At 69.9% G+C, this 56,001-nt stretch carries 55 protein-coding genes and 1 pseudogene (1 of these 56 only partly in view); 28 read left to right on the top strand and 28 right to left on the bottom strand.

Going from position 1 to position 56,001, the window contains the following annotated elements:
• On the top strand, positions 1 to 181 hold the end of the coding sequence (locus tag QSK25_RS25815; protein WP_285641958.1) for an AfsR/SARP family transcriptional regulator. It extends 2,534 nt beyond the left edge of the window; only the last 181 of its 2,715 coding nucleotides appear in the window; its start codon lies beyond the left edge, outside the window; its stop codon occupies positions 179 to 181.
• A gap of 35 nt (positions 182 to 216) precedes the next feature.
• Here the strand turns inward: QSK25_RS25815 and QSK25_RS25810 are convergent, their stop codons facing one another.
• Together QSK25_RS25810 and QSK25_RS25805 are read right to left on the bottom strand one after the other, a co-directional pair.
• A complete protein-coding gene (locus tag QSK25_RS25810) occupies positions 217 to 690 on the bottom strand; it encodes a hypothetical protein (RefSeq protein WP_285641957.1) in 474 nt (157 codons plus the stop codon).
• A gap of 49 nt (positions 691 to 739) precedes the next feature.
• Positions 740 to 2,242: a sigma-70 family RNA polymerase sigma factor gene (locus QSK25_RS25805; protein WP_285641955.1), complete on the bottom strand. Its 1,503-nt coding sequence runs from the start codon at positions 2,240 to 2,242 to the stop codon at positions 740 to 742.
• A gap of 395 nt (positions 2,243 to 2,637) precedes the next feature.
• Between QSK25_RS25805 and QSK25_RS25800 the strand changes: the two genes are divergently transcribed.
• Positions 2,638 to 2,934, top strand: coding sequence for a YiaA/YiaB family inner membrane protein (locus QSK25_RS25800; protein WP_285641954.1), 297 nt, complete (start codon positions 2,638 to 2,640; stop codon positions 2,932 to 2,934).
• Here QSK25_RS25800 and QSK25_RS25795 read toward each other — a convergent pair.
• Positions 2,931 to 4,145: a sensor histidine kinase gene (locus QSK25_RS25795; RefSeq protein ID WP_285641953.1), complete on the bottom strand. Its 1,215-nt coding sequence runs from the start codon at positions 4,143 to 4,145 to the stop codon at positions 2,931 to 2,933. The two genes, QSK25_RS25800 and QSK25_RS25795, sit on opposite strands and share 4 nt — an antisense overlap.
• On the bottom strand, positions 4,142 to 4,825 hold the full coding sequence (locus QSK25_RS25790; RefSeq protein ID WP_285641952.1) for a response regulator transcription factor: 684 nt from the start codon (positions 4,823 to 4,825) through the stop codon (positions 4,142 to 4,144). Before QSK25_RS25790 ends, QSK25_RS25795 begins: the two co-directional genes overlap by 4 nt.
• 123 nt (positions 4,826 to 4,948) lie before the next feature.
• Between QSK25_RS25790 and QSK25_RS25785 the strand changes: the two genes are divergently transcribed.
• Genes QSK25_RS25785 through QSK25_RS25770 form a run of 4 tightly spaced genes read left to right on the top strand, consistent with a single transcriptional unit; the run spans position 4,949 to position 9,633 of the window.
• Positions 4,949 to 6,142, top strand: coding sequence for an ABC transporter ATP-binding protein (locus QSK25_RS25785; protein WP_285641951.1), 1,194 nt, complete (start codon positions 4,949 to 4,951; stop codon positions 6,140 to 6,142).
• Positions 6,143 to 6,149: 7 nt separating this feature from the next.
• On the top strand, positions 6,150 to 7,424 hold the full coding sequence (locus QSK25_RS25780; RefSeq protein WP_285641950.1) for an ABC transporter substrate-binding protein: 1,275 nt from the start codon (positions 6,150 to 6,152) through the stop codon (positions 7,422 to 7,424).
• Complete coding sequence (locus QSK25_RS25775; RefSeq protein WP_285641949.1) at positions 7,421 to 8,731, top strand: ABC transporter permease; 1,311 nt, start codon at positions 7,421 to 7,423, stop codon at positions 8,729 to 8,731. The genes QSK25_RS25780 and QSK25_RS25775 overlap by 4 nt, the downstream gene beginning before the upstream one ends.
• Entirely contained in the window at positions 8,728 to 9,633 is a 906-nt protein-coding gene (locus QSK25_RS25770) for a carbohydrate ABC transporter permease (protein WP_285641948.1), read from the top strand. The genes QSK25_RS25775 and QSK25_RS25770 overlap by 4 nt, the downstream gene beginning before the upstream one ends.
• Here the strand turns inward: QSK25_RS25770 and QSK25_RS25765 are convergent.
• Positions 9,623 to 10,372 (bottom strand): DinB family protein, encoded by a 750-nt coding sequence (locus QSK25_RS25765; RefSeq protein WP_285641947.1) that lies wholly within the window; start codon positions 10,370 to 10,372, stop codon positions 9,623 to 9,625. The two genes, QSK25_RS25770 and QSK25_RS25765, sit on opposite strands and share 11 nt — an antisense overlap.
• 322 nt (positions 10,373 to 10,694) lie before the next feature.
• Here QSK25_RS25765 and QSK25_RS25760 point away from each other — a divergent pair, with 322 nt between their 5' ends.
• Positions 10,695 to 11,066 carry a hypothetical protein gene (locus tag QSK25_RS25760; RefSeq protein ID WP_285641946.1) on the top strand — a complete coding sequence of 124 codons (372 nt, stop codon included), beginning with the start codon at positions 10,695 to 10,697 and terminating at the stop codon, positions 11,064 to 11,066.
• Between the two features lie 5 nt (positions 11,067 to 11,071).
• Positions 11,072 to 11,542 carry a roadblock/LC7 domain-containing protein gene (locus QSK25_RS25755; protein ID WP_285641944.1) on the top strand — a complete coding sequence of 157 codons (471 nt, stop codon included), beginning with the start codon at positions 11,072 to 11,074 and terminating at the stop codon, positions 11,540 to 11,542.
• Positions 11,543 to 11,582: 40 nt separating this feature from the next.
• Here the strand turns inward: QSK25_RS25755 and QSK25_RS25750 are convergent, their stop codons facing one another.
• Positions 11,583 to 12,617, bottom strand: a complete 1,035-nt coding sequence (locus tag QSK25_RS25750) for an NAD(P)-dependent alcohol dehydrogenase (protein WP_285641942.1) — start codon at positions 12,615 to 12,617, stop codon at positions 11,583 to 11,585.
• A 95-nt stretch (positions 12,618 to 12,712) separates the two neighbouring features.
• Here QSK25_RS25750 and QSK25_RS25745 point away from each other — a divergent pair, with 95 nt between their 5' ends.
• Positions 12,713 to 13,297, top strand: coding sequence for a TetR/AcrR family transcriptional regulator (locus tag QSK25_RS25745; protein WP_285641941.1), 585 nt, complete (start codon positions 12,713 to 12,715; stop codon positions 13,295 to 13,297).
• 177 nt (positions 13,298 to 13,474) lie between these two features.
• Complete coding sequence (locus QSK25_RS25740) at positions 13,475 to 15,370, top strand: DUF1996 domain-containing protein (protein ID WP_285641940.1); 1,896 nt, start codon at positions 13,475 to 13,477, stop codon at positions 15,368 to 15,370.
• Between the two features lie 67 nt (positions 15,371 to 15,437).
• Here QSK25_RS25740 and QSK25_RS25735 read toward each other — a convergent pair whose 3' ends face one another.
• Positions 15,438 to 16,367, bottom strand: coding sequence for a DUF1295 domain-containing protein (locus QSK25_RS25735; RefSeq protein WP_285641939.1), 930 nt, complete (start codon positions 16,365 to 16,367; stop codon positions 15,438 to 15,440).
• A 64-nt stretch (positions 16,368 to 16,431) separates the two neighbouring features.
• On the opposite strand from QSK25_RS25735, the gene QSK25_RS25730 reads away from it, so the two are divergent.
• The 3 genes from QSK25_RS25730 to QSK25_RS25720 all read left to right on the top strand — a co-directional run bounded on the left by QSK25_RS25730 (position 16,432) and on the right by QSK25_RS25720 (position 19,911).
• Positions 16,432 to 17,004, top strand: coding sequence for a QsdR family transcriptional regulator (locus QSK25_RS25730; protein ID WP_285641938.1), 573 nt, complete (start codon positions 16,432 to 16,434; stop codon positions 17,002 to 17,004).
• An 83-nt stretch (positions 17,005 to 17,087) separates the two neighbouring features.
• Complete coding sequence (locus QSK25_RS25725) at positions 17,088 to 17,666, top strand: TetR/AcrR family transcriptional regulator (RefSeq protein WP_285641937.1); 579 nt, start codon at positions 17,088 to 17,090, stop codon at positions 17,664 to 17,666.
• Positions 17,667 to 17,676: 10 nt separating this feature from the next.
• Complete coding sequence (locus QSK25_RS25720) at positions 17,677 to 19,911, top strand: molybdopterin-dependent oxidoreductase (RefSeq protein WP_285641936.1); 2,235 nt, start codon at positions 17,677 to 17,679, stop codon at positions 19,909 to 19,911.
• On the opposite strand, the gene QSK25_RS25715 is transcribed toward QSK25_RS25720, so the two are convergent.
• The gene (locus QSK25_RS25715; protein ID WP_285641935.1) at positions 19,898 to 20,803 is read right to left on the bottom strand and encodes a helix-turn-helix domain-containing protein; all 906 of its coding nucleotides are present in this window, start codon (positions 20,801 to 20,803) and stop codon (positions 19,898 to 19,900) included. The genes QSK25_RS25720 and QSK25_RS25715 overlap by 14 nt on opposite strands.
• Before the next feature lie 151 nt (positions 20,804 to 20,954).
• Between QSK25_RS25715 and QSK25_RS25710 the strand changes: the two genes are divergently transcribed.
• Complete coding sequence (locus QSK25_RS25710; RefSeq protein WP_285641934.1) at positions 20,955 to 21,302, top strand: MBL fold metallo-hydrolase; 348 nt, start codon at positions 20,955 to 20,957, stop codon at positions 21,300 to 21,302.
• Between the two features lies 1 nt (position 21,303).
• On the opposite strand, the gene QSK25_RS25705 is transcribed toward QSK25_RS25710, so the two are convergent.
• Entirely contained in the window at positions 21,304 to 23,634 is a 2,331-nt protein-coding gene (locus QSK25_RS25705; RefSeq protein WP_285641933.1) for an ATP-binding protein, read from the bottom strand.
• Positions 23,635 to 23,778: 144 nt separating this feature from the next.
• On the opposite strand from QSK25_RS25705, the gene QSK25_RS25700 reads away from it, so the two are divergent.
• Positions 23,779 to 24,930, top strand: a complete 1,152-nt coding sequence (locus QSK25_RS25700) for a glycosyltransferase 87 family protein (RefSeq protein WP_285641932.1) — start codon at positions 23,779 to 23,781, stop codon at positions 24,928 to 24,930.
• 78 nt (positions 24,931 to 25,008) lie between these two features.
• On the opposite strand, the gene QSK25_RS25695 is transcribed toward QSK25_RS25700, so the two are convergent.
• Positions 25,009 to 25,893 carry a trypsin-like serine peptidase gene (locus QSK25_RS25695; protein ID WP_285641931.1) on the bottom strand — a complete coding sequence of 295 codons (885 nt, stop codon included), beginning with the start codon at positions 25,891 to 25,893 and terminating at the stop codon, positions 25,009 to 25,011.
• Between the two features lie 94 nt (positions 25,894 to 25,987).
• Here QSK25_RS25695 and QSK25_RS25690 point away from each other — a divergent pair, with 94 nt between their 5' ends.
• Positions 25,988 to 27,139, top strand: coding sequence for a glycosyltransferase 87 family protein (locus QSK25_RS25690; protein ID WP_285641929.1), 1,152 nt, complete (start codon positions 25,988 to 25,990; stop codon positions 27,137 to 27,139).
• Here QSK25_RS25690 and QSK25_RS25685 read toward each other — a convergent pair.
• Together QSK25_RS25685 and QSK25_RS25680 are read right to left on the bottom strand one after the other, a co-directional pair.
• Positions 27,108 to 28,169 (bottom strand): GTP-binding protein, encoded by a 1,062-nt coding sequence (locus QSK25_RS25685; RefSeq protein WP_285641928.1) that lies wholly within the window; start codon positions 28,167 to 28,169, stop codon positions 27,108 to 27,110. The genes QSK25_RS25690 and QSK25_RS25685 overlap by 32 nt on opposite strands.
• Entirely contained in the window at positions 28,169 to 29,179 is a 1,011-nt protein-coding gene (locus QSK25_RS25680) for a CobW family GTP-binding protein (protein ID WP_285641927.1), read from the bottom strand. Before QSK25_RS25680 ends, QSK25_RS25685 begins: the two co-directional genes overlap by 1 nt.
• Before the next feature lie 72 nt (positions 29,180 to 29,251).
• Between QSK25_RS25680 and QSK25_RS25675 the strand changes: the two genes are divergently transcribed.
• Genes QSK25_RS25675 through QSK25_RS25665 form a run of 3 tightly spaced genes read left to right on the top strand, consistent with a single transcriptional unit; the run spans position 29,252 to position 30,870 of the window.
• Entirely contained in the window at positions 29,252 to 29,869 is a 618-nt protein-coding gene (locus QSK25_RS25675) for a DsbA family oxidoreductase (RefSeq protein WP_285641926.1), read from the top strand.
• A 1-nt stretch (position 29,870) separates the two neighbouring features.
• A complete protein-coding gene (locus tag QSK25_RS25670) occupies positions 29,871 to 30,212 on the top strand; it encodes an STAS domain-containing protein (RefSeq protein WP_285641925.1) in 342 nt (113 codons plus the stop codon).
• The gene (locus QSK25_RS25665; protein WP_285641924.1) at positions 30,205 to 30,870 is read left to right on the top strand and encodes a DUF1345 domain-containing protein; all 666 of its coding nucleotides are present in this window, start codon (positions 30,205 to 30,207) and stop codon (positions 30,868 to 30,870) included. The genes QSK25_RS25670 and QSK25_RS25665 overlap by 8 nt, the downstream gene beginning before the upstream one ends.
• Here QSK25_RS25665 and QSK25_RS25660 read toward each other — a convergent pair.
• Entirely contained in the window at positions 30,864 to 31,091 is a 228-nt protein-coding gene (locus QSK25_RS25660; protein WP_285641922.1) for a hypothetical protein, read from the bottom strand. The genes QSK25_RS25665 and QSK25_RS25660 overlap by 7 nt on opposite strands.
• Positions 31,061 to 31,225, bottom strand: a pseudogene (locus QSK25_RS45445) (helix-turn-helix domain-containing protein); the annotation flags it as partial. The pseudogene QSK25_RS45445 and the gene QSK25_RS25660, both read right to left, overlap by 31 nt.
• Positions 31,226 to 31,259: 34 nt before the next feature.
• Here QSK25_RS45445 and QSK25_RS25655 point away from each other — a divergent pair.
• A complete protein-coding gene (locus QSK25_RS25655) occupies positions 31,260 to 31,973 on the top strand; it encodes an MFS transporter (RefSeq protein ID WP_285641921.1) in 714 nt (237 codons plus the stop codon).
• A gap of 28 nt (positions 31,974 to 32,001) precedes the next feature.
• Here QSK25_RS25655 and QSK25_RS25650 read toward each other — a convergent pair whose 3' ends face one another.
• From QSK25_RS25650 to QSK25_RS25620, 7 genes are all read right to left on the bottom strand, one after another.
• Positions 32,002 to 32,751: a hypothetical protein gene (locus tag QSK25_RS25650; RefSeq protein ID WP_285641919.1), complete on the bottom strand. Its 750-nt coding sequence runs from the start codon at positions 32,749 to 32,751 to the stop codon at positions 32,002 to 32,004.
• 95 nt (positions 32,752 to 32,846) lie between these two features.
• Positions 32,847 to 33,275, bottom strand: a complete 429-nt coding sequence (locus tag QSK25_RS25645; protein ID WP_285641918.1) for a hypothetical protein — start codon at positions 33,273 to 33,275, stop codon at positions 32,847 to 32,849.
• A 261-nt stretch (positions 33,276 to 33,536) separates the two neighbouring features.
• Entirely contained in the window at positions 33,537 to 33,791 is a 255-nt protein-coding gene (locus QSK25_RS25640) for a Smr/MutS family protein (protein WP_285641917.1), read from the bottom strand.
• Between the two features lie 41 nt (positions 33,792 to 33,832).
• The gene (locus tag QSK25_RS25635) at positions 33,833 to 34,600 is read right to left on the bottom strand and encodes an MHYT domain-containing protein (RefSeq protein WP_285641915.1); all 768 of its coding nucleotides are present in this window, start codon (positions 34,598 to 34,600) and stop codon (positions 33,833 to 33,835) included.
• Positions 34,601 to 34,712: 112 nt separating this feature from the next.
• Positions 34,713 to 35,726 (bottom strand): cobalamin B12-binding domain-containing protein, encoded by a 1,014-nt coding sequence (locus tag QSK25_RS25630; RefSeq protein WP_285641913.1) that lies wholly within the window; start codon positions 35,724 to 35,726, stop codon positions 34,713 to 34,715.
• Complete coding sequence (locus QSK25_RS25625) at positions 35,726 to 37,183, bottom strand: PP2C family protein-serine/threonine phosphatase (RefSeq protein ID WP_285641912.1); 1,458 nt, start codon at positions 37,181 to 37,183, stop codon at positions 35,726 to 35,728. The genes QSK25_RS25630 and QSK25_RS25625 overlap by 1 nt, the downstream gene beginning before the upstream one ends.
• 69 nt (positions 37,184 to 37,252) lie before the next feature.
• Positions 37,253 to 38,095 carry a PhzF family phenazine biosynthesis protein gene (locus tag QSK25_RS25620; protein ID WP_285641911.1) on the bottom strand — a complete coding sequence of 281 codons (843 nt, stop codon included), beginning with the start codon at positions 38,093 to 38,095 and terminating at the stop codon, positions 37,253 to 37,255.
• A 125-nt stretch (positions 38,096 to 38,220) separates the two neighbouring features.
• Here QSK25_RS25620 and QSK25_RS25615 point away from each other — a divergent pair, with 125 nt between their 5' ends.
• A complete protein-coding gene (locus QSK25_RS25615) occupies positions 38,221 to 39,462 on the top strand; it encodes an extracellular catalytic domain type 2 short-chain-length polyhydroxyalkanoate depolymerase (protein WP_285641910.1) in 1,242 nt (413 codons plus the stop codon).
• 6 nt (positions 39,463 to 39,468) lie between these two features.
• Here the strand turns inward: QSK25_RS25615 and QSK25_RS25610 are convergent, their stop codons facing one another.
• Both QSK25_RS25610 and QSK25_RS25605 read right to left on the bottom strand, forming a co-directional pair.
• Complete coding sequence (locus QSK25_RS25610) at positions 39,469 to 40,851, bottom strand: FAD-dependent oxidoreductase (RefSeq protein ID WP_285641909.1); 1,383 nt, start codon at positions 40,849 to 40,851, stop codon at positions 39,469 to 39,471.
• A gap of 92 nt (positions 40,852 to 40,943) precedes the next feature.
• Positions 40,944 to 41,804: a helix-turn-helix transcriptional regulator gene (locus tag QSK25_RS25605; protein WP_285641908.1), complete on the bottom strand. Its 861-nt coding sequence runs from the start codon at positions 41,802 to 41,804 to the stop codon at positions 40,944 to 40,946.
• Positions 41,805 to 41,890: 86 nt separating this feature from the next.
• Here QSK25_RS25605 and QSK25_RS25600 point away from each other — a divergent pair, with 86 nt between their 5' ends.
• Both QSK25_RS25600 and QSK25_RS25595 read left to right on the top strand, forming a co-directional pair.
• On the top strand, positions 41,891 to 42,655 hold the full coding sequence (locus QSK25_RS25600; RefSeq protein WP_285641907.1) for an SDR family NAD(P)-dependent oxidoreductase: 765 nt from the start codon (positions 41,891 to 41,893) through the stop codon (positions 42,653 to 42,655).
• Positions 42,656 to 42,704: 49 nt separating this feature from the next.
• Positions 42,705 to 43,034, top strand: a complete 330-nt coding sequence (locus tag QSK25_RS25595; protein ID WP_285641906.1) for a hypothetical protein — start codon at positions 42,705 to 42,707, stop codon at positions 43,032 to 43,034.
• 116 nt (positions 43,035 to 43,150) lie between these two features.
• On the opposite strand, the gene QSK25_RS25590 is transcribed toward QSK25_RS25595, so the two are convergent.
• Complete coding sequence (locus QSK25_RS25590) at positions 43,151 to 44,140, bottom strand: ABC transporter substrate-binding protein (RefSeq protein WP_285641905.1); 990 nt, start codon at positions 44,138 to 44,140, stop codon at positions 43,151 to 43,153.
• 317 nt (positions 44,141 to 44,457) lie between these two features.
• Complete coding sequence (locus QSK25_RS25585; RefSeq protein ID WP_285641904.1) at positions 44,458 to 47,484, bottom strand: AfsR/SARP family transcriptional regulator; 3,027 nt, start codon at positions 47,482 to 47,484, stop codon at positions 44,458 to 44,460.
• Between the two features lie 129 nt (positions 47,485 to 47,613).
• On the opposite strand from QSK25_RS25585, the gene QSK25_RS25580 reads away from it, so the two are divergent.
• A complete protein-coding gene (locus QSK25_RS25580) occupies positions 47,614 to 48,804 on the top strand; it encodes a DUF8189 domain-containing protein (protein ID WP_285641903.1) in 1,191 nt (396 codons plus the stop codon).
• 3 nt (positions 48,805 to 48,807) lie between these two features.
• Complete coding sequence (locus QSK25_RS25575; protein WP_285641902.1) at positions 48,808 to 50,238, top strand: hypothetical protein; 1,431 nt, start codon at positions 48,808 to 48,810, stop codon at positions 50,236 to 50,238.
• Between the two features lie 45 nt (positions 50,239 to 50,283).
• Here QSK25_RS25575 and QSK25_RS25570 read toward each other — a convergent pair whose 3' ends face one another.
• From QSK25_RS25570 to QSK25_RS25560, 3 genes are read right to left on the bottom strand one after another with little or no spacing between them, the layout of a single operon-like run.
• Complete coding sequence (locus tag QSK25_RS25570; RefSeq protein WP_285641901.1) at positions 50,284 to 50,604, bottom strand: DUF4387 domain-containing protein; 321 nt, start codon at positions 50,602 to 50,604, stop codon at positions 50,284 to 50,286.
• Positions 50,597 to 51,976 (bottom strand): acyclic terpene utilization AtuA family protein, encoded by a 1,380-nt coding sequence (locus QSK25_RS25565; RefSeq protein WP_285641900.1) that lies wholly within the window; start codon positions 51,974 to 51,976, stop codon positions 50,597 to 50,599. The genes QSK25_RS25570 and QSK25_RS25565 overlap by 8 nt, the downstream gene beginning before the upstream one ends.
• Positions 51,977 to 52,001: 25 nt before the next feature.
• Positions 52,002 to 53,087: an MFS transporter gene (locus tag QSK25_RS25560; protein ID WP_285641898.1), complete on the bottom strand. Its 1,086-nt coding sequence runs from the start codon at positions 53,085 to 53,087 to the stop codon at positions 52,002 to 52,004.
• Between QSK25_RS25560 and QSK25_RS25555 the strand changes: the two genes are divergently transcribed.
• The 3 genes from QSK25_RS25555 to QSK25_RS25545 all read left to right on the top strand — a co-directional run.
• Positions 53,043 to 54,398 carry a hypothetical protein gene (locus tag QSK25_RS25555; protein ID WP_285641897.1) on the top strand — a complete coding sequence of 452 codons (1,356 nt, stop codon included), beginning with the start codon at positions 53,043 to 53,045 and terminating at the stop codon, positions 54,396 to 54,398. The genes QSK25_RS25560 and QSK25_RS25555 overlap by 45 nt on opposite strands.
• Positions 54,398 to 55,615, top strand: coding sequence for an FAD-binding protein (locus tag QSK25_RS25550; protein ID WP_285641896.1), 1,218 nt, complete (start codon positions 54,398 to 54,400; stop codon positions 55,613 to 55,615). The genes QSK25_RS25555 and QSK25_RS25550 overlap by 1 nt, the downstream gene beginning before the upstream one ends.
• Before the next feature lie 112 nt (positions 55,616 to 55,727).
• Positions 55,728 to 56,001, top strand: a 274-nt coding sequence (locus tag QSK25_RS25545) for a DUF6355 family natural product biosynthesis protein (protein ID WP_285641895.1), incomplete at its 3' end; no start/stop codon positions are given.

Here is a 56,001-nt window from a genome sequence, read left to right as displayed (position 1 = left end):
CGGACGCCCCGAGGAGGCCGTGACCCGGCTGCACGAGGCGCTCGAACTCGCCGAACGGATCGACGACCGGCGCGAGGCCGCGAACGCGCACAAACACCTCGCGCGGGCCGTCACCGATCCGGTGAAAGCCCAGGAGCACCAGCGGGAAGCCGACGAGAGGTTCGCCGCGCTAGCGGTGTGACCCGGCACGTCGGCGAGACGTTCCGAGCCACACCGCTAGGCACCGGCTGAGCGCGGCCCCGGCCGTCCGCCGGGCAGCACGGCCCCGCGCGGCAATCCGTCCCGCAGCAACGGCAGCAGCCGCGGGTGCTTGCTCATGAGCACCGCGGCCGTGCCGTTGCGCTGCTGGACCCGGCGGCAGAAGTGCGGCGCCAGCGGCACCCCGAGGTACGCCTCGGCGCGCGGCCCGTAGACGACGGACGTGCCGAGTCCGCACCACGCCGCCGCGACGGCCTGACCGGCGGCCCAGATGAACCCCTCGACGTACACGCCGCCGTCGTGCCGGCCCGCCTCGCTGAAGGCGTCGCTGAACGTCACCTGCGGCTGCACGCGCGTTCGGTCGCCGGCGGTCCACCACGAACCGGCGTCGAGCACCAGCCCCTCCACGCTCGCGTGCGCCCACTCCGAGTCGTCCACGAGCGTGCGGAACGGCGCTTCCAGCTCCGTCAACGCCGAAACGAGCTCGTCCACCCGTCCATGGTGCGACGGCCGCGCCGATCCCGCCGTCCGAAGTGGACTCTCAGGCGGAGGCCTGGGCGATCGTGATCTGGACGGTCACCGTGACGCTGCCCGCCACCGCCGTGATGACGCCGTCGCCCGCCCGGTTGCCCGCCTGCAGCCGCGCCCGGAACGTGATCGACTGGCCGGCCGCGAGCGACTGCCCGCCCTCGCAGGTGACGCTGCCCTTGCCCGCCGGGCAGCCGACCACGCCGACGGACGTCTTGCCCGGCCCGACCGTCTTGATCTTGTCCGGCATGCTCAGCGTCAACGCCGGCACGGTCGCGGTGCCCGGTCCGTTGTTGGTGATGACGATGTTCATCTCGTTCGCCGGGCCGTCGGTGGTCATCGGGATGGTGCCGGGGCCGGACCCCGACAGCACCGGTGACTGCACCAGCGGGCCTTGAGACGTCGTCGTCGCGGGCCCGTTGCCCTCGCTCGTGTTCACGCCCGGTGCGGCGGACCCGGCGGACGTGCCCGTCGGCGGCGCGCCCGAACTCCGCGACGCGGCGGGCTGCCCCGGCTGACCGGTCTGCTGGACGCCTTCGGAGGCGCTCGCGTCGGCGGCGACCGGCGCGGCGCCCTGGACGGTGGTGCTCCCGCCGCCGGGCACGCTGTCCGAACTCACCACGCCGGACGCGGCGACCACGACGACCGCCGCGGCCGAGGCGGCGACGCCCAGCCACGACGTGAGGCTGATGCCCACGGCCGCGCCCTTGCCCGCGGTCGCGGCGGCGGCGAGGTAGCCCGCGGTGCCGGTGCCGAGCACGATCGGCGCGACCAGGCCGCGCAACGCGCCGTTGACGTCGGACAGTTCGCTGGCGAGCTTGCGGCACTCCGGGCAGGTGTCCATGTGCTCGTCGATCGAGATGGCGTCGCGACCCTTGATGCCACCGCGGGTCCACGCGCCGAGCTTCGTCACCGTGGCCCGGCACTTCTCCGCCGGTTCCTGGTTGACGTGCGCCTGCAGGAACGCCTTGCGCAGCCCCTCGCGCGCACGGAACGCCATCGCGGAAACGCCGTTCGCGGTCAGCCCGAGCAACGGCGCGATCTCGCCGGGCGACTGACCCTCGATCGCCGTGTGCCACAGGACCGTCTGCCACCGCTCCGGCAGCGTCGCGAACGCCGTCGCCGCCAGCGTCTGGTCGAGGTCCTCGACGGTCACGTCGCGGAACGGCACGCTGGTCGCCTTGGTGGCGCCGGGCACCTCCTCGACGTCACCGGCCAGTTCGAGGCGCTTCTCCTTGCGGGTGCGGTCGTACGCCGCGTGCCGCACCGCCGTCAGCAGGTACGGCCGGAACGACGTCCCGGGCCCGCCACCCGCGCGCAACGCGGCGAGGACCTTCGCGAACGCCTCCGCGACGAGGTCGTCGGCGTCCGAGGACGACGAGGACAGCTGCATCGCCAGGATGGACGCCGAGCGCACGTGCCGTTCGTAGAGCTTTCCGTACTCCTCGACCTTGCCGTCTCTCACGGCGTCGATCAGGTCGGCATCCGACGGCGGTCGTCCACGCTGCCCGATCAAAGAGAGTCCTCTTAACGTGATGCCCTGTGGTGATACGCGGACCCTATCGAGATGTCTCAACCCGAACAATCCACGCATCCGGGCCCGATGCAATAAAAGACGTGCGCCAGAGCGGCAAATGCAGGCGAACACAGGCCGGATGGCCCTGGTGGTTGCATGCTCAACCAGCTGTGTCGGATCGGCGTACTCGCCTGGTCACCACGAATGCGGAACGTCACCTTCGTTCGCGGAACTAATCGATGCCGAGGTCATATTTTGATAACGCCGCAAAAGGAGCAGGTAGCGTTAGGGCAAAAGCACGAGTGGTCGTTCCGTAATGTGAACGCCGTAACCGTGACCACGACCTGAGTAGCCGTACTCATGACAGCGGCGCGGTGACCCAGGACTCTCGGAGCATGACTGCTCCCGCACCCTCGCACACGCCGACGACCGCCGCGTTCTACGTGCAGGCGGTCCTCTCGTTCGGGCTCTCGCTGACCGCCGTCGGCATCGGAGTCGTGTTCCTGCCCGTGGACGGCTGGGTCCGCGCGTTCCTCGGCATCGCCATGCTCTACACGGTGACCTCGGCGTTCACCCTGGCCAAGGTGCTGCGCGACCGGCAGGAGGACAGCTACATCACGAGCCGCGTGGACCGCGCCAGACTCGACAAGCTGCTGACCGAGCACGACCCGTACAAGCTCGACGTGGCTTAGTGGTGTCCCTGCCACAGCCGCCACGCCCGCGGGCTCTCCGGTTCGTGGTGGCTGTTGGCCTCCCCGAACCGCAACCGCACGCGCGCGCCGCCGAGCCGTCCGCGTTCGAGGTGGATGGTGCCGCCGGTGGCCTCCGCGGCCGCGCGCGCGATGTCGAGGCCCAGGCCCGTCGACCCGCCTCCGCTGCTGCCGCGGTGCAACGCCGACGACGGGTCGGCGAGGCCCGTGCCGCCGTCCTCGACCACGAGCGTCACCCAGCCCGCGTGCCGCACCACCGAGACGCCGACCGGTGCGGCGGGCGGGGTGTGCCGGAAGACGTTCTCCAGCAACGTGTCCACCACCGCGCCGAGCGCGTCGGGGGACAGCGGCACCCAGCACGGTTCGCCGACGTCGATCTCGCACAGCCTGCCCTGGTCGGCGGCGTGCGCCGACCAGAACGCCATCCTGGCCTCGACGACCGCCGCCACGTCGCACTTGCCGGCGACCTCGACCTGGGTGGGGTGCAGTGACTGGATGATCCGGTCGACGTCGTGGCCGAGAGTGCTGACCGCGCTGCGGATCCGGTCGGCCACCGCGCCCGACCCGACGGCGTCGGCGTCCAGCCGCAGGGCCGCCAGCGGCGTGCGCAGCCGGTGCGAGACGTCCGCGATCATCTCGCGTTCCTTGGCCAGCAGCATCGAGGTGCGCGACGACGCCTCGTCGATCGAGTCCGCGAGCTCTTCGAGTTCGCGCGGCCCGCGCAACCGCACCCGCCGCCCGACCGACGACTTCAGGTCCCGCAACGCGTGCAGCACCGGCGTGAAGGTCCGGTGTCCCAGCCACAGCGCGCCCACGAGCGACACGCCGGCGAGCACGACCACCAGGAACATCAGGAGGAACGGGAACGCGACCGGGGCGGGCACGACCGACACCACGGCTCCGTCGACGGAACTCACCGGCTCGCCGCCGCCCGCGCCGAGCCGGGTGCCGTCCGCCAGCACCACGGACAACCGGCCCTCGGCACCGGCGGTGGTCCGCGCGATCGTGCCCCGCACCGCGTCGGCGTCGGACGACACCGCCAGCACCCCGGCCACCACGGCCGCGTCGCGCCGGTCAGCCTCGGCAGCGTTGTACGAGGCGTGCGAATGGGCCAGCAACCCCGTGGTGAGCACGAAAACAACGGCCACCAGTCCCGCGCCGAGCAGCAGCGCGCGGGTGATGACAGCCCTCATTCCGGTGCCGCCAGCTTGAACCCGACACCCCGGACCGTGTGCAGATAACGGGGATGCGCCGCCGTCTCGCCGAGCTTGCGCCGCAACCACGACGCGTGCACGTCGATCGTCTTGTCGTCACCCGCGTACCCGTTGCCCCACACGGCCTGGATCAGTTCGCGGCGCGAGACCACACGCGCCGGCCGTTGCGCGAGGTAGGCGAGCAGGTCGAACTCCCGCCTGCTCAGCGCGAGCACGCCGTCGTTGAGCGTGGCCGTCCGCTGGGCGAGGTCGATGCGCAGGTCACCCAGTTCCACGATCTCCGACACCGTCGCGGCGCCGTTGGTGCGGCGCAGCAGGGCGTTCATCCGCGCGGCCAGGTGCTCGGCCGAGAACGGCTTGACGATGTAGTCGTCCGCGCCCGCGTTCAGCGTGCTGACGACCGACGTCTCGGCACCCCGTGCGGTGGCCACGATGACCGGCACGTTGCTGACCCCGCGCAGCATCCGCAGCGCCGCGACACCGTCGAGGTCGGGCAGACCGAGATCGAGGATCACCAGGTCGAGGTCGGAGGTGCCGGCCTCCCGCAACGCGGCGACAGCGGTGCTGACGGCCAGCACGGCGTGCCCGAGGTCGGTCAGCGCGTGCACGAGCGCTGCTTGGACCACCGGGTCGTCCTCGACCACGAGCACCTTCGACATAGCACGCAGGGTAAGCAGCGAACGCTTCGTTTGGGAGGCTTGTCGCGATCGTGTTTCGTCCTCGAATCCTCCTCGGGACGAGCGGGCCTAAGGTCTGCGGACACACCGGACCAGGGAGTTGGCGTGGCAGAAGTCGTTCTGACGGGGCTGGGCAAGGCCTACGGCGACGGCACCAGGGCGGTCACCGACCTCGACCTGGAGATCCGCGACGGGGAGTTCCTGGTGCTCGTGGGCCCGTCCGGCTGCGGCAAGACGACGGCGCTGCGGATGATCGCGGGGCTGGAGCAGATCACCGAGGGCACGATCCACATCGGCGACCAGGTCGTCAACGACGTGCCGTCACGTGACCGCGACGTGGCGATGGTGTTCCAGTCGTACGCGCTCTACCCGCACCTCGACGTCTACGACAACATCGCGTTCGGCCTCACGCTGCGCAAGCTCCCGAAGTCCGAGATCGACCACCGCGTGCGCGAGGTCGCGGGCGTGCTCGAACTGACCGAGCACCTGGACCGCAAACCGCGCAACCTCTCCGGTGGGCAACGGCAGCGCGTCGCGATGGGCCGGGCGATCGTGCGCGCGCCCCGGGTGTTCCTGATGGACGAACCGCTGTCCAACCTGGACGCCAAGCTGCGCGTGCAGATGCGCGCCCAGATCGCCCGCATCCAACGGGAGATCGGCGTGACCACGGTCTACGTCACGCACGACCAGACCGAGGCCATGACGCTGGGCGATCGGGTGGCCGTGATGCGGCGCGGTGTGCTGCAACAGGTCGGGCCGCCCCAGGAGCTCTACGACCGGCCGGTCAACCTGTTCGTCGCCGGGTTCATCGGCTCGCCCGGCATGAACCTGGTGTCCGCGAAGCTGACCGAGGACGCCGACGGCCGGTGCTGGGTCTCGCTCGACTCGGACGCGTTGCTGCTGCCGGAGTCCGTGCTGCGGCAACGTCCCCGGTTGAAGCAGTACGTCGGCCGCGACGTCGTGGTCGGCATCCGGCCGGAGGACATGGAGGACACGGCCCTCGCCGACGCGCGGGAGGGCGAGATCCTGCATTCGGTCGCGGACCTGGTCGAGGCGATGGGCTCCGACGTGCTCGTGCACTTCCCGGTCGACGTCCCGCCGGTCGTCACCGACGACACCCAGGAGCTGGCACGGGACGCCGGCACCGGCGACCTGACGTCCGGCGGCAGGGGAACCGTGCTGGTCGGCCGGTTCAGCCCGCGCACCCGCATCTACGAAGGACAACCCGTCGCCGCCTGGGTGGACACGTCCCGGCTGCACTTCTTCGACCTGGCCACCGGGTCCTCCATCTGGAAGTAGGGCTTCGATGAGGAAGCTGTGGATCGCGTTGCTCGCCCTGGCCGCCGCCGCGTGCTCCGGGGGTGCGACGGCGACCGGGGGCGACATCTCGGGTCAGACCGTCGAGGTCTTCGGGCCGTGGACCGGGGACGAGCAGAAGAACTTCGAGCAGGTCCTCCAGGCGTTCGCCGACCGGACTGGCGCCGAGGTGAGGTACACACCCGCCGGTGACGAACTGCCGACCCTGGTGCAGACCAGGATTTCCGGGGGCACACCACCCAACATCGCCCTGGTCGCCCAGCCCGGCCTGGTCGCCCAGTTCGCGAAGGCCGGGTCCCTCAAGCCGCTGGGCGCGGACGTCGAGAAGGCCATCACCGAGCACAACGCCGGGGTGTGGAAGCGACTCGGCAGCGTCGACGGCACGCTCTACGGCGTCACCTTCAAGGCCGCCAACAAGTCCGCGTTCTGGTACAGCGAGAAGGCCTTCCGGCAGGTCGGCGCCACGCCGCCCGCCACGTGGGACGACCTGATCGCGGTGAGCAAGGCGATCGCCGAGACCGGACTCGCGCCGGTGTCGATCGGTGGCGCGGACGGCTGGACGCTCACCGACTGGTTCGAGAACGTCTACCTGCGCACCGCGGGGCCGGACAACTACGACAAGCTCGCGAAGCACGAGATCCCGTGGACCGACCCGACCGTGCGGAAGGCGTTGGAGGAACTGGCGAAGCTCTGGGGTGACCCGACGCTGATCGCTCCGAGCGCGTTGCAGACCGAGTTCACCAAGTCCGTCATCAACGTCTTCGGCGAGCCTTCGAGCGCCGCGATGGTGTTCGAGGCGGACTTCGTCGCGAGCGTGATCACCACCAACACCCGGGCCGAGGTGGGCGAGGACGCCAGGTTCTTCCCGTTCCCGTCGGTCGCGGGCAGTGAGGACGCCGTGGTCGCCGGTGGTGACATGGCCGTGCAGTTCAAGGACGACAGGGCGACGACCGAGCTGATGAAGTTCCTGGCCTCGCCCGAGTCCGGCGAGATCTGGGCCGAGCTCGGTGGGTTCCTCTCGCCCAACAGGAACATCCCGGAAACCTCCTACCCCGACGAGGTCACGCAGGACATCGCGCGCCGGATCGTCGACGCGGGCGACAACGTCCGGTTCGACATGTCCGACCTGGCCCCGGCCGCGTTCGGCGGCACGAAGGGCGCGGGGGAGTGGAAGGACCTCCAGGACTTCCTCGCCGATCCGAAGAACGTCGACGGCATCATGCAACGCCTGGAAGCCAACGCGGCCAAGGCGTACGGCAAATGATGACCGGGAAGCGGAGTTTCCGCGCGAATGTGGACGCCGCGCCGGGGCGCTCGCCCCGGCAGGCGATCCCGTTCCTGCTCCCCGCGCTGGTGGTGCTCGCGGCGCTGGTGCTGTACCCGCTGGTGTTCTCGGTGATCCGCAGCTTCTTCGACGCCAGTGGGGACGAGTTCGTCGGCGTGCGCAACTACGTCGACACGTTCACCGACACCCGGACGCTGACGGCGTTCCGCAACAACGTGATCTGGGTGGTGGTCGCCCCGGCTGCCGTCACCGGGCTCGGCCTGGTCCTCGCCGTGCTGACCGAACGGATCAGGTGGGCGACGGCGTTCCGGCTCGTGCTGTTCATGCCGATGGCGATCTCGCTGTTCGCCTCCGGGGTCATCTTCCGGTTGGTGTACGCGGAGAATCCGGAGGAGGGCGTCGTGAACGCGGCCGTCGTCGGCGTGCACGACGTCTTCAGCCCGGCCTCGCAGTACCCCGGCGCGCGGCCGCGAGATGGTTACGCCGCAACCGAAGCCGGGTACGCGTCGATCCGGCCGGCCGAGGCGGGCGACACGATCTCCGTGCCGCTCATCGGGTATCCACCACAGGACGTGCCTGCGCAGGCGTTGCCGGCGTCGCCGCCGACCGCCGGTGAGGGGGAACTACGCGGCCTGCTGTGGCTCGACGTGTCGCTCGGCGGCAGGGCGGGCACCGTCGACCCGACCGAACGCGGACTGCCCGGCATCACCGTGGAGGCCGTGCGGGACGGGACGGTCGTGGGCCGTACGACGACCGGCGACGACGGCCGGTTCACGTTTCCCGACCTGGGCGCGGGAGAGGTGACAGTGCGGCTGGCGGAGGAGAACTTCGCGCTGCCGTTCCGCGGGCTGACCTGGCTCGGGTCGACGCTGATCACCCCGGTGATCATCTCGTCCTGGATCTGGATCATGACGGGCTTCGCGATCACGTTCATCGCGGCGGGGCTCTCGGCGATCCCGAGGGACGCGCTGGAGGCCGCGCGGGTCGACGGCGCGACCGAGTGGCAGGTGTTCCGGCGGGTGACGATCCCGTTGCTGTCGCCGGTGCTGCTGGTGGTGTTCGTGACGCTGGTGATCAACGTGTTGAAGATCTTCGAGCTGGTGTTCGTCATCGCGCCGGGGTCGGTGCAGGGCGAGGCGAACGTGCTGGCGTTGCAGATGTGGCAGGTGTCGTTCGGCACCGGCGGCGACCAGGGGGCGGGCAGTGCACTCGCGGTGATCCTGTTCCTGCTGGTGGCCCCGGCGATGCTGTTCAACATCCGCCGATTCCGACGGGAGCGGTCGTGACTGCTGTGGCCGACGAGGTCCGCATCGACGTGCCGGTGTCCGGCACTCCGCGCAGAGGTGTGCTGACTCGGCTCGTTTCGCGGCTGGGCAACGGGTGCGTGCAGGTCGTGCTGGCGCTGGTGGCGGTGTTCTGGCTGGTGCCGGTGGTCGGGCTGCTGCTCGCGTCGCTGCGGGACGAGTCGGCGAACACCGCGAGCGGCTGGTGGACCGTGCTGACCAAGCCGGCCGAGCTGACGCTGGCGAACTACGCCGACCTCGTCGCGGACAAGACGGTGTGGCAGTCGTTCCTCAACACCTTCTACATCGCCGTGCCCGCGACGGTGCTGGTCGTGGTGATGGCGTCGCTGGCGTCGTACGCGCTGGCGTGGATCGAGTTCCCGGGCCGCGAGGCGGTGACGGTCGTCGTGGTCGGGTTGCTGGTGATGCCGATCCAGGTCGCGCTGATCCCGGTGGCGAAGCTGTTCGGGGCGGTCGGGCTGTTCGGCACGATCGCGGGCGTGGTGCTGTTCCACGTCGCGTTCGGCCTGCCGTTCGCCATCTTCCTGCTGCGCAACTTCTTCACCGGCATCCCGCGCGACCTGATCGAGGCCGCGCGGATGGACGGCGCGACGGAGTGGGTGATCTTCCAGCGGGTCGTCCTGCCGGTGGCCAAGCCGGCGATCGCCTCGCTGACGATCTTCCAGTTCCTCTGGGTGTGGAACGACCTGCTGGTGGCGCTGGTGTTCGCGGACCAGGACTCGGCGCCGATCACGGTGGCGCTGCGGGCTCAGCTGCGGCAGTTCGGCACCAACATCGACATGTTGTCGACGGGCGCGTTCCTGTCGATGATCGTGCCGCTGGCGGTGTTCCTGGTGTTCCAGAAGTACTTCGTGCAGGGCGTGCTGGCCGGGTCTACGAAGTAGCGAGCGCGTCGAGGTCGCGGGTGGCGTAGCGCAGGTGCTCCCACTCCTCTTCCAGGATGGTGTGCAGGCAGGACAGGGTGGTCTCCTGGTAGTCCGGGGCCCACGGGTTGGCGCGGGGGACGGCCAGGTCGGCCTCGGTGACGGTGGCGAGGAAGTCGCGCACCATCGCCGCCCGGTCCGCCCTGGCCTCCAGCACCTCGGCGTAGGGCGGGGTGCCGGGGGAGAAGAGAGACATGTCGTGGCCTTCGGACTCGTACCCGGTGTGCGGCATCCCGAGCGGGTGGTACGGCTGCTCGGCCCCCAGCACCGCGCGGCCGAGCCAGGTGTCGGTGGCCATGACCAGGTGGCGGACCGTCTGGGCGAACGACCACTCGCCGTCCACCGAGACGTCCGCGGTGCCCGGCGGCATCGTCTCGACGCGGGCGAGCGCTGCCGCCCAGGCGGTCTCCAGGCTCGCCCACGCCGCGCGCAGGCCCTCCGGGTCCCGCGCGTAGCGGTCGGCCCTGCCGGGGAAGCGGCGGTTGAGCTCGGCCTCCACGAACGGCACGACGTCGACGCCGTTGACGAGCAGCGTGCTCTTGCCGTCGAGCAGCCACGGCGCGTCGATGTCCGTGCCGCCGACGTCGACCGCTCGCATGACCACGCCGGTGAAGTCCGCGGCGGTGAACCGGGCACCGTCCAGGTTCACGCCGGTGAAGGTCGCGCCGCGCAGGTCGTCGGCGCGGGTGAAGCTCCTCATGGGGACGGTTCCTCTCAATCCGGGACGCTGCCCGACAGTCTTCACCGGTCCCGGTGATCGGCGACGCCACGGCGCACGTCCGGCTCGTCCGCACAGCCTGGCAGGGGCGGCCCGGTACCGGTCCCGAACCGCCGAAGTGGACTGTCCGCACTGGACTTTCGTTCGGTCCTGAACGGACTCGGTTGCTCCGAACAGGCCTGTCATAGGCCCCGTCATCGCGACGTAGGGTGACGTGATCACGCGGTCTTCCTGCGGTTTTCGGCGGGGCATCAACGAGATCGCAACCGCGTGTGACGAGGCGCGCACGAGGAGAAGCATTCGGATGAACATCGAAACGGCGCTCAAAGAGGCGATGACCATCACGGGAGCGGTGGGTGTCGCGCTCGTGGACTACGACAGCGGCATGTCGCTCGGCTCGCTCGGCGGTGGTGACTGGCTGAACCTGGAGGTGGCCGCGGCCGGCAACACCGAGGTCGTCCGGTCCAAGCAGCGGGTGATCTCGGCGCTCGACCTGAACGACGAGATCGAGGACATCCTCATCACCCTGCACCGCCAGTACCACCTGATCCGCCTGCTCACCGGGGGCAAGCGCGGCAACTCGCTGTTCCTCTACCTCGTGCTGGACCGCGATCGGGCGAACCTCGCACTGGCCAGGCACAGCCTGAAGGCCATCGAAGCCGACCTGATTGTGTGACCGGGATGTCCACCCAGGCGCCGCAGAACTCTGGCGCGCTGCCCCTGCGCAGGCGCGGTGCGGCGAAACCCGCACCGCCGGTCGCCCGGCAGGGAGCAGACCACAACGCCAGGAGGATGACCGAGGCGCTGAAGACGATCCAGGACGACATCGACTCCGTCTCGATCAACGGGGTGCTGGTCGCGACGCGGGACGGCCTGGTGCTGTGCGGGATCACGCGCGACATCGAGGACGACGGCGTCGCCGCGATGGCCGCCGCGGCCGCCGGTCTCGCCTCGCAGTTCACCTCGCAGGCGAGGGTCGGCAGTCCCAAGGCCGTGTTCTTCGAGGGGGAGTCCGGCCAGGTCGGCGTCTTCGGCGTCGACGAGGACACGTTGCTGGTCGTGCTCGGCGAACGGGACACCACGATGGGCATGTTCAACGTCCGCGCCAAGCAGGCCCTCTCCCTGCTGCAGGAGGCGCTCACGACGTCGTGAGGCAGCGGGCCGGTCGCTCGTCGGCGACCGGCCCGCTCCGTCACGCTCCGTCCAGATCGGACAGGTCCAGCACGAAGCGGTAGCGCACGTCGTTGCGCGCCAGTCGTTCCAGCGCGGTGCCGACCTCGCGGGACGGCAGGACCTCGACGTCCGCCGTGATGCCGTGCTCGCCGCAGAACTCCAGCATGGCGGCGGTCCGGGCCCGCCCGCCGCTGCCGGACGAACTGAGCTTCTTCCTGCCCAGCAACAGGTCCATCACGTCCACGGTGACCGTGCCGAGGTCGCCGACGTGGCTGAGCGTGCCGTCCACGGCCACGACCCCGAGGTACGGCTTGAGGTCGTGCGGTACGGCGATGGTGTCGATCAGCACGTCGAACCGGTGTGCCGCGGCGGCCAGTTGCTGCTCGTCCGTCGTCACCAGCAGGCCGACGGCACCGAGCTTCCGCGCGTCCGCCTCCTTGTCCGGCGTGCGGCTGAGCACCGTCACCTCGGCGCCGAGCGCGACGGCGAACTTGACCGCCAGGTGCCCGAGCCCGCCCAGGCCCGCCACCGCGACACGGGTGCCGGGGCCGACGTTCAACGCGCGCAACGGTTCCCATACCGTGATGCCCGCGCACAGCAACGGCGCGGCAGCCGCCGGGTCCAGTCCGGTGGGCAGCGGATAGGCGAAGTCCTCGCGCACCACGTACTCGCGGGAGTAACCGCCGAGGGTGGTCGTGCCGTCGTGCCGGTCGGTGCCGCCGTAGGTGAGGGTGGGGAACTCGGCGCAGTAGTTCTCCTGATCTCCCAGGCACATCACGCACTTGCCGCAGGAGTCGACGATGTTGCCGACCGCCACGGGGTCTCCGGCGGCGAACCGCGTCACGGCGGATCCGACCTCCGTGACGACGCCGGTGAACTCGTGGCCGGGGACGAGCGGGCCGCCGTCGTGCGCGTTGAGCGCGTGCAGGTCGGTGTGGCAGACGCCGCAGAAGTCCACCTGTACCGCGACGTCGTCCGGGCGCAGCTCGCGGCGTTCGATCGGGGTCGGGCGCAGGCCGTCACGGGTGGCCTGCCAGCCGGTGGTGGTGCGCATCGCTCTCCCAAACAGAACAGTCGGTTTGTTTTGCTCGACGGTACCCCGATCGGGCGGCAAAGCAAACCGACTGTTCTGTTGCTAGGGTCGCGCGCATGGCCGAGAAGCCCCTGACCGCGCGCGGAGCCGCGACGTGGGACCGCATCATCGAGGCGGCGACCGACGAGTTCGCTCGCCACGGCATCGCGGGCGCCCGCATCGAACGCGTCGTGGAGACGGCCCGCACCAACAAGGCACAGCTCTACGCGTACTTCGGCAGCAAGGAAGGCCTGTTCGACGAGATCTTCTTCGCGTCGCTGGAACGGATCATGACGGTCGTGCCGATCGACGCGACCGACCTCGCGGACTGGGCGGTCCGGCTCTACGACGAGTACCTGCGCCGCCCCGACCTCATCCGGCTCGCCACCTGGACCCGGCTGGAACGCCGTCCCGCGGGCCACCTCGTCGCCGACGCCGACCGGGTGGACGCGACCAAGTTGGGCGCCATCGCCGACGCGCAGGCCGCCGGTCTGGTCCGCGCCGGCGATCCATTCGATTTGATGGCAATGGTAATCGCGATGTCGATGGCGTGGTCACCGGTCAGCAACGTCTACTCGGCGACCGCCGCCGAGCCCGACGAGGTGCATGACCAGCGGCGGGCGTTGTTGCGTGAGAGCGTGCACAGGGTGATCGCTCCCTGAGCGGACCTCCTGTTGAGACAGTCCGGGAGCAGGCTCGGGAATCCCGGTAACAATTTGATTGAGCCGATGAACCTCCACGTACGTACTCCCGGTCATGCGCCGCTTGAACGAGGAGTCCGTATGACGCACCGCGTGACGGACAGACGGAAGTTTCGCCTGATCGCATCGTTGTCCGCGGTGGCCGTGGTCGCTGCGGGCACCGCGACGTACGCTTTCGCCGCGAAGAACGGCGAGCCTGCGCCGCTCAGCGCGTTCGTGCCCATCGAGAAGGTGGCTCAGAACGTCGTCGAGCCCAAGGTCGGCAAGAACGGCGCCAGTGGCGTGTTCAGAGTCGACTGCGGCACCAACGAAGAAGGCAAGTTCAGCGCCGACAACCCGGTCGCCCAGCCAGGTCTGAAGCACGGTGCCCAGCACGTGCACGACTTCGTGGGCAACCAGGGGATCAGCGCGGAGTCGACCGACGAGAGCCTGCTCGACTCGGAGACGAGCTGCCGCAACGGCGACAAGTCGTCGTACTTCTGGCCTGTCGTGCGCATCAACCCCGCTGCCAACCCGCAGAACGTCGGCTCGAACCCGGACAAGATCAAGGACATGGGCCCGGGCGAGGTCGCCTGCCCCGGCGTCGCGAGTCGTCTGCCCGCCGTGCCGCAGCGCCTGCGCGACCAGATGATCCGCAGCCTCCAGCAGCTCGCCCAGCAGCTCCGTGAGGCCAACGACCGCGTGGCCAAGGCCCAGAACCCGGCCGACCCGAACTTCGTCAACAACACCGTCCTGGGTCCGTTGCGCGCCAAGCGTGCCGCCACCCTCGACGCCATGGCGAACGCCCTGGCCCGCCAGGGCCGCAAGCCGAACCTGAAGCCGCTGGCCGACTGCGACCTGCGTTGGGGCCACGGCAACCACGGTGGCGGTAGTGGCCACAGTGGACACTCGAAGCCGAAGAAGTTCGCCGGTGAAGGCATCTTCCAGCAGGCCGAGCAGAACAACAACCAGAAGCAGGACGCCAACGCGCAGGACGCCGCGACGCCGACCATCAAGTGCCCGTCGGTCCGTGAGGCGCTGCCCGGTGTGCCGGACCAGGCCCTGGACGAGGTCGACAACAACCTCAACCAGCTCGACAAGCAGATCGCCGAAGCCAACCAGCGCCTGGTGAAGACCAAGGGCCAGGGCGGGGCGAACTTCATCGACAACGCGATCCTCGGGCCGCTGAAGGACAAGCGGGTCGCGACGCTGGACCGGATCGCGATCGCGATCGGCCGCAACGCCGAGAAGCCGCAGGACCTGGGACGCCTCGCCAAGTGCGGCCTCAACGAGGACGAGGGCAACGGCGGCGAGAACAACAACGGCGGCAACGAGAACAACGGCAACGGCAACAACGGGAACGGCAACAACAACGGCGGTAACAACAACGGCGGTAACAACAACGGCGGCAACAACGGTGGCGCGACGACCACCACCGCCCCGCCGGCGAACACCACCACCGCCCCGCCCGCCCCGCCGCTGGCCGCCCCGACCGGCAAGAACAACGAACTGGTCGGCAACGTCGGCAAGATCGTCCGCCCCGCCGAGGTGAAGCTCGAGTACCGCGGCAACGCGACCAGCAAGGTCACGGCCATGCCGCTGTTCCTCAAGATGGTCACGGGTGACGCCAAGCCGACCAGCCGCGGCCCGGGCAACGCCCGCGCCACCTGGACCTGCAGCGGCTTCGAGGACCGTCTGTCGGACAAGTACGTGATCTGCCCGAACGGCAGCAAGGTCATGCGGGTGCACGACTTCGCGGGCTGCTGGGACGGTCAGAACGCCGACAGCGCCAACCACCGCGACCACGTCCGGTTCGCCGACAAGCAGACCGGCGCGTGCCCACAGGGCTTCAAGGCGATCCCGCAGCTGCGGATCAGCATCCTGTACAACATCGCCCGCGACGTCCAGCAGAAGGGCCAGTACCAGCTCGACGCGTTCCCGGAGGAGGAGCACAACCCGTTCTCCGACCACAACGACTTCGCGAACGTCAACTCCGAGCAGACGATGGCCAAGATCGTGAAGTGCGTGAACGACGGCCGCAAGTGCAAGGAATGACCGTCGCCTGACCCATCGCAGGGGGCCTTCCCGGACGTCCGGGAGGGCCCCCTTCACGTTCGGCGGATCACTGGTCGCGCTGGGTCTTCACGGGGCCGGGGAAGAACATGTTGGTGGTGGCCTGGTAGCGCGCGTAGTCGGGGCGCTTGCGCAGGCTGTAGTACTCGGCCGGACGCGCACCGGTGTGCTTGGTGAGCGTGACGTACAACGTCCACGAGACGAGCCCCAGACCCGCCGCCAGCACGACCCACACGGGCAGCACGGTGTCGCTGAACAGGGTCAGCAGCGACGGCACCGCGAGCAGCACCAGGGCGTTCCACTGCATCCACTGGAAGAAGTAGTTCGGGTGCCTGCTGTAGCGCCACAGCCCGGTGTCGCAGGTGCCGCGCGAGCCGCGGGCCGCGAACTGCTGCTTCTGCTTGTCCGCCACCGACTCCAGCACGAACGAGGCGACCCACAGGGTCAGCGCCAGGACGGACCAGAACGACAGCGGCCGTTGCGGATCGCCGGCGACGAGGAACGCGGGGACGGCCAGCACCGTCGCGTTCGCCAGGCCCTGCAACCAGATCTCGTACTGGACCGACAAGGTCTCGTTGCGGAACCCCTGCCGCTCCCAGCGCCGCCGCTGGTACTGGTAGCGCGGCAGTTCCACCTTGGGCGCGCCGGGTTTCCACCAGCCGTGTTTCATCGTCAGCGCCAGGCTCCACAGTCCCATCCGCAGCCCCATGGCGAGGTAGGCGAGCGAGACGCCGACGGTCACCGCGGTGAGGTCGTCCGCCGTGAGCAGGGTGACCACGCCGATGCCGACCAGGCCCCACGGCCACGCCACGTCGACGTACGACACGTGCCGGGTGAGGTACCCCGGGATCGCGGCGGCCAGGGTGAACAGCACGACCTGGACGAGCAGGTTCCAGCCGGCGGATCCGTTGGTGGCCGGGGCCAGCAGCAACGCGACACCGACCAACGCGAACGGCAGCATGCTCGAAAGCCGGGGCATGCGGTCCTCCTCAGCGCAGGGGTGAGACATTGTGAAGTAATGTCTCAGGTGAGACAATTTATACATGGTGTCTCACGCGGTGGCCAACGTGGACCTGACCACCGAGCCCGAGGTGGATCCGGTCGTCGCGCACGCGCTGCGGCAGTTCCTCCAGCAGAGCCGCATCGACATGGGTGAGCTCGCGGTCGCGGCCGGCATCGGCCGGGCGACGCTCTACCGGCGGTTCGGTGACCGCGACCGGGTGCTCGGCGAGGTGCTCTGGGCGATCACGCACCGGGCGTGGGCACGGCTGTGGCGCGCCAGTGCGGAGCGCGGCATGGCGCGGGTGATCTCGGTGCTGGACCGGGCGATGCGCGACACGGTCGCGTCGTCGGCGTTGCGCGTGCTGCTCGAACGCGACCCCGAGACCGCGTTGCGGGTGCTGACCTCGCAGCAGGGCGTGGTGCAGCACCGCCTCGTGACCGGGCTGGCGGACCTCATCCGCGCCGAACGCGGTGAGGTGGCGGAGATCCCGGTGACCAAGCTGGCGTACGCCGTGGTCCGGCTCGCGGAGTCGTTCTGCTACTCGGACGTCATCACCGGGGCGCCGCCGGACATCGACACCGCCACCGAGATCATCCGCAAACTCCTCGGCTGAACCGTCCTGGCGCGCGGGGAAACGCCGTCAGCGCGTGCGCTGCGACTATGGTCTCTGCCATACTCCAGATTCAGGGAGGTGCGATGGTCGAGCCGGGCAGGCGGGGCACCAAGCAGCGCATGCTGGACAGCGCGGTGCAGCTGCTGCGCGAACGCGGCGCCGCGGGCGTCACGGTCGACGCGGTGCTGGCCCACAGCGGTGCGCCGCGCGGGTCCGTCTACCACCACTTCCCCGGCGGCCGGAACGAGATGGTGCTCGGCGCCGTCCGGCAGGCCGGCGACTACATCAGTGCGATGGTCCGCGAGTCCGCGGCCGAAGGTGACGTTCGGCTGATGCTGGACCGGCTCGGCGCCTTCTGGAAGCGGTCGCTGACCAAGACCGACTACCGGGCGGGATGTCCCGCCGCGGCGATGGCGATGGACAGCCGCGACCTCGTCCCGCAGGCCGGTGACGTGGTGCGGGAGATCTTCGTGCGGTGGCAGGACGGCATCGCCGAGGCGTTGTCCGCCAACGGCTTCACCGCCGACCGCGCTCACCGGCTGGCGACGCTGGTCGTGTCCGCGATCGAGGGCGCGATCATCCTCTGCCGCGCGCAACGCGACCTGGGTCCGCTCGACGACGTGCTCGCCGAGATGAGGCCCCTGCTGGAGCGACGAGACTAGGAGCCCGACCGTGTGGAAACCCAGCGCCTGCATCCTCTGCGAGTGCAACTGCGGGATCGAGATCCTCGTCGGCGAGGACGGCCGGTCGTTCGACAAGATCCGCGGCGACAAGCTCCACCCCGCGTCCGCCGGCTACACCTGCAACAAGGCGCTGCGCCTCGACCTGCACCAGAACGGTGACACCGGGCGGATCACGCGCCCGCTGCGCAAACTCCCCGGCGGTGGGTTCGAGGAGATCGACTGGGACACCGCCATCAGCGAGATCGCGGCCCGCCTCGGCGAGGTCCGCGACACGTTCGGCGGGGAGACGATCTTCTACTACGGCGGCGGAGGTCAGGGCAACCACCTCGGCGGCGCCTACTCGCCCGCCACGCTCGCCGCGTTCGGCGCCAAGTACCGCTCTTCGGCGCTCGCGCAGGAGAAGACCGGCGAGTTCTGGGTCAGCGCGCGCATGCTCGGCAACATGACCCGCGCGGACTTCGAACACTGCGAGGTCGCGCTGTTCGTCGGCAAGAACCCCTACCAGTCGCACGGTTTCCCGCGCGCCCGCTCGGTGCTCAAGGACATCGGCAAGGACCCCGCCCGGTCGTTGGTCGTGATCGACCCGGTGCGGACCGAGACGGCCGAACTCGCCGACTTCCACCTCCAGGTCCGGCCCGGCACGGACCTCTACCTGCTGACCGCGCTGGCCGCCGTGCTGGTGCAGGAGGACCTGGTCGCCGCGGACTGGCTCGCCGAGCACGCGGACGGCCTCGACGCCGTCACCGCCGTGCTGCGGCAGGTGCGCGTCGGCGAGTACTGCGCCGTCGCCGACGTCGAGGAGACGCTGGTGCGGGCGGTCGCCGCGCGGATCGCCGCCGCGGACTCCGTGGCCGTGTTCGAGGACCTCGGCGTCCAGATGAACCGCGACTCCACGCTGGTGAGCTACGTCGAGAAGCTGGTGTGGCTGCTCACCGGCAACTTCGGCAAGCGCGGCGCCCAGTACGTGCCCTCCAGCCTGGTGCCGATCGGCCGCGACCGCGGGCACGCCGGGGACGAGGGCCCGCGCAGTCCCGTCGCGGGAGCGCGGATCATCACCGGGCTCGTGCCGTGCAACGTGATCGCCGAGGAGATCCTCACCGACCACCCGGCGCGCTACCGGGCGATGCTGGTCGAGAGCGCGAACCCCGCGCACTCGCTGGCCGACTCGGCCCGGATGCGCGAGGCCCTCGCCGCGCTGGAACTCGTGGTCGTCATCGACGTCGCGATGACCGAGACCGCGCGCCTGGCCGACTACGTGCTGCCCGCGCCGACCCAGTTCGAGAAGTTCGAGGCCACGTTCTTCAACTTCGACTTCCCGCGCAACGTCTTCCACCTGCGCCACCCGGTCGTGGCCGCACCCGAGGGCGTGCTGCCCGAACCGGAGATCCACGCCCGCCTGGTGGAGGCGTCCGGCGCGCTCACCGAGGCCGACTACGCACCACTGCGCGCGGCGGCGGCGGAGGGACGCGTGCGGTTCGCCCAGGCGTTCCTCGGCCTGCTCGCCGATCCGGCGAAACGGCGGCTCGCGTCCGTGCTGCTGTACCGCACGCTCGGCCCGACGCTGCCGCACGACGCCTCGGCGGCCGCCGTGCTGTGGATGGCCGCGCACGAGTGTGCCCGCAAGAACCCCGCCGGGGTCGAGAAAGCCGGGTACGGCACGGGCCTGGAGGCGGGGGAGCGGCTCTTCGAGGCGATCGTCGACGGTGCTCACGGCGTGCACATCACCGACGACGAGTACGACGCGTCGTGGGCCCGGATCTCCGGCGAACGCGTCCACCTCGACGTGCCGGAACTGCTCGCCGCAGTGGCCGCGCTGGGCGAACGGCCAGTACCGCGCCAGGACCCGGACTGGCCGTTCGTGCTGTCCGCGGGCGAACGCAGGGCCTTCACCGCCAACACGATCATGCGCGACCCGAGCTGGCGGCGCCGTGACCAGCAGGGCCGCCTGCGGATGAGCGTCGCCGACGCGACCCGGCTCGGCGTCACGACGGGCGACCGGGTGCGGCTCACCACCCGCCGCGGCAGCGCGGAGGTGGCGGTGGACACCACGGACACCATGCGCGCCGGTCACATCTCGCTGCCCAACGGCCTCGGGCTGACCGTGAACGAGCGCACCGGCGTCGCCCCCAACGAGCTCACCGCGGCCGAGGACCGCGACGAGTGGGCGGGCACGCCGTGGCACAAGCACGTGCCGGCGCGGCTGGAACGGCTCACGACAGCCTGAACTCGATGGCGGTGGCGAGCCACCTGATGTCCACAGTGGAGTCCGGTGCGCCCTGGCGCCCCTGCACGCGGCTGACGAGCACGCGGTAGCGTTCCGCTCCCGCGTCGATCCCCGCGCGCAGGGACGCCAGCACGGCCGCGAGGTCGGTGTTCCGGAACGTGGTGTCGACGAGCTCCGCGGCGGCCTTGCTGCCCGGTTCGACGCCCTGTTCCCTGGCCTCCGCGACGGTGTTCACGACCTGCCGCGCCCACCAGACGTTCGCGCCCGGCGGGGCTTTCCGGTCTGGCCTTGGTGTGTTGAGTTCCAGGAAGTGGCCCAGCCGGGCGCGGAAGTCCTGGTCCTGCACCAGTTCGGCCAGCTCGACCCAGGCGTCGACCTGGTCCGGCGTGGGGTCTTCCGGCAGGTCCACGCGCAGGGCCTGCACCCGTTCGCGCAGCGCCGGGTCGATGTCGAGGCGGCCGAACACCTCCGTCTTGAACTCGTCGACGATCTGCGCGCGTTCCGCGGCCGAGAGCCGTGCCAGTTTGTTCATCAGTGCTGTCTCCTCCAGGGTCGAGCGGCGTTGAGCCACTGTGGACAGCACGGCCCTGCTCACCTTGAGGGCGCGGATCTGCGCGTCGATCGCGACCACGTGCGCGGCGGCGACGTCGGCGACCGTGTCCTCTCGGTCGAGCACCCGGCGCACGTCGTCGAGCCCGAGGCCCAGTTCGCGCAACGTGCGGATGAGCTCGACGCGGGCCACGCCGGCGGCGTCGTACAGCCGGTAGCCGCCCGCCGAGCGGCCCGCCTCCGCGACGACCCCCTCGTTCGACCAGAACCGCAGGGTGCGCGCGGGCAGGCCCGTGCGGCGGGCGAGTTCGCCGATCGTGAGCAGGTCCGTGCTTTCGTCCATGAACCGATCCTCAACGTTGCAGCCGCTGGAAGGTCAAGCGCGAACTTTTCAGGGAGCCGGCACGCGCTCGAACTCGGGGCAGTCGACCAGCGGTTCGTGGGTGCAGGTCGCCGCGTGGTCGAGACTGGCACGCATCCGCTGCAGGCGCGCGGTGTCCGTCCGCGACGCTCCGGCGCGCTCGAAGGGCCTGCCCGAGGAGTTCGAACTGGCGCCGCTGCCCGGCCACACCGGCGTGGCGGTGCACAACGGCGAGAGGTGGCTCCTGCACTGCGGCGACGCCCAGCACCGCGAAATCGAGGAGAACCCCGAACCGCACCCGGTGCTCGACGTCGTGCAGACCAGGGCTGCCGCCGACCACGACGACCGCGTCGGTTCGCAGTCGGCCCTGAGGAGGCTCGCGCGCGACCACAAGGCCGAGATCACGCTCTTCAGCGCCCACGACCCGCAGGAGTTCGACCGGCTGAAGCGCACAGGCCCGGAGGGGAGTGCGACAGCCTGAGTCAGCCCAGCGCCTGGACCAGGCCGGCGGCCGTCACGCGCACCGCCGGGGTGTCGTAGCGGTCGCACTCGGCCAGGGCGCGCACGCGCAGTTCTCTCGCCTGCGCCGGTTCTCCGGCCGCGTCGGCGAGGTCGGCGAGGCGCGCCATGATCTCGACGCGGTGGTCGGACAGGCGTGCCTCGCCCAACGCCGCCAGGAGTTGCTGGCGCGCCTCGGTGACGCGGCCCGCGTCCATCAGCACCAGGCCGCGGTTGTGCTGCACGCGGGCGGTGCCGGCCGGGTTGGAGTGCTTGCGGAACAACGACTCCGCCTCGTCGAGGAGGTCCAGCGCGGCGGTGACCTCGCCCGCCGCCGCTCTGGTGGTGGCGAGCCGGATCAGCATCATGGACAGCAGTTCGTCGTCGCCCGAGGCCGCGCGGTGCTGGTCGACGGCGCGTTGCTGCACCTCGACCGCCTCGCCGAGGTTGCCCGTCGTGTGCAGCATGAGGCCCAGCAACGACAGCGCGAGGTTCTCGCCGATCGGGTAACGGGCCTGTTCGAACAGGTTCACGGACCTGCGGCCTAGCGTGACGGCCTCGTCCGGCTCGCCGACCCGCCGCCGGATCGCCGAGCCGTAGTACCAGGTCCAGGCCTCGGTGAGGGTGCCCACCGGGATCGCCGCCGCCTGTTCGTGCACGGTCAGGGCTTCCTGGGGCCTGCCGCACAACGCGTAGAGCGCCCAGGAGAGGTAGTTGAGCTGCTCTGCGGCGTCTTGCGGGGCGTGCAGCTGACGGGCCGCGTGGGCACCCGCGGCGAAGACCTCTCGCCACAGTTCGCCGACGCCGTGCATGTCCGAGTACCAGTGCATCGCTTGCGCGAGCGCGAGAACGCGGCTGTGCTCGCCGGCGTCGGCGGCCTCGCGCAGTGCTCCGCGCCAGTTCTCCAGTTCCCGGTCGAGCCACTTCGCGGCGGAGTCCCTGTCGTGCACGGGACCGGCGCGTTCGGCCGGGACGTCGTGGTCGAAGAAGCGGGCCGCCCGGGTGGCCACGTCGAGGATCCAGTGGCGCAGCCGGGTCCTGGCCTCGTGGACGGTGGCCGGGGTGTCGTCGAGCTCCAGGCGTTCGGAGGCGAAGACGTGCAGCAGGTCGTGACGGGTGTAGCGGCCAGGGGTCTCGCCGATGCCCAGCAGGCTCGCGTCGGCCAGTTCCTCCAACGCCTCCTCGGCGTCGTCGACGAGCACGGACGCCAGGGACACGCTCGTGTCCGGGCTCGGGATCAGCGCCAGCCTGCGGAACAACGTCGCGGCGGCGGGGCTGAGCTGGTGGTAGGAGAGTTCGAACGCGGCCCGCACCTGGAGGTCGCCCGCGCGCAGCACGGACAGCCGGCGGCCCTCGTCCTCCAGCTGCCCGGCCAGGTGGCTGATCGTCCACTGTGGTCTGCTGGTCAGCCGGTTGCCCGCGATGAGCAGCGCCAGCGGCATGCCCCCGCACAGTTCCGCGACCCGTTCGGCCGCCTGCGGTTCGGCGTCCAGCCGGTCCGGTCCGGTGACGGCCCGCAGGAGTTCGACGGAGTGGTCGAGCGGCAACAACTCCAGCGGCAGGCGGTGCCGCGCGTCCAGGCCGGTCAGGGTCCGGCGGCTGGTCAGCAGCACCAGCGTGCCGGGGCTGGACGCCAGCAACGGCCGCACCTGCGCCTCGTTCGCGGCGTTGTCGAGGACCAGCAACACCGTGCGGTCGCGCAGCTGTGAGCGGTAGAGCGAGAGCTTGTCCTCCGGGTCGGCCGGGATCTGGCGTTCGTCGACGCCGAACGAGCGCAGCAACCGGTGCGCGGCCTTGCCCGGTGTGAGGGGTTCGGGGTCCGTGCCGCGCAGGTCCAGGAACACGCAGCCGTCGGCGAACCGCGCGCCCAGGCGGTGGCCAGCGTCCACGGCCAGCGCGGTCTTGCCGGAGCCGGGAGCGCCGTGCACGACCGCGATCTGCAGGCGCGACGACGAGGCGGCGTCGGCGGCGAACCCGGTCAGGAGCTTCTTCTCGGCCTCGCGGCCGGTGAGGTCGATCAGCACCGGCGGCAGCGAGCAGGAGGTGGCGGTGAACGGGGTCTCCGGGCGTTCCTGGGCCGCGACCACCCGGCTGGCGCGGGCCAGCGCGGTGAACTCGGCCGCCTCCTCGTCGAGCAGCCCCAGGCCCTGGACGAGGAGTTGCACGGTCCGGAACTGGGGGCTCAGCGTGCGGCCGCGCTCCATGTCGCTGATCGCGCGCGTGCTCAGACCTGTCTGCTCGGCGAGTTCTTCCTGGGTCAGCGGAACACGCGATCGGTAAAAGCGGAGAAAGTCTCCGAACGCCGTCGTGCCCACTGCGCGCCCCCTTCGTTCTTGCGCATTATGCGTTCTGTTAGACGCCCGAGCCCGTCTGTCGTTGCTGGCGAGAGCACTTCTGCCGGTGGTTCTGCCGGTTGTTCAACAAGGTGAACCGGCGTTGTCGTGGATAATTTCGAATGGGTGTCAATCGTGTCGTCGACGCGGAAAACCGTTCTGGTTCCGCGCGGATTCTTCCCCGTTCTCGCTGGTGCGGCCTGGTGTGCGGCACTGGCGTGGCTGCTTTTCACCTGGTCGGGTCACTACCCGATCGACCTCGACGTGTACCGGCTCGGCGGGCTCGCCTGGCTCGAGGGCAGATCGCTCTACACCGGGTTCACCGGGCCGCCGCTCGACCCGCGGCTGCCGTTCACGTACCCGCCCGCGGCGGCGGTGCTGTTCAGCGCGCTGAGCTTCGTGCCGTCGCCGCTGCTGTTCCCGTTGATGGTCGTGTCCGGGTTCGTGGCGCTGACGGTGGTGTGCGTCGCGGTGGCGGGGAAGGTGAACCCGCGTCTCACCTGGACGGCCGGGTTGCTGGTGCCGGTCGGCGCGCTGGCCCTGGACCCCGTGTGGATGACCTACGGCTACGGGCAGATCAACCTGTACCTGCTGGCGCTGGTCGTCCTCGACGTCCTGCTGGTGACGGACCGGCGGTGGCGCGGCGTGCTGATCGGCGTGGCCGCGGCGGTCAAGCTGACGCCCGCGATCTTCGTGCTCTACTTCCTGGCCCGGCGGGACTGGCGGGCGGCCGGGACGTCCGCCGCGACGTTCCTCGGCCTCGCGGTGGCCGGATTCCTCGCCGCCCCAACGGATTCTTCGCAGTACTGGCTGCACTCGCTGCTGAACCCCGACCGGATCGGGGACATGTCGCTCGCGACGAACCAGTCGATCCGCGGTGTGCTGCGCGGGTTCGGTCTCGCGCCGGGGTTCGAGACCCTGCTGTGGGTGGCGTTCGCCGGTCTCGCGGTGCTGACGGCGTGGCTGGTGGCCCGGCGGACGCGTGACGACCTCGTCGCTCTGTTCGTCATCGCGGCCGCCGGGCTGCTGGCCTCACCGGTCTCGTGGCTGCACCACTGGGTGTGGTGCGTGCCGGTGCTGGTGTTCCTGGTGCTGCGGCGCCACTTCTGGCTCGCGGGTGCTGTGTTCCTCGTGTTCGTGACGCGACTGCACGAGTTCGACACCTACGTGTGGCTGACCGCGATCACGGTGGGAGGCCTGGCTTTCAGACAGGAGACACGTCCGTCAGTTCGGCCGACGACCCCTTCAGTTGTTGCCCGTCCGGCCACGACACCATGACGGTGTGGCCGTTCCCGGCGAGCAGCCTTGTGGCCGCGACCGACTCGTACCTGTCGTTCATCGTCGATCCTTCCCTCATCACAGGTCGCCGGCGCCGGCGTACAGCGCTTCGACGGCCTCGGAGAACGCGGCTCCGCTCAGGTCCGTGGTGACCAGGTCGCCGTTCATGCTGCCCCGGCTGGTGACCGAGAAGATCGTTCCCCTCCCGGTGGCGGGGTCGAACCCGCGCAGCCAGGGCCCACCGCTCGCACCACCGGCGAGGTCGCAGTCCGTCTCCCACGCGCTCAGGACCGAGTTGACCTCCAACGTGGCCGGCCGCACGCACGACAGCAGCGCCTCACCCTTCGCGAGCTGCGACACCGGATACCCCAGGATCGTGGTGTCCACCGGGCCCGTGACCACGTCGAACGACACGTCCTGCGCGCCCGCGACGTCCTGCACGTGCCTGCCGTCCACGGGGTCGAGCGCGATCACCGCGTCGTCGTCCAGCCCGCTGGTCGGCCCGGTGTAGGTGTCGGACCACGCGAACGCGCGTGCCGCGAACACCCCGTTGCGCGCACCGCGGTCGTAACCGGGCGCGAAGACCACGTTGAGGATCTTGATCGGGTTGTCCCAGCGGTCGAAGCCGCCGTTGACGCAGTGCCCGGCCGTCAGCACGACGTCCTTGGTGGTGCTGGGCACGACCGTCGCGGTGCAGGAGTGGTCCTGCCCGGTCGACGTGGACATGAACAGCCTGCCCACGCCCGGCACCTGGTCGTGTGGCCACGAGATCTGCTCGGCGGGCGGCAGATCGCCGTCGCCGACCGATCTCATCCGCTCCGGCGTCCAGTGGGCGAGTGCTGCCGAACGGTCCTGTTCGGACACTCCGGTCACCACCCGGCCCGCTTCCGCCGCCCGCGCCGGGGCCGGGACGAGGGCCGCCGACAGGACGAGTGCGGACGCGCTCAGCGCTTTCCAGGTCATGATCAGGGGACGTGACGTCTCGGGAGGGCGTTGCGTCGTGCGGCCCGAACCAGCTTTTAGGATGAGATCGTCGTACGTCCTCAGGAGGAGCCTGGTGATCGAACAGCGCGTGCTGAGGTTCGCGCCGCTGGTGTTGCTGGTGTCGCTGGCCGTCTACGCCGCGACGGCGAACTGGGGGATGATCGATCTCAAGGTCTACTGGACGCTCGCGCCGAACGTGCTGACCGACGAGCTCTACTCGATCGACATGCCGTTCACGCCGGACTTCCCGCTGCCGTTCACCTACCCGCCGTTCGCGGCCGCGGTGTTCCTGCCGCTCTCCGCGCTGCCGTGGATCGCCGCGCGGGTCGTGTGGCAGGTGCTGTCGCTGGTGTGCCTGTGGTGGCTCGTGCGGACGGCGCTGCGGGCGTTGGCCGCCGCGCAGGACCAGCCGTACGACGTGACGTGGAGGCGCCGCGCTCTGCTGTGGACGGCCGTGACGCTGTGGTTCGAGCCGGTGCGCAAGACCCTCGACTTCGGACAGATCAACCTGGTGCTGGTCGCCGGGGTGTTCGCGGCGATGCTCGCCGTCCGGCAGGTGGTCGCGGGACTCGGCGTCGGCGTCGCGGCGGGCCTGAAGCTCACGCCGGCGATCTCCGGGTTGTACTTCCTGGTCACGCGCCGGTGGATGGCCGCGCTGTGGTCGATCGGCGGCTTCCTGATCACGGTCGCGCTGGGGTTCGCCGTGTCGGCGAAGGATTCGTGGCGCTACTGGTTCGAGCTGCTCGGCGCGGCCGACCGGGTGGGTCCGGTCGGCTCGGTGATCAACCAGTCGTTGCGCGGTGCGGTGTCGCGTTCGCTCGGCTACGACGTGGAGACGTCGTGGCCGTGGCTGCTCGCGGTGGTGGTGTCGGCCGTGCTGACGGGGTTCGCGTTGAGGGCCGCCGTGCGCGCGAACGACACGTTGTCGGCCGTGATCACCGTGCAGCTCTTCGGATTGCTGGTGTCACCGATCTCGTGGAGCCACCACTGGCTGTGGGTGATCCCGCTGGTGCTGTGGCTGGTCCACGCGCGGCGCGATCACGTGCTCGCGGGTGTGTGGGTGGTCGCGGTGCTGTCGGACGTGATCACCGTGCTGATCAACCTCCAGCCGTCGATCTGGGAGATCCCCCGGCCGTGGCCGCTCGCCCTGCTCGGCTGGGTGTACCCGGCGCTCGCCCTCGTCACCCTCGCGGTCACGGGTGCGCGTGGTCGTGCAGATCGCTGAAGTCCCACTGCGGCAACGGGTCCTCGAACGTCCGCCAGGTCTCGGGTCCTGCGGCGAGCTCGGCGTCGGTGAGCAGCGCGGGGTCCAGGCGCCGGGCCGGTTCGGTCAGGTCGAGGTCGACGCCGATGAACACCAGCTCCTGCCGCGCCTGCGTGCCGGAGAGCAGCTCGCCGGGTTCGATGACGAGGTTCGGACCGGCCTGCGACCACACCGCCAGCACCTCCGGCCGGGATGCGATGTGGCAGAAACCCTTGCTGCGCAACACTCCTTCCCAGTCGCCCAGCGCGTCGACCAGTCGAGCGGGGTGGAACGGCCGTGAGGCGCGGTAGGTGACCGACCGGATGCCGTACTCCTCGGTCTCCGGCGTGTGCCCGCCCGCGAGTTCGGCGGCCCAGCCCGGTGCCTGCGCGGCCGTGATCGGGTCGTAGAGACCGGTGTCGAGCACGTCCGCCAGATCCACGACGCCTCGGCGCGTGTGCAGCACACGGGCGGACGGGTTCAGGCGGCGCAGCAACGCGTCGAGCTTGGGCAGGTCGTCGGCGAGGTCGGTCTTGTTGACCACCAGCACGTTCGCGAACTCCACCTGGTCCACGAGGAGATCCGAGACGTCGCCCGCGGCCATCTCGCGCAGGAAGCCCGAGGCGTCCACGAGCGTGACCATGGTGTCGAGCCGCGCGTGGTCGGAGAGGCTCGTGCCGTCCTCGAACGTCCAGTCGAACGTCGCCGCCACCGGCATCGGCTCGGAGATGCCCGTCGACTCGACCAGGATCGTGTCGAACCGGCCGGAGCGCGCCAGGTCGCCGACGCTGTCGAGCAGGTCCTCGCGCAACGTGCAGCAGATGCAGCCGTTGGTGAGCTCGACCAGCCGCTCCGTGGAGCGGTCGATCAGCGCCGCGTCGATGTTGACCTCGCTCATGTCGTTCACGATCACCGCGACCCGGCGGTTCTCGCGGTTCGCGAGCACGTGGTTGAGCAGCGTCGTCTTGCCGGCGCCCAGGAAACCGGACAGCACGGTCACGGGGGTGCGCATCAGAGTTCCAGCTCCTCGTGCCAGTCGGTGAACGGGTCGGCGAAGTCGAGTTCGGTGATCAGGCCCAGTTCCTCGTCGGTCACCAGGGCCGAGCGCAGCGCCGCGAGGACGTGCGCCGGGTCGGCGGACCGGGTGATCACGACGACCTCCTGGTCCTGTTCGCCCTCCCACGGCCCCAGGTTGCCGACGCGCAACCCGCCGCCCGCGGACTCGAGCCACAGTGCCGCGTCGGGCTGGCTCGCGATCCACACCCGGCCCCGCACCCGGACCACGCCGTCGAGCAGCACGCCGATGCTGTCGTGCAGGCGCATCGGGTGGAACGGGCGGCGGTCGGTGAAGTGGACGACGGCCACGCCGTGCGCGGGTTCCAGCGGCGGCCGCCCGAACAGCAGCGAGCCGAACCCGTCGTCGATCTCGCCCCGCCGCGCGCTCGGCGCAATGGCGTCGAGCAACGCGGCGACGTCGCCGGTGGCGGGTTCGCGGGGTGCGGTGGGGGAGAGGCGGTCGAGGACCGCCGTGAGCACCGGATCGGGCTCGCCGGTCAGCACCAGGGCGTCCGCGAACTCGGCCTGCCCGACCACGACCTGAGCGACGGTCCGCTCGTCGTTCTCGGCCGCGCGCATCCCGCGGTCGGCGAGCGAGTCGGTGCCGGTCGCGTCGTCGAGCCAGGTCGCGGTGTCGACCACCGTCACGACGGCCTCGACCTCCACCTCGGTCTCCGCCAGCGCGAAGCAGACCGCCTCGGGTTCGAGCATCGGGTCGAGGTGCACGATCACCCGCCCGTCGATGCCTTCGAGCAACGGGACGAGGTCGAGCCGCAACGTGCACGAGACGCAGCCGTGCGCGAGCTCCAGCACGGTGAGCGTGCCGTCCTTCCAGCGTCGCACCACGCCCTCGGCCAGGCCGCTCAGATCGTGCCTGACCAGCGCCGACTCCGGCGACGCCCGCCAGAGCTCGTCCGCGACGTCGTGCTGCGTGAACCCGGCTACCAATACGACCCGTGCTGCCATGCCCGCAGCCTACATGACAACGATTATCGTTTCTGAACGGACGTCCCGGCCTGGTCGTGACATGATCGAACGATGCAGGTCGAGTTCTGGGCTGACGTCATCTGTCCGTGGTGCTACATCGGCAAGGCGCGCTTCGAGAAGGCGCTCGCCGCGTTCGAGCACCGTGCCGAGGTCACCGTGGTGCACCGCGCGTTCGAGCTGGACCCCACCAAGGAGGGGGTGGAGTCGGTGCAGGACATGCTGGCCGCCAAGTTCGGGCCGCGCGCCGCCGAGATGGAGGACTCCGTCGCGGCGCTCGCACGTGACGAGGGGCTCGAGTACCGGCTGGACCGCGAGGTCGGCAACACGTTCGACGTGCACCGCGTGCTGCACCTGGCGGGCGAGCGGGGCGTGCAGCCGCAGGTCCTCGACGCCGTGCTGCGGGCCAACTTCGGTCAGGCGCGGTCGTTGTTCACGGCCGAGTCGCTGACCTCGATCGTGGTCGAGGCCGGGCTCGAAGAGGCCGACGTGAAGGCCGTGCTGGAAGACCCGTCGTCGTACGCCGACGCCGTGCGGGCCGATGAGTCCCGTGCGCGCGACATCGGGGTGTCCGGGGTGCCGTTCGTGGCACTCGACGGGCGGCTTGCCGTCGCCGGTGCTCAGCCGGTAGAGCTGTTCGGGCGGGCGCTGACGCAGGCTTGGGAGGCGTGACATGGACGACGCGCTGTTGAAGGTCGAGTCGGAGCGGCTCTCCGGGGTCGTGGTGCTGCGCGCAGAGGGCGAGGTCGACTCGTACACCGCGGAGTTGTTGCGGGACGAGCTTTCCGAGGCGTACGGCGCGGGCTTGCCGATCGTGCTCGACCTCAGCGGGGTCGAGTTCTTCGCGTCCGTAGGGCTCTCAGTGCTCGTCGAGTACCACCAGCGCGGCGAGGAACGCGGCACCGCGCTGCGCCTGGTGTCCCCGCGGGGCAGCGTGCTGCGGGCGCTGAAGGCGACGACGCTGAACGAGACCCTGGAGCTCTACGTCGACCTGGACGCGGCGCTCCGTGCCTGACCTGCCGTCCCGGCCGTTGCCGGACGGGTTCGTGCTCGACCGCACCAAGGTCGTCGTCGCGGTCGCGGCCGGCTTGGTCAGCGGGCTCGCCGTGACCTTCACCGGTCATGGCGAGTTCGGGTTCCTGGTCGGTTGGGACGTCGCCACGCTCGTGTACCTGACACGCGCGTGGATGGTCATCTGGCCGATGGACGCCGAGTCGACCGCACAGCACGCCGTGCGCAACGACCCCACGCGCCGGGTCGCCGAGGTACTGCTGCTCGTGGCGGCATTGGCCAGCCTCGTGTCTGTGGGGTTCGTGTTGGCCCGTGCGGCGCACACGACCGGTGGGTCCGAGCTGTTGCGGGTCGGGCTCGGTGTGTTGTCCGTGGTGTTGTCGTGGATGGTCGTGCACACGATCTTCACCCTGCGGTACGCGCGTCTCTACTACTACGGCGCGGACGGTGGCATCGACTTCAACCAGGCCGAGCCGCCGGATTACGGGGACTTCGCTTACGTGGCGTTCAGCATCGGGATGACGTTCCAGGTGTCGGACACGAGCCTGTCCGGGCGGGAGATGCGTCGGACGGCGTTGAAGCACGCCCTGTTGTCGTACCTGTTCGGTACGGGTGTGCTGGCCACCACGATCAACCTGGTCGCGAGCATCAGCAGTCAGTGAGCCGGGTGCTCGGCCATGAGCAGCAGCGCGTCCAACAGTCGGCACCAGTCCTGCTCGCTCGGGTCGTCGAGTGCCAGAGCGATGTGTGCGCATGCGGTGATGAGTCGTGCGGCCACCTCTTGTTCGTCCTGCCCGGACTGATTGGCCAGGGCGCTGACCGTTGCCCGGAAACGCTTGCTGCGGCTCAGCTTCACCACGTTCGGCGGCACCTCCGCGGCCACTTCCGGGGTGCCTGACTGAAGCTGATCGGCAGCTCCGTGCCCAGTGCTGTGGCCAGCCGGTCCAGCGCACTCGTCGTCGGGTTTCCCCGGCCGTTCTCGAGGTTGGCGGTGTAGGGCACGGACAGGCCGGCGTCGGCCGCTACCGAGGTTCCGGCGCACGTCTACGCGTTGACCGGGTCGCTGCCGGCGACGGGGCTGACGCTGGCCTTCGAGTACCTGCCGCCACTGCTGTCGGGTCCGGTCGCGGGGGTGTTGGCCGACCGGTGGGACCGTCGGCGCGTCATGATCGCCGCGGATCTGTTCCGGGCGGGTGCTGTTCTGCTGATGCTGGCCGTGGCCGCGGACCATCGGTGGATCTACGCGGCCCTGGTCGCCGAGAGCGCAGGTGCCGTGTTGTTCCGTCTGGCAGCGCAAGCGCACGTTCCTTCGATTGTGGGCGTTGGTACCGGGCTCAGCGGCGCCAACTTCGTGAATGCCGTCACCGACGGTGTCGTGCGGCTCGTCGGTCCGCCGCTGGGCGCCGCGATCTTGGCGTTGACGAGTTTCCAGACGCTTGTGCTGTGGTGGAGATCCTCGTCGGCACGCCGGTGTTGGTGTTCGGGGGTGTTCCTGGTTCTGGCGCTCGACGTGGGGCGGGCGGGGGAGCGGTTCGTTCTGCACGGGGGCGGGCTTGTCCGCTCGTGGCGCGAACACCGCACTGTTGCGTTGTGGACTGACGTTGCCGATGCGGTCGACCTTGGTGAGAAGACCTTGCTGGCCAAGGCTTTGGGGGTGGACGTCCGCTGTCGGATCACGCTGGTCGGCGGTCGTCGAGTGACCGCAGGGCCTTTCGTCGACGGGGCGGGTTCGTTGATCCAGCGCCTTCTCGAGGCCACGGCGTGAAATCGTTCGCCAGGACCGTCGGCTCGGCTCAAATCTCCGCAGTCGCCTGGCCTTCGGCCGGATCGAGTCTTGTTGTCCGAGGGAACCTGAACCACGCAGTGGATTCGGCATCCCAGCCGACCAGCCGCCCGACACCGTTCCTCGCCTGAACCTCGACCCCTTCGATGGCGAGCAATCCCCGTGCGGTCATGTGTACCGCGTCGAAGTCGGAGGCCATCTTGCTCCAGGCGACAGCGACCCGACCCACGTCATCCACGCTGGGGTAGAGATCAAGAAGCTGGGTGAAGTCAGACAAGGAATCCAGCGTGTAAGCGCGCACGTCACTTTCGGCGAAAACCACTCGGTAAAGTCGCCGTGCTGAGTGGCTGGACGCGACCTCTTGTTCAGCCCACGCGGATCGACCGTCGGGCAAGAACGAGGACGTCCACAATGCCCCCTGTGGCTTCTGCATCACAGTGTCCGGAACGCCGTCTTGGATGGAGCCCGTCGTTGCTTCAGGTTTGCTGGCGTATCGAGCCTGAGGCGATGTCAGACCGATTTTGTGGAACCAGCCTCGATCGAGTCGGCTTTCAATTCGATGAACTACGCTCAACAGCTCCGGCGCGCGTCGGGTGACGAACCTGTCGGTGGAATACTTGGACCTGACGGCGAAGACGATCTCGTCATAAAATTGCACGTCGTCAAATTTCTCGATTCCCTCTGTGCGATCCACGAAGGATTTTGCCAGCTCGAACATCGCCGGGGGCAGCTCATCGCCTACAGACCACACGGCGGACACTCTCCTCCCGAGTGCGGTAGAGCTGGAGGGTGCAGTATCGCGGGGGCGACGGGAGCCTGCAACCTTCAAGGTGGCAGTTCGTCACGTCGCTCGTGTCAGCAGCTCACTGATACGAGTGGCGTCTTGTGGTCGGGATCAATGCGATTGTCGTTTTGCTCGACAACCAAGAAGCTTGCCTCGGCCACGTACTGGCTTTCGCTGTGACACGAATCAGACGTGGCGGCCTTGGAGATCGTCCGACCTGTGCCTGAGTTGTTGACATACTCGCCGTAGCCGACTTGTGCGAGATGTCCGCCGCCGGTGCGTTCGAGCAACCGGACCTGGAGGCCGAGGTACTTCTTCGGTGAGTCGCATTTGATCACGGCGTTGCTGTTGGCGTGTCCGGGATCGTGATGCGAGTCGTGCGGCCAGTCCAGGTTGAAATTGCAGTCGCTGATCCGTTCCTGGATGGTGAATCCTCCGCTGTTCTCAGCCGCCAGGGCCGGGCTTGGTGCGAGGATGGCGCCGGCAAGGACAGCGGTCACCGCAATCACGGCACTGCGCAAAGGTGAAGCAGGCATGAAGGCCCCCCAATTTTGGCTTCCCGCCATCATTCAAGCGAACGTCCGAACCGGGGCCGACAAGAAATCTTGTGGGACCGGCCGTGCCCGTCGTTCGCTTCTCCCCCGAAGATTCCTTCAATCTAACAGCGCGCCGAGAGCTCAACCTCACTCGTCTGGGTGTTCTTCTGGCTGCTCTTCGTGACTGGTGCTTCGTCCGGTTGGTCATCGGCGGACTTCTGCCGCCTAGCGCAGGTGCACGAGCACCATGCCGTCGTTGCCCGGGGCCACCTCGACGCGCTTGTAGAGCTTCTTCACGTGCGGCTGCTTGAGCATCGCGAGCACACGGGCCCGCAACGTGCCCGAGCCCTTGCCCGTGATGATCTCGACCATCGGCACCTTCTGCCCGGCCGCGCGGAACAGGGCGCTGCGGACGGCCTGCGCGATGTCCTGGTCGCTGCGGAAGATCGGGTGCAGGTCCACGGTCAGCTTGTCGGGCACCCCGGCATTCTGCCGCACCGCGAAGCAGGGCGGGGCCGGGCTCAGCCCTGGCTGGTGCGGCGCATCACGCGGTCGAGGAGTTCGGCTTCCTCGCGGTCCTCGTCCGCGGAGGTGAGGGCCAGCAGGAAGATGATGAGCACGCTGACGCCCGCCCCGCCGATGATGAGCGACGTGATGAGTTCCTCGGAGTTGCCGACGACGATCGATGCGCTGTGGTCATGGGCCATGTTCATCGCGTACATGCCGGTGTAGTGCATGCCGGTCACGGCCACGCCCATCACCAGGGCGGCGCCGATGACCGCCGCGAAGCCGCTCACCTTGCGGGTGAACCAGAGTGCGACGGTGGAGGCGACCACCGCGATGATCACGGAGAGCGCCACCAGACCGATGTTGTAGGAGACGTCGGCGTTGATCACGATCGCGGCCATGCCGGTGTAGTGCATCGCGGCCACGCCGAGGCCGGTGACGAGCCCGCCCGCGGCCAGGGGCCAGAAGCGGGTGTCGCCGTCGATGCCGTAGCGGCGCACGAGGAAGAGGCCCGCGGCCACCACGACGATGGCCACGAGCATGCTCAGCAGGGTGATGGGGATGTCGTAGGAGACGTTGGCGCCCATCCAGGTGCCCAGCATCGCGGTGAAGTGCATGCCCCAGATGCCCAGGCCCCCGATGGAGACGGCGGCCACGCCGATCCACCAGTTGCGGGTGGTGCGGTTCGCGTGGCGGGCGCGTTCCGCGGACAGGAGTCCGAGGACGGAACCGAGAACGGCGACCGCGTAGGCGGCCAGCGGCGTGTATGTCCCCATCTCCATGAGCGAGATGAAAACATTTCGAATCTATCTGGCACAAGTGCGTTGCCCACAAAGGACTTCACCAACACGAAGGGCGATCGGGCGGGCACTCGACGCGTCTGTCTACAGAGGACTACCCTGCGTCTGCGCGGGCGTGCAAACGGAGCATTCGCTGTGCTCGCGGGAAGTCGCGGAGCTGTGCGCCCAGAAGGTCCAATGTGGGCTCCAGGACGTGGGTGGGCACGCCTCGCGCGTCGAGCACCGCACCGGTCCAGGAGAGGAAGTCCGCGAACAGCGAGTCATCGTCCACGTACAGTGCGGTACCGAGGAACTCCACGATGTGCGCCAGGTCCTGTGCGGTGTGCTGGCGCTGTTCGTCGCTGTAGGACCGCATCGCCGGGACGCGCTCTTCGAGGTCCCGGTAGACCTGCCGCACGAGGTCGCGGGCGCCTCGGGTGACCAGTGTGTACTCCTGGTCGGCGAGGTGGGGGAGGTCGTCCACCGGCTGGTGCGGGCGGCCCGGCACCGGCAACGTCTGGGACAGCAGCATGTCCGCGGCCGAGCGGGCGTCGGCCGCCCACGCGTTCGCGCCGAAGCGGCGGGCGTGGGTGCCGTCGGTGCCGAAGGCGGCGCCGCCGACCATCACCGGTACGCCTGCCGCCTGGCAGGCCGTCATCGTGGCGTGGGCGGTGGGCAGGCGGGTGGCGATCGAGCTCGAGAGCGCCACCACGTCCGGGCCGGTGCGGTGCAGGTACGTGATGAGGTGCGGGGTGGGGACCTGCGCGCCGAGGTAGTCGACGGCGAAACCGCGCAGCGCCAGCACTTCCGAGAGCAGGCGGGCGGGGAACGCGTGCCACTCGCCGTCCACGCACGCCACCGTGACGCGGCCGTGGACCGGGGCGCGGCGGGGTCGGGTGATCGACAACGCGGTGACGGCGCGGTCGTTGATCGCGGTGATGGCGTGTTCCTGGGCGACGCTGATGCGGTTCGACGCCCACTCGCGGCCCACGCGGTGCTGCACGCCGCCGATCACGTCGAGCAGGACCGTCTCGTGGCCGTGGTCCTCGGCGGCGGCCAGCACCACGTCGGTCGCGCGGTGCTCGTCGCCGGCGAGGGCGGCCTCCCACAGGAGGTCGACGGCCTCCACTAGGGCCTCCTGCGCGGCGCGGTGATCGCCAGGGTCGCCATGTCGTCGTGTTCGCCGTCACCCACCCACTGCGCGGCGAGCATGTGCACGTGTTCGACGAGCGCCTCGGCCGGCATGCCGCCGCACGCGGTGAGGGCGCGGCGCAGGCGTTCCTCGCCGAACTCCTCGTCGCCCAGCGGGCCACCGTGCGCCTCGGTGATGCCGTCGGTGTAGAGCAGGCACGAGTCTCCGGGCGCGAGGACGACCTCGTCGGTCGCCGTCACGATCTCCGGCAGGATGCCGACGAGCGTGCCCCTGGTCGCGGCCGCCTCCACCGTGCCGTCCACCCGCACGATCAACGGCGGCAGGTGCCCGCCCGACGTCAGCCGCACGTGCAGACCGGCCTCCACGGGACGGACGGTGCCCACGACCGTGGTGATGAAACGGGACGTGTCGGTCGTCAGCAAGGCCTGGTTCAGCGCGGCGAGCATCCGGTCGTGGTCCGTCACGACCTGGAGCAGCGCGTGCACGGCCGTGCGGACCCTGCCGGTCTGCGTGGCCGCTTCGAGGCCCTTGCCGCAGACGTCGCCGAGCACGACGAACAGCTGTTCGTCGGGGAGTTCGTGCACGTCGTAGAAGTCGCCGCCGACGCGTTCGGTGTCCGCGGCCGCCCGGTAGCGTCCGGCCAGTTCGACGTGGGGGTAGCGCCGCAGCACCGGCGGCAGCAGGTCGCGGGTCAGCCGATCGGTGATCTCGGCCTGCTGGGTGAACAGGCTCGCCGCCGAGATCGCCACGCCCGCCCTGGACGCGAAGAGCCGAGCGAACGCCTCCTCGTCGTCGCTGAACGTCTTGTCCCGCCGGATGAGGATCAACGCGCCGGCCGGCACACCGTGGCCCGGCAGCGGCGTCACGACGATCGACATGCCGTCACGCGCGAGCCACTCCGGCGCCGCGGCCGGGTCGATCCACCGCGACGGCACCGGCGGGAAGCCGCGCAACGCCTCGCTGAGGCCGACGACCTCCTCGACGTCGACCTGCTGCAGTTCGTACGTCGGCGCCTCGCCGCGCCGGCAGCGGGTGACGGGGTGGCCGGAGCTCGACTGCGGCGCGATGACCAGCGCCTCGTCCGCGAGGTGCGCGGCGGCCATCTCGGCCACGACGGTCATGCAGCGCTCGGGGTTGAGCGAGGTCATGAGAGCGCTGGACATGCGGGTCAGCAGCGCGGCCCGATCACGTTCCAGCAGCAGGTCGGTCTGGTCGAGCAGCCACCAGGTGACCGAGCCGTCCTCGTTGTCGACCCGGTGCGCGGCGTAGCTGCGTTCCGCGAGGTGCACGGACTCGCCGTGCTGCCACTCGGACGGCAAGACCTCTGGCGGGAGCAGTGACCTGGCTGCGTCGTTCATGCCGTGCACGGCACCTGCGGTGTCGACCACGAGCGCGGGGCACGGAGAACGCAGCCAGCTGGAGACCGTGACCACGATCCGATTGTTTCATCCGAACCCGATCAAGAACAACGTTTGAACCTGGTCAGGAGTGGGTAGCAGTCCTCAACGGACCGGTGGCAGCGCCACCGTTCCGGTGATCCCCACCACGGTGTCGCCGCCGACCCAGACCTGCCCGCCGGTCAGCGCCAGGTGGATCCGGCCCTGCCTGCCGAGCACCGTGCCCTGGGCCGCGACGTACTGCTGTTGCGCGATTTCCGCCGGGATCAGCCACTGCGCGATCGAGGCGTTGAGGCTGCCCGTCACCGGGTCCTCCCCGAACACACCGCCCTCGTTCACGAACGCCCGCACCTCGAACGCCGCGTCCCCGCCGTCACGATGAGGCCCGACGACGCCGATGTCGGTGAATTCACCGAACCGGGTGTAGTCCGGCCGCACCGCCAGCACGGCCTCGGCGGAGTGCAGCAGCACCGCCACCCACCCCGGCCCGTTGTCGGTCCACCGCGCCTGCACGATCTCGTCCGGCCTGATCGCGAGCGCGGCCGCCAGCCCGTCCACGTCCTCGACCGGCTCGCCCCGCACCAGCGGCGGCGCGGCGAACGCCAGCCGCGCGCCGTCGCGGCGCACCTCGACGAGCCCGGCCCCGCACTCCTGCACCAGCCGTCCCGGCTCGCGCGGGGTGTTCCCGGCGTCGAGCCACGCCCGGGCCGAGCCGAGCGTCGGATGGCCCGCGAACGGGAGTTCGCGGCTGGTCGTGAAGATCCGCACGCGGTAGTCGGCGGCGGGGTCTCGCGGTGGCAGCAGGAACGTGGTCTCGGCGAGGTTCGTCCAGTTCGCGAACGCCGTCATTTCCTCCGTGGACAGGCCCTCCGCGTCGTGCACGACCGCGAGCGCGTTGCCCTTCATGAACTCGTCGGTGAACACGTCGACCTGGCTGAACCTCCGCATCAGTCAATGGTGCCGGTCCACGCCAGGACCGCGCGAGAGATGGCGACCCGACACGTGGTGGAGACCAGTTACCGGCTCTTAACCTCTGAACCGCCTGTCCTGCCTGCAACGACGGAGGCGAAAACATGCGATTGAGGAACGCGCTCGCGGTCCTGGCGGCGGCCACCGGCCTGACCGCGGCAACCCTGTCGATCTCGCTCGCGGCGGTCCCGCCACCCCAGGCCGGAACGCTCACCAAGTACGACATCACCGGCACCTACGTCAGCGGGATCTCGTCCGGTGGATATATGGCGAACCAGTTGCACGTGGCGTACTCGGGACTCTTCCAGGGAGCCGGGATCTTCTCCGCCGGTGCCTACGACTGCGCGCAGAACAACGTGAACACCGCGCTGCTCGCGTGCATGGACACGTTCCAGGCCCGCAAGACCCCGGCCCAGCTCGAACAGCTGACCCGTGACCGGGCGACGGCGGGCACGGTCGACCCGCCGCAGAACCTGTCCGGAGACCCGGTGTGGCTCTTCCACGGCACCGCCGACGACACCGTGGACGCCGCGGTGAACAACGACCTCGCCACCTACTACCGCGACTTCGGGTCGAGGGTCGTCTACAACAACACGACCGCGGCCGGGCACGCGTGGATCAGCCCGATCGGACCGAACGCCTGCGGCTCCACCGCGTCGCCGTACATCAACAAGTGCGCGAACGACGTGGTCGAGGAGATGCTCGGACACCTGTACGGCGCGGTGAACCCCGCCACCTCGACGCTGAACGGCAAGCTCGTGCAGTTCGACCAGAACACCTACGCTCCGGGCGGCAGCGCGTCGGCGATCACCATGGGGCGTGAGGGTTTCGCGTACGTGCCCAAGGCGTGCGAGACCGGCCCGTGCAAGCTCATGGTCACGTTGCACGGCTGTCAGCAGACCTATGGGCAGATAGGCAACGCCTTGATGGACAAGGCTTACGTCAACGAGTACGCCGACACCAACGCCACCATCGTGCTCTACCCGCAGGCCACCACGTCCACCGCGAACCCGCGCGGTTGCTGGGACTGGTGGGGCTACCAGTCGTCGAGTTACGCGCTCAAGTCCGGCCCGCAGATGACCGCGGTCGTGAACATGGTCAAGGCGTTGAGCAACGGCGGCCCACCACCCACGACGACCACGACCACAACGACGACGACCACCACCACGAACCCGCCGTCGGGGTGCGTGACGGCCAGCAACTACGCACACACCGTGGCCGCACGGGCGTACGTGACGCTCGGCCAGACCTACGCGCTCGGCTCCAACCAGGCCCTCGGCCTGTGGAACATCTACACCACCACCAGTCTCCGGCAGACCGCGCCGAACCACTGGGTGAGGTGCTGAGGTCCGTCAGCCGCGTCGGGCCCGCCTGTTCACGCGCACCGAGCGCAGCAGCGTGCCCGGCGTCGCGAGGATCGACGGGTGCTCCAGCAGGAAGATGACGCTCTCGAACCGCCGGTTGATCTCGGAGTCCCGCACCGACGCCGCCACGACCTGCTTGCCGGCCCAGCTCTTCACCGCGTAACCGGACGGGCGCGGCCCCTGCACGTGCGGCAGGCTGAGGTCGGCGCCGGTGGCGACGTCCCACGGCGCGTCCACCACGATCTTCTGCAGTGCGAAGAACTCACGGGCGGGCACGTCCAGGGAAGGCTGGGAGCGCAGGAACTCCGAGAGCGCGGACGCCTGGAGCGCCGCGCTCGTCATGCCCTGCGCGTAGATCGGGTTCATCGACGCCACCGAGTCGCCGAGCGCCACGAGCCGGGCCGGCACGCGGCTCAGGTCGTGGAAGTTGCGGCGCCGGGCGTCCGCCAGGTGGTAGGTGGCGAGGCTGTCGATCCCGGCGGTGACGATGGCGCCGAAGTCCTCGGGCATCGAGGCCTTGCAGAGCCGCACCAGGTCTTCGGGTGTGCGACCGGGTTTGTCGGCGACGTAACCGGACAGCAGGACCATCCAGCGCTCGTCCTCGATCGAGCAGAACGCCCCGGCCGCGACGCCCTCGGTGACCGAGCCGGGGGAGTACGTCGCCAGGCCGACCTCGATGCCCGGCTGGTCGGGCGTGCGGCGGGCGATCGCGGTGGCGTAGTTGAGGTCGATCTCGACGCGGGTCAGCGCGGGCTTGTCCCAGCCCGCGTTCTCGAGCCAGTCACCGAGACGGCTCGCCCTGCCCGTCGCGTCGACCACGAAGTCGGCCTTCAGCACCGACTTCGCGCCATCGCTCTCGTACCGCACACCGCTGACCGCGTCGGGGGCGAACTCCAGACCGGTGACCCGTGCCGTGAGCGCGCGGACGTTCGGCAGCGCGAGCGTCCGCTTCCTGATCAACGCCTCCAGGAACGGCCTGCTGCCGCACAGCATCACCGCGTCGGCGCGGCCGGGCACCTTGAGCACGCCGTCGGAGAAAGTGTGGCGGTGCGACGCCGGCGCGAGCCGTCCGCCCGCCGCCACGCCCTCGTCGGCGAAGCCGGGGAAGAACCTCTCGAGCTGCGCGAGTCCCGCGGGCAGCAGCACGTGCGCCTGCGCGCCGTGCGGCACACCGGGACGGGGCCGCGTGCTCGTGCCGGGGTCGTCGCGTTCGACGACGATCACCTCGTCGGCGTGGTCGGCCAGCACGCGCGCCGCGAGCAGTCCCGCCACGCTCCCGCCGAGCACGACGGCCGTCTTCATCAGGACCGGGCCGGCGGTGGGGGTGCGCTTGTCGCTGAGACGTGCGAAAACAGCGGCGGGCGAGGCCATGAACGTCCTCTCGGGACGGTGCGGGGATCAGAACGATCTTGACACGGCCCCGGACCGCCGATGGGCGCCGACGAGCACGCTTGAACCCGCGATCACCGAAATGTGCCCGGACGCCTCTCCGCGGTGTCGAAACCCTGTGTTCCCACCACGCTCAGCAACGCGAGCGCCTCGGCGTCGCGCGACTCGGGCGGTGCGCTGTAGAGCACGAGGTGCTGGTCGCTCTCGGTCAGCGCGAGCGAGTCGCAGTCGACGGTGATCTCCCCGACCAGCGGGTGCCGGAACGTCTTGGTGAGCATGGTCCCGCCCTGCACGTCGTGCCGTTCCCACAGCCGGGCGAAGTCGGGGCTGCCGGCCCGCAGCTCCTCGACGAGGCCTGCCACCTCGGGGTCGGAGGGGTACCGCGCGAGGGTGGACCTCAGTTCCATCACGACGTGGTGGCGGAACTCCGTCGCGTCCGACACCCCGTACAGCGACGGCGACCCGAGGAACGCCCGGCGCGCCAGGTTGCGTTGCGGTGGCGGCAGTTCGCGGAAGTCCTCCATCAACGCCGCCGCGAGGTCGTTGCACGCCAGCACCTCGAAGATCGCGGACGTGACGAAGCCCGCGGTCTGCGGAAGTCGTTGCAGCAGAGCGAGAACGCTCGGCCGGACGGCGCGGCTGTGCCGCCGGGTGCGACTCGGCGCCGTGCCCGCGAGCACGTGCAGGTGATCGGACTCGGCGTCGGTGAGCTTGAGCGCGCCCGCGATGCCGGCCAGCACCTCCGCCGACGGCCGCGGCGCCCTGCCCTGTTCGAGGCGGACGTAGTACTCGGTGGAGATGTGCGCGAGGACGGCCACCTCCTCGCGGCGCAGCCCGGACGTGCGGCGGCGCGGGCCCGCTGCGAGTCCGACGTCCTGCGGGAGGAGCCGTTCGCGGCGGCTGCGCAGGAACGCTCCGAGCTGCTGCTTGTCCATACCCCGAGTATGCGCGGCCGGTGGGTGCCGAGCCTGGTACAGCCTGTGCCTGCCTCCGGTTCGCGATCCGGCCGACGCTGGTCGCCATGAACACTTCTGGACTTCTGAACGGCAAGGTCGTGCTGGTCACCGGCGCCAGCAGGGGCATCGGCGAGGCGGCCGCCCGGCTCTTCGCCGACGAGGGCGCGACCGTGGTGCTCGCCGCCCGCGGCACCGACGCGCTCGCTCAGGTCGTCACCGAGATCCGGGCCGCCGGGGGCACGGCGGACGCGATCACGATGGACCTCGGCGACCGGGCGAGCGTGCGGGCGGCCGTGGACCAGGTCGAGGCCCTGCACGGACGGCTCGACGGCGCCTTCAACAACGGCGCCGTCGTCCAGCAGCCCGGCCCGCTCGACACCACGGCCGACGACGAGATCGACGAGCAGTTCGCGGTGAACTTCCGCGGCCACTGGACCGCCATGACCGCCGAGGCCGCCCTCATGCGTCGCTCCGGTGGTGGCGCGATCGTGAACACGTCGAGCATCGGCAGCCGCCGCGCGAACCCGGTGCTCCCGGCGTACGGCGCGATGAAGCGAGCGTTGAACAGCCTCACCGAATCCGCCGCCGTCACGTGGGGCGGGCAGGGGATCAGGGTCAACGGCATCACCCCCGGCGGCACCGCGACGGCGATGATCGACCAGTGGGAGGCCGCGACCCCCGGCGTCGTCGCGATGATCACCTCGACGACACCGGCCGGGCGGATGGCGCAGCCGCGCGAGGTCGCCGAGGTGGCGGCCTGGCTGCTGAGCGACCGGGCGTCGATGGTGAACGGCGCGATCGTGCCGGTCGACGGCGGCGCGGGCGCCTGACCGCGGGCTGCCGAGGCAAGAAGGAGCTCCATCACCGGAGAGGAGCGACGTGGCCATCGGAGACGCGAGGCTGCTGAAGCTGGTCCACGATCTGACGTCGGCCGACAGCAGTCGCTGCGAGGACGCCGCCGGCACCGTCACCGACTGGCTGTCGTCGTTCTCACCGCGGGAGGCCAGGGTCGTCGGCGCGGTCCTGGCCTCGGCCGCCGCGGTGGCGGGTGCGGGATGCCGGGAAAGCCTCCTGCACGCTCTCTTCGAGTTGTCCGGCCGCGGGCACCTCGGGGCCGACGAGGTGGCGCCCGTCCAGGACATCCCGCAGGACTCGCTCGGCCCGAGCGAACAGGAGTACCTGGCCGGGATTAGCGAGGAGCACGCCTGACCGTCAGCGCAACGCGTTGGCGATCGGCGCCGCGATCGCCAGACCCGCCCGTGCCACCAGGCCGAACAACGGGTGGCGCTGCCGCGGCGGTCTCCAGTCCACTGTGGACCCGCTTCTCAGCTGCGCACCAGCATCGGCGCGACGTCGAGGTCGGCCTGCAGCAGGCCGTACGTCTTCATCAGGGTGGCCACCCGCTGGAGTCGCTTGGGGTCGAGCGAGGTCGGGAACTCGCCGAGGTGCACCAGCCGCGCGGTGTCGCGGTCCACGCCCGCGTAGTCCGGCAGCAGGGCCTGGACGGTGGCGCGGTCCGAGGCGTCGCGCTGTCCCTTGGCCATCGCGCGCTGGAACGCCGCGATCGTGTTCGGGTGCTGCCGGGCGAAGTCGCCGGTCGTGCCGTAGCCCGCGATGGGGATGGCGTCGGTGGGGCCCGACGCCGCGTCGAGGATCGCGAGCTGGCCGGAGTTGCGCTGCGCCTTCGAGATGAACGGCTCGCTCATGAACCCGGCGTCGACGGAGTTGCGTTCGATCGCCGCCTCCATGTCGGGCATCGGCATCGCGAGGAGCGTGACCTGCTTCGGGTCGATGTCGTGCGCCTCCAGCACCGCTTTCGTGGTCAGCTCGGAAATGTTGTTCAGCGTGTTGATCGCGATCCTCTTGCCGATCAGGTCCTGCATTGTCTTGATGGTGCCGTTCCCCTTGACGAGGATCAGGAACATGCCGGGCTTCGCCTGGTAGCCGTCGTTGATCAGCTTGATCCCGCCGACGCCCTTCGCGTCTCCTTTGGACTCCGTGGCGAGGAACGAGACCCAGTTGCCGAACGTGATGTCGAGGCCGCCCTGGATCAGACTGGGAATAGCGGCGGCGCCACCCTGGACGGTGACCGTCTCGACTTCCAGACCCTCGCTCTCGAAATACCCGTTCTTGATCGCGATGTGCAGTGGTGCGACGTCGACGACCGGCAGCACCCCGATCTTGACCCTCGCTTTCTCGACCGGCGGCGGTGCGGCGACGGTGGGCTGGTCGTCCCCGGTCAGGCCGCAGCCGGCGACCGCCGCGGCCACGCACGCGGTCGCCAGGAGCCGCGCGATTCGATGCCTGCGAATCATGTGCTTTCTCCAAGTGGCGTGGAAAGATGCCCGATCCGAGAAGCGCGCGGATCACACCGGACGACGCAATGAATTCCGTCGTTCGGTGGCGTGGTCGACTCGGGATTCGGCGATTGATCCGGAGTTGCGTGAGCATCTTTGCACGTCAGTCAAGGAGATCAGGTGCACAATGACAACGAGGTGCTATTTCCGGTCAGTGGAAAACCTCTTGTCCTGCCGCTCTTTCCGGTGGTAACCGCGGTTGTTTTGCGCAATGACGAAATGGAATTCGCGTCCAGGTCGACGGCGCTGGAATTCCCCGGTAGGTGGAAAACGGGTCAGGTGACGCTCAGCGGTCGCGGTTCGGCCGCCCCGAGCTCGGCGAAGATCTCCGACGCCGACGCCCGGTGCGGCCGAGCCGCCTCCACCCCGGACAGCACCTCCACCGCGTCCGCCAGCACGCACAACGCCCGCGCCTCACCCAGCCGGTGCCCGGTGCCCCGATGAGCCTCCACCGCCGCCGCAGCGTCCTCGACGGCCGCGACGTGATCCCCGAGCCGCAACCGGACCGTTGCCAAAGCCGTCCGCACCCGCCCGAGCCGCGACCGCAGCCCGGCGTCCACCACGACGAAGTAGGCGCGCTCGCAGTAGGACAGGGCGAGCTCGGCGTCGGAGGTGGCCGCGGCCAGGCCGAGCAGCGAGGCGACCTCGGCGCGGCGGTGCCCCACGTCGACGGCCAGCTGCAGCGCGTGTTCGTGGTGCGCGAGAGCGGCGGTGAGGTCGCCTTGCTGGGCGCAGGTGGCGCCGAGGGTGTTGTGGGCCTCGGCGAGGGTGCGGGGGTGGCCCGAGCGGCGGGCCAGTTCGAGGGCGGCGGCGGCGTACGTGGCCGCGCGGTCGAGTTCGCCGAGGTCCAGGCAGATGCGGGCGAGGCTGTCCTGCACCTCCACGCGGGCCTGGTGCGCCTCGACGTCGCGCAACGCGAGCAGCGCCGACTCGAAGAGCGCGTGGGCGCACGTCAGGGACCCCATCTCCCAGTGCGCGGAGCCCAGGTTGACCCGGATCGTGGCCTCGGCCGCGGCGTCGGAACGCGCGGCGACCAGGGCGTTCTCGTAGGCCTGCACGGCGCGATCCGGCAGGCCCTGGTCCTGGCGGACGATGCCGATGTTGTTCCAGGACGCGGCGACGGCGGGCAGCAACGCGTGGTCGTGGGCCAGGGACAGGGCTCGGTGGTACTCGATCAACGCCTGGTCGTGTTCGCTGAAACTCGCGCGCAGGGTGCCGAGGCTGTGGTGCATGTGGACGCGGGCCACCGGGTCGTCCAGGGCCACGGCGGCGCGCAGGCCCGCTTCGGCGGCCGTCGCCCAGTCGGTGCCGTTGGTCTGGAGCCAGAAGTAGCCGCGCAACGCGTCGGTCAGGCGCCACGCCATCGCGCGCGGTCCGTGGTCGGCGGCGTGCCGGACCGAGGCGACGAGGTTGGTGCGTTCGGCGCGCAGCCACGTCCAGGCCTCGTCGGCCGAGTCGAACGGCAGCACCTCGCCCGCCTGCGCCCGCAGCATCTCGGGGTAGAGCAGCACCGCCGCGCCCCGGACCCGTGCGAGGTACCAGTCGTACACCGGGGTCAGCGGGCACGGGTCGCCCAGCGCGATCGCGTAGCCGCGGATCAGGTCGTGGAAGTGGAACCGGCCCGGCGCGGCGCGCTGCACCAGGTGCGCGCCGGTCAGCACGCGCAGCACCGACGCCACCACGGCGGGTTCCTCGCCGGTCAGCACCGTGGCCGTCGCCGCGTCGAAGTCGGTGCCGGGCAGCCACGCGAGCGAGCGGAACACCCGCTGCGCCAACGGGTTCAGCGCCGCGTAGGACAGGTCGAACGCCGACGAGACGGCCGCGCGGGCGTCACCGGGCACCGCCAGCGCCGTGATGCCGCTCGCCCGCAGTTCGGTCACGTACTCGGCGATGGTGCCGGTGATGTTCGCCGCCGCGATGCGCAACGCCAGCGGCAGATTCGCGCACAGCCGCGCGAGTTCGCGGGACGCCTCGGGTTCGGCGCGCACGACGGCGGCGCCGAGCATGTCCGACAACAGTTGAGAACTCTCGCCCCGGTTGAACACCCCGAGCGCGAGCAGCCTCGCCCCGTGCGTGACGACCAGGCCGCGCAGTTCGTCCCGGCTCGTCACGAGCACGGCGCAACCGGTGCCCGCGGGCAGCAGCTTGCGGATCTGTTCGGCGTCGGCCGCGTTGTCGAGCACGACGAGCACCCGCCGGTCGGACAGCAACGAGCGGAACAGCACCGCCTGCTCGTCCACGTCGAGCGGGATGTGCTCGGCGGGCGTGCCCAGGCTGCGCAGGAACTGGGTGAGCGCCTGCCCGACGCTCAGCGCGGGCTCCGCGTCGTACCCGCGCAGGTCGACGAAGAGCTGACCGTCCGGGAACGACTCCCGCACGCGGTGCGCCACGTGCACCGCCAGCGCCGTCTTGCCGACACCGGGCTGGCCGCACAGCACGACCACCGGCGTCATCTCGCCCACCAGCAGGCCGGTGACCTGGTCGATCAGCTCGGCCCGGCCGACGAAGTCACCGAGGTCGCGCGGCAACTGGGAGAGGGCGGCCGGACGGGCCGGCGCGACCGGTTCGGCTCCGGCCAGCACCACGGCGTGCGCGTCGCGCAGTTCGGCGCCGGGATCGACGCCGAGTTCGTCGGCCAGCCGGCGCCGCACGTCCTGGTAGGCCTCGAGCGCCTCCGCCTGCCTGCCGGACCGTCCCAACGCGATGATCAGGAACGCCCACAGCCGTTCCCGCAGCGGATGTCTGCCGACCAGCGACCGCAGATCGGGCAGGACCTCCGCGTGGCAGCCGAGGTCGAGGTCGGCCTCGACGCGCAGTTCGATCGCCGCCAGGAGTTCCTCGTCCAGCGTCAACGATCCGAAGTGCTCGGATCGCACGTCGACCAGCGCGGGCCCGCGCCACAGCGCCTCGGCCTCGCGCAGCAGCCCGGCCCTGGCCGCGGGGCCGGCGGTGTCGCGCGCCTGCCGCACCAGGTGCCGGAACACCGCGAGGTCGACCGCCCCCGGTTCGGTGCTCAGCAGGTACCCGCCGGGCCGAGTCTGGATCACCGAACGGCCCGGGCCGTCGTCGAGCAGCCCGCGCAACCGCATCACGTAGACCTGGATCGTCCTGCGCGCGTTGCCCGGCGGCTCGTCCCCCCACAGCCGGTCGACCAGGACGTCCAGCGGCACGTGCTCGTTCGCGTGCAACAGCAGCACCGCGAGCAACGTGCGCAGCTTCGCCGCCTTGACGGGCACCGGGCGCCCGTCGGCGAACACCTCCAACGGCCCGAGCAGGCCGAACCTGAACCGTGAACCAGTCACTGACGCAACCCCCCAGGACAGCACCAGCTCGACATTCTGCACGGATTCGGGCTTGGCGTCAGCGTGATGACACCGGGATGAAGCAGGCGTCTGGCAGCGTGGCGAGCATGATCGCATCGAGGAGGACCGGTGAGTAGCGGCGTCAGCAGGCGCGCTCTGCTCCGGGGCGTCGCGCTGGCGGGCGGAGCGGTGACGCTCGGCGGCCTGAGCGCCCTCACGTTGCCCCCGCAAGCAGTTGCACAGACGGGCGTGCTGCCCAGACTCGGCCATCTCTCGCGCGGCTACCCCGCTGCCCTGGACACCGGCCGTTCGATGGTGGTCTTCGGCCTGGGCCCCGAGAAGCGGGCCTACCACCAGTGGCAGGACACGGGCGCGCCCGACTGGGAGGCCTGGCGGATCGTGCCGGGCAGTCCGGTGCTCAAGGCGCGGCCGATCCCGCTGCTCAACGCCAACGGCGCCCTGTCGTTGTTCGTGACCGACGCGAACGGCGAGATCTGGACCGGGTGGCAGGGCACCCCTGGCAATCCGGCGTGGAACTGGCGGAACCTGGGCAAGCCCGGTCCCGCCTTCGTCGAGGAACCGTTCCCCGTGCTCAACACCAACAACGCGATGTCGCTGTTCGCACGGGCGGACGACGGCTTCATCTACCACTCCTACCAGGACGGGCCGGGCGGCAACTGGACGGGCTGGCAGGCGTTCCCGTACGGCAGTGTGGGCAGGCCGTGGGCCGTGATCGGGCCGACCGGCGGCATGGTCGTGTTCGCCCGCGGTACGGACGGCGGCGTCGTGCATCGCTATCAGTCGGCCTGGGGCACGCCGTTCTCCGAGGGCTGGAGCGTGATCCCCGGCAGGAACCTCGTCAACGAGGACGTGTCGGCGGTCGTCGGTCCGACCGGGGCGATCACCGTGTTCGCGGGCTCGGAGGACGGTGTCGCGTACACCTGGCAGAAGGCCGCGGCCGACGTGTGGCGGGGCGAGTGGAACGTCTTCCCGGAGAGGAAGATCCTCGGCAGGCCCTCCGTTTCCGTAGGCGCCTTCGGTGGCATGGTGCTGTTCGCCAAACAGGCGGGGCCGACCGCGAACAACCGGCTCATCCACCGCTCCCAGCCCTCCTGGGGCCAGAACTGGCACGACTGGGTCGAACTCGACCAGAGCATGGTCACCACGGGTGAACCGAGCGGTGTGCTCGGCCGCGACGGCAGGTTGTCGGCTTTCTGGCGCAACGAGCAGGAGAAGATGGTGCACCGCATGCAGTACCGCCCCGGCGAAGGCTGGCTGGCCCGCAGGGAGTTCGAGAACGTCCGGCTGGAGGTGGGCTGACCGATGGCGACTGTGTTCCAGATGTCCTACGCGGACGAACTGATTCCCATGCCCGCCGGCACGCCGATGGGCGGCTACGGCTGGGGTGTCGACGGCGGGGAGACCTACCGGCAGTCCGGTGGCACGGTGGCCAACGAGCTCAAGGTCCGCTGCGCGATCATCGTCGACTCCGGTGGCCGGCGGATCGTGTTCGTGCAGGCCGACGTGATCAGCATTCCCCGGCACGTCTACACCGACGTCGTCGGGCGCCTCGTGGGTCAGGGCGTCATTCCCAACGCGAGCAGTTTCGTGTTGGCGCAGAGCCACACCCACAGCGGCCCCATGATCGGCGACAAGCCCGACCCGTACGTGATGCTGAACAGCAAGCGGGCCGTCGACGTCGCACGGACGTACACGGCCGGCTTCGTGGACCAGGTGGTGAGGGTCGCCGTCAAGGCCCACCAAACGCCGAGGACCGGCGTCACGCTCGGCTACGCGGAGGGGTTCGCCGAACTCGGCGTCAACCGCCGGGGCCTGTCGTGGAGGCCTCGCGAGGTGCCCGTGCTGGTGGCGCGACGGGCGGACAACTTCGACCTGTTCGCCGTCCTGGCCGGACACGCGTGCCATCCGGTGTGCGTGGACCGCAACGCCAACCCGGACTCCGAGTACTGCGGCTACGCCATGATCGAGACGGGGAAGCGGCTCGGCGTCCCCGTGATGTTCTTCCAGGGCGCGGCGGGCGACATCAACCCGGCGGCTCCCGATCCCGGCCGCCTGCCGATCGAGTCCGCCGCACTCCGCCTGACGAACGCGATCGTCGCGACCGTCCGCAACGCCGCGTACTTCCCGGTCAACGGCCCCATCAACACCGCGATCGAGACCGTGCCACTCCCGTACCGCGTAAACGTCGGCGACGCGGCGCAACGCGAGTGGCTCAGAGGGGAATACCAGAAACGTGTCGACGCGGCCGGCCCGGACGGCGGGAAGTGGGGGTCGGGGGACTCCGCGACCGTGCGGCACGCCGAGCGGATGGTGGAGGAGCTCAAGAATCCCGTCCTCGGCCACATGCCGATGACCATCCAGAAGATCGATCTCGGCGGCCTGACGATCCTGACCATGTCGCACGAGGTGCTCAGCGGCTGGCACGTCGGCACCAAGAACCAGTGGGCGGCGAAGAAGCCCTTCGAACCGTTGTGGGTCATGGCCTACACCAACCACATCGACTGCTACGTGCCGGCGTTCGACATCCTCAGGGACGGCGATGCAGGCGGCCAGGGGGAGGCGGGGTGGAGGAATGACAGACCCGACGACGACAAGGGGCTGTCCGGGAACTCCACCTACGCCGTCTCGTACTCGTTGGCCTCTCCGCTGAACGCCGGCGAGAATGCCCAAGACCCGAACGGGGTGGAAGGCAGGCTGCAGCCGCGCATCCGCGCTCTGCTGAACATCGAGTGATGGTCCGGGGAACCGCGCGGTGGCTGCCGCGCGGTTCCGTCCTGGCTAGCCGCGCGGGTGGGCCGGCACCGACGCCAGCGGGACGTGGTGCTGCCCGGCGTGCACGTCGCGGTCGTGCAGCCCGCCCTGCGGCACCGGGCGCGGGAACGAGATCTTGACGACGTTCAGCGCCGGGATGCGGAAGATCTGCACGTCCTGCGCTCGCACCTCGTGCAGGGACGCGACGAGGTCCTCGTCGACGATCTCCGCGGCGAGCGCGTAGCCCGCTTCGTCGCGCAGGAACAACTCCATCGTCACCCAGAACGGCCCGGCGTTCTTGGACCTGACCTCCAGGGCGAGGTCGCCCAACGTGCGCTGCTCAGTCATGGGTGACGGCCTTCCGGTGCTCGGTGCGGAACATTTCGGTGGGGGTGCGGGTGTCGACGACGTGGTGCAGCGCGAACTCGTAGACCGCGCCGCGTTCGGTCTCGGCGGGCGAGGTGGCGAACGCGAGGCTCGGCAGGTAGTCCATGTCCGGGGTCGGCAGGTGCAGCATCAAGGGGTTCGCGACCTTCGCGACGGCGGTCGCCAGTTCCTGGGTCGCCGCGCGGACCAGCAGCATCACGCCCACCTCGCGTGGCGGGCGGGTGGCCGGGTCGAGCGAACCGAGGATCGCGTCGTAGCCGTAACGGCGCAGGTCGAAGGCGTAATCGGCGGTGTCGAGGCCCAGGGTCTGGGCGACGCGGCCGGTGAAGACCTTGACGAACAGGTCGGTCCACTCCTCGATGTTCGCGAGGATGTGCTCGTCGCGGATGGCCGTGAACGACATCGTCTCGTAGCCGGTGATCCGGGCGCCCTCCAGCTTGATCGTGTGCCGGGCGGGGTGGAAGCGCGAGCCTTCGACGCGTACGCGCCGGGCGTCGAGGGCCGTGTACACCGCGTCGGTGACGTCGAGTTCACCTGCGGGCTCGCGCATGACGAACGGGTTCACCGTCTCGTAGAGCATGTGCGCCGCAACGGAAATCGGTGTGCACGCGGCCTCGGGGTCGAGCGGTTCGATGGTGAACCCCGTGCGGTCGATCGTGGCGAGAACGCCGCCCGCGCGCGGGTTCGTCGTGCACTGGCCGCCGCACTCGACGATTTTCGCGGCGTGCCAGGCGGGTCCGGCGGGGAGACCTCGCATGAGCGGCACGGCGGCGGCGAGTGCGGTGTCGGTCGCGCGGCCGGCGAGCACCACGTCGGCGCCCGCGCGCAGGGCCTCCACGATGGGTTCGTGGCCCATCATGCCGACGATGTGCGTGCACTCGTCCACAGTGGACTCGTCCAACGCGCTGCTGGGTGCGAGCGGGTGCACGGCACGGTCGCGCAGCCGGGTCTTGACGAAGTCCGCTGTCTGCTCGCTGAAGATCGTCGCGACGGACAGGTCGAGCTTCTCCTCGCGCAGCACGTCCTCGACGATCCCGGCCACCCAGGTGACGCCGGAGTCGGTGCCGCTGGTGCCGCAGGACCCGACGATCAACGGGATGCGCGCACGGGCGGCGGCGCGCAGCAGGATCCGCAGGTCGCGGGCGACGGCAGCGGCGGTCGTCTTGGCGGTGCCCGAGCCGAGGTAGTGCGGGCCCGAGTCGGTCGAGCCGCCGTCGACGGCGATGACGTCGGCACCGAGCTCCAGCCCTCTGTCCACTGAGGACTCGGTGAAGCCGGCGCCGAGCATGCCGGTGGGCGTCAGGACGCGCACGGCTCCGTCAGGAGCGCTCATGGTTTTCCCTTCCGGTGGAACGGTTCTACAGTGAGGCGGCGTTGCGGCGGCTCAGCACGGCGACCCGCAGGATCACGGCGGTGGCGAGCGCGGTGATGACGGCGATGTCGAGGAGCATGTAGCGCCAGCCGGTGATGTCGACCATGGCGCCGACGACACCCGGCCCGACGAACCCGCCCGCGGCCCAGCTCACCGTGTACAGCCCGGTGTAGACGCCGATCACGCGGGCGGACGGCGCGAGGTTCCACAGCACGACGGCGGCGTTGATCAGGAACCCGGACGCACCGGCGGCGGCGACGCAGAACGACACGACCGTGACGGTGGGCGTCGGCACGAGGGTGCCCAACGCAAGAGCTGTGCCGAAGACGGTCATACCGATCGTCATCGTCCGGATGCGCCCGATCCGTTCGGCGAGCAGCGCGGCGGGGTAGGCGGCGACGAGGAACGCGATGCCGCTCGGGAACGTGAGCGAGCCCGCCGCGCCCCGGGACAGCCCCAGGGTCTCCATGCCGTACGGGGTGAACAGCGACCGCGACGAGAACCACGCGGAGGCGAACAGCAGCACCGCCGTGACGACGAGCAACCGGCTGCGGTCGCGGTCGCGCAGGATGTCCAGGGCGAGTTCGCGAAGCCGCTGCGGGGGCTCGCTCGTGGTGTCCTCGGTGAGCGCGAGCCGGTAGGCCCTCGACGTGTTGTCCCGCACCCGCGACACGAGCACCGCCGTGCACACCAGCATGAGCAGCGCGGGCACGGTGAACGCGAGCTTCGGGTGGTCGTCCACCAGCAACGCGCTGATCAACGCCGACACCACGACCGTCAGCCCGGAGGCGATCTTCACCACCGCGTTGGCCCTGCCCCGGCGTTCGGGCTCGATGAAGTCCGGCAGCAACGCCTGGGCGATCGGCTTGAAGCTGTTGCCCACCAACGAGTACACGAAGATCAGCGCGATCAGTGCCGGCAACGCCGTGGCCAGCGGGATGAGCGTGAACAACACCGCCGCCAGCGGCATGCCCACCGCGAGGTAGGGGATCCGGCGGCCCCAGCGGGTGCGGGTGTTGTCCGAGCGGTGCGCGATCCAGGGCTGCACGAAGATGCCGAGCAGGTTGTCCATGCCCATGAGCAGGCCGACGACGTCTTCGCGGTCGACGATTCACTGGCCGTGCGAACCGTTCTTTCGTACTCGTACGATGCGCTGCCATCGAACATGTCGGACACCTTCCGCGCACTGGGACTGCATCCAGGAGGCCCCATCCGCGTCGAAGCGGCCTCTGCGCTCATGGGCCAAGCGCCGTCGCAGGCGGAAGGGCACCTGTTGGCGCTGGCCGCGGTGCACTTGCTGGAACAGACCGGTCAGGACGGGTTCGTGATGCATGACCTCGTCCATTCCTATGCGCTCGAGCTCGCGCGAGAGCGCAACACGCCGGAGGACAACAAGGCCGCCTTGGAGCGGCTGGTCGACTGGTACCTGTGCACCGGGGCCGCAGCCACGCGGCTGCTCTGGCCTTCCCGCCCGCGGCGACGCCTCAACCTGCCTGAGCGAGGCCTGACAACGCTGTCTTTCCGCGGCACCAAGGACGCGCTCAAGTGGTTCGAGGACGAGCTGCGTCTGCTCGTCCGGCTGGTCCGATGCGGTGCGCAGTGGAACATCACCTCGGTCGCCTACCTGCCGGTCGTCATCAACGAGATGCTGTTCCACCGGCGGGCGTGGTCGTGGTGGGTGCCCGCGCTGCACGACGCGCTCGCGATGGCCCGCCAGGGTGAACACCGTGACGCTGAGGCCTGGATGTTGGAAACATTGGGAGATGCCGGAATCGACGCCGGCACCGCCGAGACTTCGGTAGGGCTCTACCAGGAGGCGATGACCATCCGTGCCGGGCTCGGCGACCGCAGAGGTCTGGCGATCGGACACGTAGGCCTCGGACGAGCTTTCTGCCAAGTCGGCGACTACGACGCCTCGTTCGCCCACTGCGAGACCGCCCAGGCGATCAGCGCTGAGGTCGGTGACGTCTGGCAACACTCGGTGGCCACCGCACACCTCGCGATGGCCCGCGCCGCTCTCGGAGCAGTGGGGGAGGCTCGTGAACTCCTCCTGGAGACGCGAGAAGTGCTCGACGACGCCGAGGACTTCATGTCGTCGGGGTGTGCGTCCGGATTGCTGGCAGGTCTTGCCGAGTCGGAGGGCGAGCACGAGCTGGCGCTGCGGCATCTCCACGACGCGCTGGAGACCTTCGGCAGGGTCGGCGACGTCTGGAGTCAAGCGCACATCCACAGCCGCGTCGGTGATCTGCAGGCCGACCTCGGCAATCAGCAGGCGGCGCATCGAGCGTGGTCCTCGGCGGCCGATCTGCTCACCGGCAACACCGAGCCCACCGCCACGCAGCTGCGCGAGCAGATGATCAACAGCTTGAGCGAGGAGAGCTAATGCCCCAGGTGTTCGACACCATGCCCGAACTGACCGGAACGCTCGACACCGACGAGGACTCGCTTCGCTGGGCCGCGCGCGACTACGGCGACGTCGTCCACCACCTGCCCTCCGCCGTCCTGCGTCCTGCAAACGCCGCGGACATCCGTACGGCTGTCGGATTCGCGCAGCAGCACGGCCTTCGGATCGTTCCTCGCGGTCAGGGGCACTCCACGGGCGGTCAGGCGCAGGCCCTGGGCGGCGTTGTCGTCGACATGAACCAACTCAGCGCGATCCACGAAGTCGGTCCCGACCACGTGGTCGTCGACGCGGGCGCGCGGTGGAGCGACGTGCTGCGCGCGACCTTGCCTCGCGGCCTGACGCCACCGGTTCTCACCGACTACCTCGAGCTCACCGTCGGCGGAACCTTGTCGGTGGGCGGCCTGGGCGGGGCAAGCCACCAGCACGGCGCCCAGACCGACAACGTCATCGAGCTGGAGGTCGTCACCCCAGACGGCACGCTCACCTCGTGCAGCCCCTCGAACAACCAAGACGTGTTCGACGCCGTGCGCGCCGGCCGGGGTCGCAATGGCATCGTCACCCGCGCCCGGCTCCGCCTCGTGCCGGCGCCGCAGACCGTCAGGTGGCACAGGCTCAGCTACGACACCGTCGAGCAGCTGATCGAAGACCAGCAACGCCTGGTCGTCACCGACACGTTCGACTACGTCGAGGGGCAGCTCAAGGTCCGGGACGGCGAACACGTCGTCGAGCTGGAAGCGGTGTCCTTCGTCGAAACCGCCTCGGGCACAGGCAGATTCGACGGCCTCATATTCAGCGAGGTGGAGAGCGAGATCGCCGGCTACTGGGACTTCCTCAACCGCCTCGCGGCAGGCGAGCCGCTGCTCCGCGACGCGGGCCTCTGGGACTCACCGCACCCGTGGTGCAACCTCCTGGTGCCGGGTGAATCGGCGGCCCAGGTGCTGGGCCAGATAGAAAAGGAACTCGGCGCGGAGCTGTACAGCGACTTCGGCCTAGCCCTGGCGTACCCGGTGCGCACAGACCGCATCGCGACCCCGCTCCTGGCTCTGCCGAACCACGACATCGCGTTCCTCGTCGCCGCACTCCGCTACGCACCCGCCGACGAACCCGAGACCGTGAACGCGATGCAGCGAGCGAACGACTCGCTCGTCGCGAGCACTCTGCGAGCAGGCGGAACGCTCTACCTCGATCCGCTGTAGTCGGACGTCTGCTGTCTGCAGGTGACCGCGATACGCAAGACACCTAGGCTGTCCGGTGTGGACTCTTCAAAACTGAAGTCCTGCAGGAACTTCAGCGAGAAGGGTTCATCAGATGAAGAGCAATGTCGCGCGAACGATCAGCGCGGCGGGCATGCTGCTCGCCACCGCCGCGTTGGGCATGATCGACGATCACGGCACGCGGTCAGCCAAGATCATGCCGCCGCCGGGGTGCGGGTTCATCGCCCTGCCGCAAGCGGTCGGTGAGCTCACGGCCCGCTACTTCCACTGCGGCAACAGCTTCATCCTCATCAAGTTCCACTGGAGCACCGGCACCACCGGAACCGCGTGCGTGCCACCGCACGGCCAGATCCCCTTCTACAAAGACG

Source organism: Lentzea sp. NBRC 102530 (assembly GCF_030269365.1).
Taxonomy (GTDB): domain Bacteria; phylum Actinomycetota; class Actinomycetes; order Mycobacteriales; family Pseudonocardiaceae; genus Lentzea.
The sequence above is the reverse complement of the archived record's forward strand: the minus strand, read 5'-3'. Positions and strand labels throughout refer to the sequence as shown.

Bases quoted from the DNA above. Each gene is read 5' to 3' on its own strand.
- QSK25_RS25800 (WP_285641954.1), top strand. From the start codon at position 2,638: ATGACTGCTCCCGCACCCTCGCACACGCCGACGACCGCCGCGTTCTAC.
- QSK25_RS25795 (WP_285641953.1), bottom strand. From the start codon at position 4,145: ATGAGGGCTGTCATCACCCGCGCGCTGCTGCTCGGCGCGGGACTGGTG.
- QSK25_RS25790 (WP_285641952.1), bottom strand. From the start codon at position 4,825: ATGTCGAAGGTGCTCGTGGTCGAGGACGACCCGGTGGTCCAAGCAGCG.
- QSK25_RS25780 (WP_285641950.1), top strand. From the start codon at position 6,150: ATGAGGAAGCTGTGGATCGCGTTGCTCGCCCTGGCCGCCGCCGCGTGC.
- QSK25_RS25775 (WP_285641949.1), top strand. From the start codon at position 7,421: ATGATGACCGGGAAGCGGAGTTTCCGCGCGAATGTGGACGCCGCGCCG.
- QSK25_RS25765 (WP_285641947.1), bottom strand. From the start codon at position 10,372: ATGAGGAGCTTCACCCGCGCCGACGACCTGCGCGGCGCGACCTTCACC.
- QSK25_RS25760 (WP_285641946.1), top strand. From the start codon at position 10,695: ATGAACATCGAAACGGCGCTCAAAGAGGCGATGACCATCACGGGAGCG.
- QSK25_RS25755 (WP_285641944.1), top strand. From the start codon at position 11,072: ATGTCCACCCAGGCGCCGCAGAACTCTGGCGCGCTGCCCCTGCGCAGG.
- QSK25_RS25750 (WP_285641942.1), bottom strand. From the start codon at position 12,617: ATGCGCACCACCACCGGCTGGCAGGCCACCCGTGACGGCCTGCGCCCG.
- QSK25_RS25745 (WP_285641941.1), top strand. From the start codon at position 12,713: ATGGCCGAGAAGCCCCTGACCGCGCGCGGAGCCGCGACGTGGGACCGC.
- QSK25_RS25735 (WP_285641939.1), bottom strand. From the start codon at position 16,367: ATGCCCCGGCTTTCGAGCATGCTGCCGTTCGCGTTGGTCGGTGTCGCG.
- QSK25_RS25730 (WP_285641938.1), top strand. From the start codon at position 16,432: ATGGTGTCTCACGCGGTGGCCAACGTGGACCTGACCACCGAGCCCGAG.
- QSK25_RS25725 (WP_285641937.1), top strand. From the start codon at position 17,088: ATGGTCGAGCCGGGCAGGCGGGGCACCAAGCAGCGCATGCTGGACAGC.
- QSK25_RS25715 (WP_285641935.1), bottom strand. From the start codon at position 20,803: ATGGACGAAAGCACGGACCTGCTCACGATCGGCGAACTCGCCCGCCGC.
- QSK25_RS25695 (WP_285641931.1), bottom strand. From the start codon at position 25,893: ATGACCTGGAAAGCGCTGAGCGCGTCCGCACTCGTCCTGTCGGCGGCC.
- QSK25_RS25685 (WP_285641928.1), bottom strand. From the start codon at position 28,169: ATGCGCACCCCCGTGACCGTGCTGTCCGGTTTCCTGGGCGCCGGCAAG.
- QSK25_RS25680 (WP_285641927.1), bottom strand. From the start codon at position 29,179: ATGGCAGCACGGGTCGTATTGGTAGCCGGGTTCACGCAGCACGACGTC.
- QSK25_RS25675 (WP_285641926.1), top strand. From the start codon at position 29,252: ATGCAGGTCGAGTTCTGGGCTGACGTCATCTGTCCGTGGTGCTACATC.
- QSK25_RS25670 (WP_285641925.1), top strand. From the start codon at position 29,871: ATGGACGACGCGCTGTTGAAGGTCGAGTCGGAGCGGCTCTCCGGGGTC.
- QSK25_RS25635 (WP_285641915.1), bottom strand. From the start codon at position 34,600: ATGGAGATGGGGACATACACGCCGCTGGCCGCCTACGCGGTCGCCGTT.
- QSK25_RS25620 (WP_285641911.1), bottom strand. From the start codon at position 38,095: ATGCGGAGGTTCAGCCAGGTCGACGTGTTCACCGACGAGTTCATGAAG.
- QSK25_RS25615 (WP_285641910.1), top strand. From the start codon at position 38,221: ATGCGATTGAGGAACGCGCTCGCGGTCCTGGCGGCGGCCACCGGCCTG.
- QSK25_RS25610 (WP_285641909.1), bottom strand. From the start codon at position 40,851: ATGGCCTCGCCCGCCGCTGTTTTCGCACGTCTCAGCGACAAGCGCACC.
- QSK25_RS25605 (WP_285641908.1), bottom strand. From the start codon at position 41,804: ATGGACAAGCAGCAGCTCGGAGCGTTCCTGCGCAGCCGCCGCGAACGG.
- QSK25_RS25600 (WP_285641907.1), top strand. From the start codon at position 41,891: ATGAACACTTCTGGACTTCTGAACGGCAAGGTCGTGCTGGTCACCGGC.
- QSK25_RS25590 (WP_285641905.1), bottom strand. From the start codon at position 44,140: ATGATTCGCAGGCATCGAATCGCGCGGCTCCTGGCGACCGCGTGCGTG.
- QSK25_RS25575 (WP_285641902.1), top strand. From the start codon at position 48,808: ATGGCGACTGTGTTCCAGATGTCCTACGCGGACGAACTGATTCCCATG.
- QSK25_RS25570 (WP_285641901.1), bottom strand. From the start codon at position 50,604: ATGACTGAGCAGCGCACGTTGGGCGACCTCGCCCTGGAGGTCAGGTCC.
- QSK25_RS25565 (WP_285641900.1), bottom strand. From the start codon at position 51,976: ATGAGCGCTCCTGACGGAGCCGTGCGCGTCCTGACGCCCACCGGCATG.
- QSK25_RS25560 (WP_285641898.1), bottom strand. From the start codon at position 53,087: ATGGACAACCTGCTCGGCATCTTCGTGCAGCCCTGGATCGCGCACCGC.
- QSK25_RS25550 (WP_285641896.1), top strand. From the start codon at position 54,398: ATGCCCCAGGTGTTCGACACCATGCCCGAACTGACCGGAACGCTCGAC.